Origin of the sequence: Cohnella cholangitidis, assembly GCF_014107495.1 — a bacterium.
GTDB classification, from domain to species: Bacteria; Bacillota; Bacilli; order Paenibacillales; family Paenibacillaceae; genus Cohnella; species Cohnella cholangitidis.
Map to the genome: position 1 here is coordinate 3087501 of NZ_CP041969.1, position 57671 is coordinate 3145171.

At 50.8% G+C, this 57671-nt stretch carries 51 protein-coding genes, 2 tRNA genes and 1 rRNA gene (2 of these 54 cut by a window edge); 41 read left to right on the plus strand and 13 right to left on the minus strand.

What is annotated here, in order from left to right; all coding sequences use genetic code 11:
* The 25 genes from FPL14_RS14630 to nagA all read left to right on the plus strand — a co-directional run.
* Positions 1–2481, plus strand: a 23S ribosomal RNA gene (locus FPL14_RS14630); it begins 447 nt to the left of the window's first position.
* Between the two features lie 326 nt (positions 2482–2807).
* Positions 2808–4004, plus strand: coding sequence for a putative glycoside hydrolase (locus FPL14_RS14635; protein ID WP_182303672.1), 1197 nt, complete (start codon positions 2808–2810; stop codon positions 4002–4004).
* Positions 4005–4196: 192 nt separating this feature from the next.
* A complete protein-coding gene (gene guaB / locus FPL14_RS14640; RefSeq protein ID WP_182303673.1) occupies positions 4197–5654 on the plus strand; it encodes an IMP dehydrogenase in 1458 nt (485 codons plus the stop codon).
* 129 nt (positions 5655–5783) lie between these two features.
* Positions 5784–7124, plus strand: coding sequence for a D-alanyl-D-alanine carboxypeptidase family protein (locus FPL14_RS14645; RefSeq protein ID WP_229263916.1), 1341 nt, complete (start codon positions 5784–5786; stop codon positions 7122–7124).
* Between the two features lie 74 nt (positions 7125–7198).
* Positions 7199–8083 carry a pyridoxal 5'-phosphate synthase lyase subunit PdxS gene (pdxS, locus tag FPL14_RS14650; RefSeq protein ID WP_220471250.1) on the plus strand — a complete coding sequence of 295 codons (885 nt, stop codon included), beginning with the start codon at positions 7199–7201 and terminating at the stop codon, positions 8081–8083.
* A 113-nt stretch (positions 8084–8196) separates the two neighbouring features.
* The gene (pdxT, locus tag FPL14_RS14655) at positions 8197–8787 is read left to right on the plus strand and encodes a pyridoxal 5'-phosphate synthase glutaminase subunit PdxT (RefSeq protein ID WP_182303675.1); all 591 of its coding nucleotides are present in this window, start codon (positions 8197–8199) and stop codon (positions 8785–8787) included.
* Positions 8774–10060 (plus strand): serine--tRNA ligase, encoded by a 1287-nt coding sequence (gene serS / locus FPL14_RS14660; protein ID WP_182303676.1) that lies wholly within the window; start codon positions 8774–8776, stop codon positions 10058–10060. Before pdxT ends, serS begins: the two co-directional genes overlap by 14 nt.
* Before the next feature lie 76 nt (positions 10061–10136).
* A tRNA-Ser gene (locus FPL14_RS14665) sits at positions 10137–10225 on the plus strand.
* Between the two features lie 310 nt (positions 10226–10535).
* Positions 10536–10880: a hypothetical protein gene (locus FPL14_RS14670; protein ID WP_182303995.1), complete on the plus strand. Its 345-nt coding sequence runs from the start codon at positions 10536–10538 to the stop codon at positions 10878–10880.
* A 13-nt stretch (positions 10881–10893) separates the two neighbouring features.
* Positions 10894–11070: a hypothetical protein gene (locus FPL14_RS14675; RefSeq protein ID WP_182303677.1), complete on the plus strand. Its 177-nt coding sequence runs from the start codon at positions 10894–10896 to the stop codon at positions 11068–11070.
* A 15-nt stretch (positions 11071–11085) separates the two neighbouring features.
* On the plus strand, positions 11086–11235 hold the full coding sequence (locus tag FPL14_RS14680) for a small acid-soluble spore protein P (protein WP_182303678.1): 150 nt from the start codon (positions 11086–11088) through the stop codon (positions 11233–11235).
* Between the two features lie 127 nt (positions 11236–11362).
* Positions 11363–12268, plus strand: a complete 906-nt coding sequence (locus tag FPL14_RS14685; RefSeq protein WP_182303679.1) for a YitT family protein — start codon at positions 11363–11365, stop codon at positions 12266–12268.
* Between the two features lie 132 nt (positions 12269–12400).
* A complete protein-coding gene (locus FPL14_RS14690) occupies positions 12401–13540 on the plus strand; it encodes a hypothetical protein (RefSeq protein ID WP_182303680.1) in 1140 nt (379 codons plus the stop codon).
* Between the two features lie 146 nt (positions 13541–13686).
* Positions 13687–16125, plus strand: a complete 2439-nt coding sequence (locus FPL14_RS14695; protein WP_182303681.1) for a S9 family peptidase — start codon at positions 13687–13689, stop codon at positions 16123–16125.
* Between the two features lie 167 nt (positions 16126–16292).
* Positions 16293–16499 (plus strand): hypothetical protein, encoded by a 207-nt coding sequence (locus FPL14_RS14700; protein ID WP_182303682.1) that lies wholly within the window; start codon positions 16293–16295, stop codon positions 16497–16499.
* 110 nt (positions 16500–16609) lie between these two features.
* A complete protein-coding gene (locus FPL14_RS14705; protein WP_182303683.1) occupies positions 16610–22450 on the plus strand; it encodes an S-layer homology domain-containing protein in 5841 nt (1946 codons plus the stop codon).
* 254 nt (positions 22451–22704) lie between these two features.
* The gene (locus FPL14_RS14710) at positions 22705–23235 is read left to right on the plus strand and encodes a hypothetical protein (RefSeq protein ID WP_182303684.1); all 531 of its coding nucleotides are present in this window, start codon (positions 22705–22707) and stop codon (positions 23233–23235) included.
* 102 nt (positions 23236–23337) lie between these two features.
* Positions 23338–23565, plus strand: coding sequence for a hypothetical protein (locus FPL14_RS14715; RefSeq protein WP_182303685.1), 228 nt, complete (start codon positions 23338–23340; stop codon positions 23563–23565).
* Between the two features lie 310 nt (positions 23566–23875).
* Positions 23876–24613 carry a GntR family transcriptional regulator gene (locus FPL14_RS14720; RefSeq protein WP_182303686.1) on the plus strand — a complete coding sequence of 246 codons (738 nt, stop codon included), beginning with the start codon at positions 23876–23878 and terminating at the stop codon, positions 24611–24613.
* 56 nt (positions 24614–24669) lie between these two features.
* Complete coding sequence (locus tag FPL14_RS14725; protein ID WP_182303687.1) at positions 24670–25431, plus strand: sugar isomerase domain-containing protein; 762 nt, start codon at positions 24670–24672, stop codon at positions 25429–25431.
* Between the two features lie 27 nt (positions 25432–25458).
* Positions 25459–26802 (plus strand): extracellular solute-binding protein, encoded by a 1344-nt coding sequence (locus FPL14_RS14730; protein WP_182303688.1) that lies wholly within the window; start codon positions 25459–25461, stop codon positions 26800–26802.
* 71 nt (positions 26803–26873) lie between these two features.
* Positions 26874–27788 carry a carbohydrate ABC transporter permease gene (locus FPL14_RS14735; RefSeq protein ID WP_182303689.1) on the plus strand — a complete coding sequence of 305 codons (915 nt, stop codon included), beginning with the start codon at positions 26874–26876 and terminating at the stop codon, positions 27786–27788.
* 11 nt (positions 27789–27799) lie between these two features.
* Complete coding sequence (locus FPL14_RS14740) at positions 27800–28627, plus strand: carbohydrate ABC transporter permease (protein ID WP_182303690.1); 828 nt, start codon at positions 27800–27802, stop codon at positions 28625–28627.
* 2 nt (positions 28628–28629) lie between these two features.
* Positions 28630–29526 carry an ROK family protein gene (locus FPL14_RS14745; protein ID WP_182303691.1) on the plus strand — a complete coding sequence of 299 codons (897 nt, stop codon included), beginning with the start codon at positions 28630–28632 and terminating at the stop codon, positions 29524–29526.
* Positions 29527–29569: 43 nt separating this feature from the next.
* The gene (nagA, locus tag FPL14_RS14750) at positions 29570–30727 is read left to right on the plus strand and encodes an N-acetylglucosamine-6-phosphate deacetylase (RefSeq protein ID WP_182303692.1); all 1158 of its coding nucleotides are present in this window, start codon (positions 29570–29572) and stop codon (positions 30725–30727) included.
* Between the two features lie 44 nt (positions 30728–30771).
* Here nagA and FPL14_RS14755 read toward each other — a convergent pair.
* A tRNA-Arg gene (locus tag FPL14_RS14755) sits at positions 30772–30847 on the minus strand.
* Between the two features lie 110 nt (positions 30848–30957).
* Between FPL14_RS14755 and FPL14_RS14760 the strand changes: the two genes are divergently transcribed.
* Together FPL14_RS14760 and FPL14_RS14765 are read left to right on the plus strand one after the other, a co-directional pair.
* Positions 30958–31347: a LacI family DNA-binding transcriptional regulator gene (locus tag FPL14_RS14760; RefSeq protein WP_182303693.1), complete on the plus strand. Its 390-nt coding sequence runs from the start codon at positions 30958–30960 to the stop codon at positions 31345–31347.
* Positions 31320–31970, plus strand: coding sequence for a LacI family DNA-binding transcriptional regulator (locus FPL14_RS14765; protein ID WP_182303694.1), 651 nt, complete (start codon positions 31320–31322; stop codon positions 31968–31970). Before FPL14_RS14760 ends, FPL14_RS14765 begins: the two co-directional genes overlap by 28 nt.
* A gap of 70 nt (positions 31971–32040) precedes the next feature.
* Here FPL14_RS14765 and FPL14_RS14770 read toward each other — a convergent pair whose 3' ends face one another.
* The 4 genes from FPL14_RS14770 to FPL14_RS14785 form a co-directional block, all read right to left on the minus strand.
* On the minus strand, positions 32041–34578 hold the full coding sequence (locus tag FPL14_RS14770; protein WP_182303695.1) for an ABC transporter permease: 2538 nt from the start codon (positions 34576–34578) through the stop codon (positions 32041–32043).
* Complete coding sequence (locus FPL14_RS14775) at positions 34575–35267, minus strand: ABC transporter ATP-binding protein (RefSeq protein WP_182303696.1); 693 nt, start codon at positions 35265–35267, stop codon at positions 34575–34577. Before FPL14_RS14775 ends, FPL14_RS14770 begins: the two co-directional genes overlap by 4 nt.
* A gap of 113 nt (positions 35268–35380) precedes the next feature.
* Complete coding sequence (locus FPL14_RS14780; protein ID WP_182303697.1) at positions 35381–36694, minus strand: sensor histidine kinase; 1314 nt, start codon at positions 36692–36694, stop codon at positions 35381–35383.
* Positions 36682–37374 (minus strand): response regulator transcription factor, encoded by a 693-nt coding sequence (locus FPL14_RS14785; protein ID WP_182303698.1) that lies wholly within the window; start codon positions 37372–37374, stop codon positions 36682–36684. Before FPL14_RS14785 ends, FPL14_RS14780 begins: the two co-directional genes overlap by 13 nt.
* 240 nt (positions 37375–37614) lie before the next feature.
* Between FPL14_RS14785 and FPL14_RS14790 the strand changes: the two genes are divergently transcribed.
* Positions 37615–37869 carry an aspartyl-phosphate phosphatase Spo0E family protein gene (locus FPL14_RS14790; protein ID WP_229263917.1) on the plus strand — a complete coding sequence of 85 codons (255 nt, stop codon included), beginning with the start codon at positions 37615–37617 and terminating at the stop codon, positions 37867–37869.
* Here FPL14_RS14790 and tadA read toward each other — a convergent pair.
* The gene (tadA, locus tag FPL14_RS14795) at positions 37801–38262 is read right to left on the minus strand and encodes a tRNA adenosine(34) deaminase TadA (RefSeq protein WP_182303700.1); all 462 of its coding nucleotides are present in this window, start codon (positions 38260–38262) and stop codon (positions 37801–37803) included. The genes FPL14_RS14790 and tadA overlap by 69 nt on opposite strands.
* 236 nt (positions 38263–38498) lie before the next feature.
* Between tadA and FPL14_RS14800 the strand changes: the two genes are divergently transcribed.
* Together FPL14_RS14800 and FPL14_RS14805 are read left to right on the plus strand one after the other, a co-directional pair.
* Entirely contained in the window at positions 38499–39275 is a 777-nt protein-coding gene (locus FPL14_RS14800) for a glucosaminidase domain-containing protein (protein ID WP_182303701.1), read from the plus strand.
* A gap of 24 nt (positions 39276–39299) precedes the next feature.
* A complete protein-coding gene (locus tag FPL14_RS14805) occupies positions 39300–39962 on the plus strand; it encodes a Rossmann-fold NAD(P)-binding domain-containing protein (RefSeq protein WP_182303702.1) in 663 nt (220 codons plus the stop codon).
* A gap of 67 nt (positions 39963–40029) precedes the next feature.
* Here FPL14_RS14805 and FPL14_RS14810 read toward each other — a convergent pair whose 3' ends face one another.
* Positions 40030–40863 carry a flagellar motor protein MotB gene (locus tag FPL14_RS14810; RefSeq protein ID WP_182303703.1) on the minus strand — a complete coding sequence of 278 codons (834 nt, stop codon included), beginning with the start codon at positions 40861–40863 and terminating at the stop codon, positions 40030–40032.
* Positions 40844–41650 (minus strand): flagellar motor stator protein MotA, encoded by an 807-nt coding sequence (gene motA / locus FPL14_RS14815; RefSeq protein WP_182303704.1) that lies wholly within the window; start codon positions 41648–41650, stop codon positions 40844–40846. The genes FPL14_RS14810 and motA overlap by 20 nt, the downstream gene beginning before the upstream one ends.
* Positions 41651–41900: 250 nt before the next feature.
* On the opposite strand from motA, the gene FPL14_RS14820 reads away from it, so the two are divergent.
* Positions 41901–42191 carry a 4a-hydroxytetrahydrobiopterin dehydratase gene (locus FPL14_RS14820; protein WP_182303705.1) on the plus strand — a complete coding sequence of 97 codons (291 nt, stop codon included), beginning with the start codon at positions 41901–41903 and terminating at the stop codon, positions 42189–42191.
* A gap of 83 nt (positions 42192–42274) precedes the next feature.
* Here the strand turns inward: FPL14_RS14820 and FPL14_RS14825 are convergent, their stop codons facing one another.
* Positions 42275–42478 carry a DUF378 domain-containing protein gene (locus tag FPL14_RS14825; protein ID WP_182303706.1) on the minus strand — a complete coding sequence of 68 codons (204 nt, stop codon included), beginning with the start codon at positions 42476–42478 and terminating at the stop codon, positions 42275–42277.
* A 105-nt stretch (positions 42479–42583) separates the two neighbouring features.
* On the minus strand, positions 42584–43045 hold the full coding sequence (locus FPL14_RS14830) for a GNAT family N-acetyltransferase (protein WP_267875438.1): 462 nt from the start codon (positions 43043–43045) through the stop codon (positions 42584–42586).
* A gap of 205 nt (positions 43046–43250) precedes the next feature.
* Between FPL14_RS14830 and FPL14_RS14835 the strand changes: the two genes are divergently transcribed.
* The 4 genes from FPL14_RS14835 to FPL14_RS14850 all read left to right on the plus strand — a co-directional run bounded on the left by FPL14_RS14835 (position 43251) and on the right by FPL14_RS14850 (position 46728).
* On the plus strand, positions 43251–43898 hold the full coding sequence (locus tag FPL14_RS14835; protein ID WP_182303708.1) for a DUF975 family protein: 648 nt from the start codon (positions 43251–43253) through the stop codon (positions 43896–43898).
* Between the two features lie 131 nt (positions 43899–44029).
* Complete coding sequence (locus FPL14_RS14840; RefSeq protein WP_229263918.1) at positions 44030–45217, plus strand: MFS transporter; 1188 nt, start codon at positions 44030–44032, stop codon at positions 45215–45217.
* A gap of 258 nt (positions 45218–45475) precedes the next feature.
* The gene (locus tag FPL14_RS14845; RefSeq protein WP_182303710.1) at positions 45476–45772 is read left to right on the plus strand and encodes a YrdB family protein; all 297 of its coding nucleotides are present in this window, start codon (positions 45476–45478) and stop codon (positions 45770–45772) included.
* A 119-nt stretch (positions 45773–45891) separates the two neighbouring features.
* Positions 45892–46728 (plus strand): sulfurtransferase, encoded by an 837-nt coding sequence (locus FPL14_RS14850; protein ID WP_182303996.1) that lies wholly within the window; start codon positions 45892–45894, stop codon positions 46726–46728.
* Positions 46729–47020: 292 nt separating this feature from the next.
* Here FPL14_RS14850 and FPL14_RS14855 read toward each other — a convergent pair whose 3' ends face one another.
* The 3 genes from FPL14_RS14855 to FPL14_RS14865 form a co-directional block, all read right to left on the minus strand.
* A complete protein-coding gene (locus FPL14_RS14855) occupies positions 47021–47668 on the minus strand; it encodes an HNH endonuclease (protein ID WP_182303711.1) in 648 nt (215 codons plus the stop codon).
* 6 nt (positions 47669–47674) lie between these two features.
* A complete protein-coding gene (locus FPL14_RS14860; RefSeq protein WP_182303712.1) occupies positions 47675–48901 on the minus strand; it encodes an AAA family ATPase in 1227 nt (408 codons plus the stop codon).
* Between the two features lie 637 nt (positions 48902–49538).
* On the minus strand, positions 49539–50261 hold the full coding sequence (locus FPL14_RS14865) for a MerR family DNA-binding transcriptional regulator (protein ID WP_229263919.1): 723 nt from the start codon (positions 50259–50261) through the stop codon (positions 49539–49541).
* Positions 50262–50419: 158 nt separating this feature from the next.
* Between FPL14_RS14865 and FPL14_RS14870 the strand changes: the two genes are divergently transcribed.
* The 6 genes from FPL14_RS14870 to FPL14_RS30525 all read left to right on the plus strand — a co-directional run.
* Positions 50420–50914, plus strand: a complete 495-nt coding sequence (locus tag FPL14_RS14870; RefSeq protein ID WP_182303713.1) for a DUF6022 family protein — start codon at positions 50420–50422, stop codon at positions 50912–50914.
* Between the two features lie 303 nt (positions 50915–51217).
* On the plus strand, positions 51218–51925 hold the full coding sequence (locus tag FPL14_RS14875) for an S-layer homology domain-containing protein (protein WP_182303714.1): 708 nt from the start codon (positions 51218–51220) through the stop codon (positions 51923–51925).
* Positions 51889–54735 (plus strand): immunoglobulin-like domain-containing protein, encoded by a 2847-nt coding sequence (locus tag FPL14_RS14880; RefSeq protein ID WP_182303715.1) that lies wholly within the window; start codon positions 51889–51891, stop codon positions 54733–54735. Before FPL14_RS14875 ends, FPL14_RS14880 begins: the two co-directional genes overlap by 37 nt.
* 219 nt (positions 54736–54954) lie before the next feature.
* Positions 54955–55899, plus strand: a complete 945-nt coding sequence (locus tag FPL14_RS14885) for an NAD-dependent epimerase/dehydratase family protein (RefSeq protein ID WP_182303716.1) — start codon at positions 54955–54957, stop codon at positions 55897–55899.
* Between the two features lie 45 nt (positions 55900–55944).
* Positions 55945–56784 carry a MerR family transcriptional regulator gene (locus FPL14_RS14890; protein ID WP_182303717.1) on the plus strand — a complete coding sequence of 280 codons (840 nt, stop codon included), beginning with the start codon at positions 55945–55947 and terminating at the stop codon, positions 56782–56784.
* A 748-nt stretch (positions 56785–57532) separates the two neighbouring features.
* A protein-coding gene (locus FPL14_RS30525) for a helix-turn-helix transcriptional regulator (RefSeq protein ID WP_182303718.1) crosses the window boundary here: on the plus strand, positions 57533–57671 show its 5' portion. 1922 nt of this gene lie beyond the right edge of the window; 139 of the gene's 2061 nt are visible here — the first part of the coding sequence; the start codon lies at positions 57533–57535; its stop codon lies beyond the right edge, outside the window.

Genomic DNA, 57671 nt, shown 5'->3' on the forward strand with positions numbered 1-57671 from the left:
ATCCGGCAGGACCATCTGCCAAGGCTAAATACTACCTGGCGACCGATAGTGAAGCAGTACCGTGAGGGAAAGGTGAAAAGCACCGCGGGAGCGGAGTGAAAAAGAACCTGAAACCGTGCGCTTACAAGAAGTCAGAGCCCGATCTAGGGGTGATGGCGTGCCTTTTGTAGAATGAACCGGCGAGTTACGTTCACGTGCAAGGTTAAGCTGATGAGGCGGAGCCGAAGGGAAACCGAGTCTGAATAGGGCGAATAAGTACGTGGTCGTAGACCCGAAACCGTGTGATCTACCCCTGTGCAGGGTGAAGGTGAGGTAACACTCACTGGAGGCCCGAACTCGTGAGCGTTGAAAAGCTCTGGGATGACGTGGGGGTAGGGGAGAAATTCCAATCGAACTCGGAGATAGCTGGTTCTCCCCGAAATAGCTTTAGGGCTAGCCTCGAGGTGAAGCATCATGGAGGTAGAGCACTGATTGGGTGCGGGGCCCGCCAAGGGTTACCAAGTCCAGTCAAACTCCGAATGCCATGCATGTATACTCGGGAGTCAGACGGCGAGTGCTAAGATCCGTCGTCAAGAGGGAAAGAGCCCAGATCATCAGCTAAGGTCCCCAAGTGTGTGTTAAGTGGGAAAGGATGTGGAGTTGCGAAGACAACCAGGATGTTGGCTTAGAAGCAGCCACCATTTAAAGAGTGCGTAATAGCTCACTGGTCGAGTGACTCTGCGCCGAAAATGTAACGGGGCTAAACACACCACCGAAGCTATGGCATGTACCTTAGGGTACTTGGGTAGGGGAGCGTTGAATGCGGGTTGAAGTCAGACCGGAAGGACTGGTGGACTGCATTCAAGTGAGAATGCCGGTATGAGTAACGAAAAGACAGGTGAGAATCCTGTCCGCCGAAAGCCTAAGGGTTCCTGGGGTAGGTTCGTCCGCCCAGGGTAAGTCGGGACCTAAGGCGAGGCCGAAAGGCGTAGTCGATGGACAACAGGTTGAAATTCCTGTACCACCGTAATCCGTTATGAGCGATGGGGGGACGCAGGAGGGGAACGACGCGAGCTGATGGATATGCTCGTCCAAGCAGTGAGAGGTGTGTGTAGGCAAATCCGCACACTATAACCTCAAGCTGTGATGGGGAGGGAAAATCATAGTACCGAAGGTCATGTACCCACGCTGCCAAGAAAAGCCTCTAGCCAGGAGAAGGTGCCCGTACCGTAAACCGACACAGGTGGGCGAGATGAGAATTCTAAGGCGCGCGGAAGAACTCTCGTTAAGGAACTCGGCAAAATGACCCCGTAACTTCGGGAGAAGGGGTGCCCCGGTAGTGTGAATAGCACGAGGGGGCCGCAGTGAAGAGGCCCAAGCGACTGTTTAGCAAAAACACAGGTCTGTGCGAAGCCGCAAGGCGAAGTATACGGGCTGACGCCTGCCCGGTGCTGGAAGGTTAAGAGGAGTGGTTAGGGGCAACCCGAAGCTATGAATTGAAGCCCCAGTAAACGGCGGCCGTAACTATAACGGTCCTAAGGTAGCGAAATTCCTTGTCAGGTAAATTCTGACCCGCACGAATGGCGTAACGACTTGGGCGCTGTCTCAACGAGAGATCCGGTGAAATTTTAGTACCTGTGAAGATGCAGGTTACCCGCGACGTGACGGAAAGACCCCATGGAGCTTTACTGTAGCTTGATATTGAACTTTGGTACGGTCTGTACAGGATAGGTGGGAGCCTATGAAGCAGGAGCGCAAGCTTCTGTGGAGGCGCCGTTGGGATACCACCCTGATCGTATCGGAGTTCTAACTCACTACCCTTACCGGGTAGGAGGACCGTGTCAGGCGGACAGTTTGACTGGGGCGGTCGCCTCCTAAAAAGTAACGGAGGCGCTCTAAGGTTCCCTCAGCGCGGTTGGAAATCGCGCGCAGAGTGCAAAGGCATAAGGGAGCTTGACTGCGAGACCTACAAGTCGAGCAGGGACGAAAGTCGGACTTAGTGATCCGGTGGTACCGAATGGAAGGGCCATCGCTCAACGGATAAAAGCTACCCTGGGGATAACAGGCTTATCTCCCCCAAGAGTCCACATCGACGGGGAGGTTTGGCACCTCGATGTCGGCTCATCGCATCCTGGGGCTGAAGTAGGTCCCAAGGGTTGGGCTGTTCGCCCATTAAAGCGGTACGCGAGCTGGGTTCAGAACGTCGTGAGACAGTTCGGTCCCTATCTGTCGCGGGCGTAGGAAATTTGAGAGGGGCTGTCCTTAGTACGAGAGGACCGGGATGGACGCACCGCTGGTGTACCAGTTGTTCCGCCAGGAGCACCGCTGGGTAGCCAAGTGCGGAAGGGATAAGCGCTGAAAGCATCTAAGCGCGAAGCCTGCCTCAAGATGAGATTTCCCAATTCGTAAGACCCCTGGAAGAACACCAGGTTGATAGGCTCGGGGTGGAAGCGCGGCAACGTGTGGAGCTGACGAGTACTAATCGGTCGAGGGCTTATCCTAAACGAATTGACATAGTAAGGCAAATGATACACTCACCTTCTTCCTACATGCTTTGTTTCGTATACCTGCACCGCAATGCACAGCATTGCTGCCTGCAAGTATACGGGGCCGTGACGACTTCGTCGCACGGGTTCGCATCCAGTTTTCAAGGTGTAAGACCAAAGACGAAGTTCCTTTTCACAGAGGAGCTTCTTTTTTTTGTTTTACTGCCATATGTCTGCCTAACCATGAAAAATCCCCCTGAGCTCCCATAAACTCAGACGCTGTAAAATCCCTTTCGATGCAAACAATACCGATACTTTTCATGCGGGAGGTGTCTGCATCGAATGAAAAAGGATAACATCGGCAAGCAGTTCCGCTTAATTTGTTGGACCCTAATTGTTGTACTCTCGGTCGCCGGGTGCGCATCGGATACGAAACGCCACATTAATGGCGCATCACAATCCAAGACTCTTGACGATCGGTTGAGCCAAGCGATAAAAAACACGAAAACGTCTAAATTCCCGAAATTTCAAATCCAAAGACATATAGACGATAGCCAAACGGTGACGCTCATGAAGGCGACGAAACCAGTTCGTGCAATCTATGTCTCTTCCCACGTCGCCAACAGCAGCAGCCGCATGAAACAACTAATCGATCTTGTTAATCAAACGGAGCTCAACGCGATGGTGCTTGACGTGAACAGCGGGATCTCGTTATCTAATCCAGTAAGGTCCGGTACAAAGAACGACCACGTACGACCGGCGTTATCGAACAAGAAATCCGCTCTTCATTTTCGCCAAGTCATCAAGCAACTCAAACAGCAAAATATTTACTTAATCGCCCGGGTGGTGACGTTCAAGAATCCGACGTTGGCGAACGCGGTCCCCGCATGGACCATTAAGCGCAAGGATGGCAAGGTGTGGAGGGACCGCAACGGGGTTGCCTGGATTGATCCCTATCGCGAGGAAGCCTGGGAGTATCCGATTGCGATCGCCGAACTCGCCGCTCGGATTGGTTTTGACGAAATCCAATTCGATTACGTAAGATTTCCGGAAAATGCGTCGAAGGTGGATCGGGAGGTTGACTATGCCAACGATCAGGGTTGGACGAAGAGCGAGGCAATCGGTAAATTCCTGCATAGGGCAAATTTGAGAGCGCATAAACACGGGGCCAAAGTATCCGCGGACGTATTCGGGATGGTCGGATCTTCGGATGACGACATGGGTATCGGACAAAGCTGGGATTCCATAGCACGGGAAGTGGACGTAATCTCTCCCATGATCTATCCATCCCATTACTCCGAAGGGATGTGGGGGATCGAGCACCCCGATTTAAGTCCAGGTCCTATAGTCACGAAGGCATTGAAGGATGCGCTTAAGCACAATCGAAGGCTGAATCAGAAGGGCATCGCCACGGCGAAGGTTCGTCCATGGCTGCAAGGCTTCACCGCCGGTTGGGTTCATCCTCACCAGAGATACGGGGAAAATCAAATTCGCGAACAAATCGCGCCGCGCGCAATGCCGGTTTATATTCTTACATGATCTGGAATTCAGCCAATCGCTATCCTAAGTTTACTGCCTGAGTTGGATACTATTGGATTAAGAAAACGCTTATTTGATGCGGTTTTCGCCGATTTGGAATGTGCTTGACAGCCTATGATGCCTCTGCTAAGATTGACGATAATCAATCGGAGACATTAGCTGGTAAGCAACCGGCAAAGGGGGTAATTAGCAGTGTGGCAAACGAAATTCGCCAAAGAGGGACTTACTTTTGATGATGTACTACTCGTCCCCCGTAAATCTGAAACTCTACCACGGGACGTAGATGTCTCAACAGTGCTTAGTCCTTCGGTCAAGCTCAACATACCGTTGATCAGTGCGGGGATGGATACGGTCACGGAATCGGCTTTGGCGATCGCAATCGCCCGTGAAGGCGGAATCGGAATCATTCACAAGAACATGTCCGTGGCTCAACAGGCGGAAGAGGTGGATCGAGTTAAGCGTTCCGAGAGCGGAGTCATCACTAACCCGTTCTCGCTTACGCCCGAGCATCACGTTTACGACGCGGAAGAGTTGATGGGCAAATATCGGATTTCGGGTGTTCCTATCGTGGATAACGAAGGTAAACTCGTAGGGATTTTGACTAACCGCGATTTACGTTTCGTACATGATTACTCCATCAAGATTAAAGACGTTATGACGCACGAGCAGCTCGTTACGGCACCGGTCGGAACGACTTTGCAACAAGCGGAAGGCATTCTGCAACGTCACAAGATCGAGAAGTTGCCGCTCGTGGATGAGACGAACACGCTTAAAGGTCTCATTACGATTAAGGATATCGAAAAAGCGATACAGTTCCCTAACGCAGCTAAGGACACTCATGGAAGGTTGCTTGTCGGCGCGGCGGTAGGCGTATCTAAAGATACCTTCGAACGGGCTGAAGCGCTTGTACAAGCAAGCATAGACGTACTTGTAGTCGATTCGGCGCACGGCCATCATATCGACATCGTGTCGATGGTTCGCAAGTTGCGCGAAAAATATCCGGATCTGACGATCGTTGCCGGCAACGTAGCAACGGGCGAAGCGACTCGCGACCTCATCGAGGCAGGCGCATCGGTCGTTAAAGTCGGAATCGGACCCGGTTCGATTTGTACGACGCGGATCATCGCCGGTATCGGCGTGCCGCAAATCACGGCAATTTACGATTGCGCGACGGTAGCTCGCGAATACAATATTCCGATTATCGCCGACGGCGGTATCAAGTACTCCGGCGAGGTTACGAAAGCCATTGCGGCCGGCGCTAGCTGCGTCATGCTGGGAAGCTTATTCGCCGGTACGGAAGAAAGCCCGGGCGAATCGGAGATTTACCAAGGACGCCGCTACAAGTCATACCGCGGTATGGGCTCCATCGGGGCTATGAAGGAAGGGAGCAAGGATCGTTACTTCCAAGAGAACGAGAGCAAGCTCGTACCTGAAGGCATTGAGGGACGGGTTGCTTACAAAGGGCCTCTGAAAGATACGATTCATCAATTGCTCGGCGGACTTCGTTCCGGTATGGGCTATTGCGGTACCAAATCGATCGAAGAATTGAAGAATGATACGCAATTCGTTCGGATTACGGGAGCCGGTTTGCGCGAGAGCCATCCGCATGACGTGCAAATCACGAAAGAAGCACCTAACTATTCCTTTTAAATCCTGTTTGGGTTAGAGCGTATAGTGGAGAGCCGAGGGACTGGAATTCATTCCGACCTCGGCTTTTTCCTTTGAGTAGCCTATGTTACAATAGGACGGAAGTATTTTATCGGAAAAGGGGAGAATGTGTTGAATCGCAATCATCTATTGTTGTTGCCCAAATCATTGTTAACGAAGCGGTTCGTTGCCGTCCTCGTTCTTATTAGTCTTTTGTTTATGTTCGGAATGTCTTCTATGGCTTCAGCAGCGGACGAAGTTCCAGGAGCTCCCCAATTGGATGCCCAGTCTGCCATTCTTATGGATGCGGAAACCGGCCAAGTCTTGTATCAACTAAACGCCGACGTTGCGGCTCCTCCGGCGAGCATGTCGAAAATGATGACGGAATATTTGGTTTCTAAAGCCGTCAAACAAGGCAAACTATCTTGGGATGAGAAAGTTACGGTCGGAGAGAACGCGGCGAAGCAAATCGGCAGCCGGATACTCTTAGCCGAAGGCGACCAACATACGATTAAAGATTTATACATTGCGATGGCCGTGTACTCGGCGAATGACGCGACCGTTCAACTCGCGGAAGAAGTCGCCGGCTCGGAGGAAGCGTTCGTCAAGATGATGAACGATATCGCAGTCGAGCTTGGGATGACAAAGTCCCACTTCATCAACGCAACCGGTCTTGACCGCGCGGATATGCCCGAGAAGTTCCGCCCGACTTCCGTCGACGGCGAGACGGTGATGTCGGCGAAGGACGCCGCTACTCTGGCGTACTATATTATTAAAGAAGATCCGGAGTTCCTGGAGACGGCCAAAATCCAGGAGCACAAATTCCGTGAACGCGATAAAACGCCGATGAAGAACTGGAACTGGATGCTGGGTTCCAACAAAGATAATCCTACCCTTCGCAAATTCGCTTATGAGGGCGTAGACGGTTTGAAAACCGGACATACGAGCAGTGCCGGCAACTGTTTTACCGGTACGGCATTGCGGAACGGAACTCGTCTCATCGCGGTCGTGATGGGCGTACCAGGCGGCGTAAACGACGGCAAACGGTTCTTGGAGACGGCTAAGCTGTTCGATTATGGCTTCAAAGGTTTCGAGAAGAAGACCGTTCTGGAAGCTAAAACGACTGTTCCCGAATATGAAACCCTGAAAGTTAAGAAGGGTAAAGCAACGAAGGTGCCGGTCGTGACGGCGACGGATATTACGGTGCTCATTCCTAAAGGTCAATCCGTGGTGCCTGTAGTCCAAGAAGTGAAGAGTAATCAGGACCCGCTTGTAGCGCCAATCAAGCTCGGCGATAAGGTGGGAACGGTCACTTACAAATACAAGGATCCGTCTACGCTTGAGGACAAGCAAGTTCAGATCGATCTCATTGCTTCTGAAGAAGTGAATAAGGCTAGCTGGTGGAGATTGTTGTTCCGCGCGATCGGCAATTTCTTCTCCGGACTGTTTCAAGGAATCGTAGATCTTTTCTAAATTCCGACTTAACTGGTTGCCTATTACACCATCTTCATGTAAAATTTATTTTTAGAATCTTCGGGAGGCATAAAATAATGGAAACAGGTACTTCGATAGTTAAACGCGGCATGGCCGAAATGCAAAAAGGCGGCGTCATCATGGACGTTATGAGCGCCGAGCAAGCGAAAATCGCCGAAGCGGCCGGAGCAACGGCAGTCATGGCATTGGAAAGAGTACCATCTGATATTCGTGCCGCAGGCGGCGTAGCCCGTATGGCTAACCCTGAGCTTGTAGAAGAAGTAATGAAAGTTGTAAGCATTCCTGTAATGGCTAAAGCACGGATCGGCCACTACGTGGAAGCTAAAGTATTGGAATCCCTCGGCGTCGACTACATCGACGAGAGCGAAGTGCTCACTCCGGCGGACGAGGTGTACCACATCGACAAATCGCTGTTCACGGTTCCGTTCGTATGCGGAGCTAAAGACTTGGGCGAAGCTCTTCGCCGGATTCAAGAGGGAGCTTCGATGCTTCGCACGAAAGGCGAGCCAGGAACGGGTAATATCGTAGAAGCTGTTCGTCATATGCGGATCATCACGGGTCAAGTTCGCAGAATCCAGAACTTGTCCAAGGACGAATTGTTCCATGAAGCTAAAGTTCTCGGCGTAAACTACGACTTGCTGCTCAACGTGCACAATACTGGACGTCTTCCGGTCGTTAACTTCGCTGCAGGCGGAGTTGCAACGCCTTCCGATGCCGCATTAATGATGCATCTTGGCGCGGATGGCGTATTCGTCGGATCCGGAATTTTCAAATCCGACAGTCCTGAGAAATTCGCGCGCGCGATTGTCGAAGCGACTACGCATTATGAGGACTATGCATTGATCGCTCGCGTATCCAAAGATTTGGGCGAAGCGATGAAGGGGATCGACATCTCCAAGCTGCACTCCTCCGAACGGATGCAAGATCGCGGCCTCTAAGCCATAAACAGAGATTAAGCGCAACCCATCGAGCGGCTTCCAATCGGCATCAGATAGCGCCGAAGGAAGCCGCTTAAGATATTTATACTTGCACGGGGAAGAAGGAACTAACGATGATCATCGGAGTATTGGCGTTGCAAGGCGCGGTAGCCGAACACATTCGCTCCATCGAGCTTGCCGGCGGACAAGGCGTTGCCGTGAAGAAGGTCGAGCAGCTGGCGGAAATCGACGGTCTGATTATTCCGGGCGGAGAGAGTACGACGATCGGCAAACTGATGCGCAAATACGGATTTATCGATGCGATCCGGGAATACGCGGGCCAAGGGAATCCCGTGTTTGGAACCTGCGCGGGATTGATCGTATTGGCTGATCGCTTAGAAGGAGCGGAAGAACCGCACTTACGCTTAATGGATATGACAGTGGCGCGCAATGCGTTCGGTCGTCAACGCGAGAGCTTCGAGACGGACCTGAACGTGAAAGGGATAGATACTCCGCTAAGAGCGGTGTTCATTCGCGCGCCGTTGATCAAAGAGGTTGGCGATAGCGTTGAAGTGCTGTCGGAGTATCAAGGGGAAATCGTAACGGCAAGGCAAGGGAACCTGCTGGCTTCTTCGTATCATCCCGAATTAACCGACGACTACAGACTGCACGAGCTGTTCATTCGTATGGCCCAAGAAAGGGGACAAACCCATGTTGGACGTTAGACTGCTCCGCAACGATTATGATAAGGTGGCGCAAGCTCTTAAGAATCGCAACGCATCGTTGGATTTAATCGCTGCGTTTCCTCAGTTGGACGTTAGCCGTCGCGAGAAGCTGACGGAGAGCGAGCAACTCAAAAACCGCCGTAACGTCGTATCGCAAGACGTCGCCAAGCTCAAGAAAAGCGGCGAGAACGCGGACGACCTCATCGCCGAGATGCGGAACGTGAACGATCGAATCAAATTGCTGGACGACGAAGTTCGCGAGATCGAAGCGGAGATGGACACGCTGTTGCTGTCTATTCCTAACGTGCCGCATGAGAGCGTTCCGGTAGGGGCATCCGAGGAGGACAATGTCGAGCTTCGCAAGATCGGAGAGCCTACGAAATTCGAATTCGATGCTAAACCGCATTGGGAAATAGGCACGGAGCTGGGCATCTTGGATTTCGAAGCGGCCGCTAAAGTGACGGGATCGCGATTTGTTTTCTACAAAGGACTGGGTGCGCGTCTCGAGCGGGCTCTGATCAACTTTATGATGGATCTCCACTCGGACAAGCATGGATACGAAGAAGTTTTGCCTCCGTATATTGTCAATCGGGACAGCTTGGTCGGTACGTCGCAGCTTCCTAAGTTCGCGGAAGACCTATTCAAGCTCGAAGGAACGGATTATTTCCTGATTCCGACGGCCGAGGTTCCGGTTACCAACTTCCACCGCGAAGAAATCCTGTCGGCGGACGCGCTGCCGAAAGCATTCGTCGCGTTCAGCGCTTGTTTCCGCTCCGAAGCCGGAGCTTCCGGACGGGATACGCGCGGTTTGATCCGCCAACATCAGTTCAATAAGGTCGAGCTAGTGCAGCTAGTCGCTCCGGACAAGTCCTATGAGGTGTTGGAGCAATTGACGGGCCATGCGGAACGCGTGTTGCAATTGTTGGAGTTGCCTTATCGCGTGCTTGCTTTGTGCACGGGAGACATGGGCTTCGGTTCGGCGAAAACCTATGATCTGGAAGTATGGCTTCCAAGCGCGGGTACTTACCGGGAAATATCCTCTTGTACGAACTTCGAGGATTTCCAAGCTCGCAGAGCTGGCATCCGGTATCGTCCCGAGAACGGCGCGAAGCCGGAATTCGTGCATACGCTTAATGGTTCCGGTCTGGCGCTCGGCCGTACCGTCGCCGCGATCATCGAGAATTACCAACAAGCGGACGGTACGATTAAAGTGCCGGAAGTGTTAAAACCTTACATGGGCGGAATCGAGTTTATAGCTCCTCGCAAGGGTTGATGTCTCCATATCAAATGTGATATGATAACTGGGCAGTATCGGTCGAACCTTCACGGGTGAGTCGTCTGCCAGTCGTGGAGAGGTACCGAAGCGGTCATAACGGGGCGGTCTTGAAAACCGTTAGGGTGCAAGCCCACGTGGGTTCGAATCCCACCCTCTCCGCCATACATAAAAAACAGGCCGATTCCTGAAAAGGAATCGGTTTTTTGCGCGTGGCGAAGTGGGATGAGAACGGGCCGTTAAGCGACCATGCCCTAAGGCATGGTCGTAGGCCCCGGCGTGATAGTCGCAAAGAAGTGGCCGAGTTTGTGAGGCTGCGTGCGACGGAGCGAATCCCACCCTCTCCGCCATACATAAAAAACAGGCCGATTCCTGAAAAGGAATCGGTTTTTTAGTTGTTCGCCTCGCGTGCGGTACCGAAGTTCCGAATAAGAAAATGACATTGGGTCAACCTAACGAGGTGGAGGTGATCATGATGTCAAGCAACGACGAACTGACCGTTCCGCAGGAGGATCTGGCCGAAGCTTGGCAGCAAACGCTGCCGGAACGATTAAACGGCGGGGATCAAGCCGAGGTTATTGCCGACGCCGTCGATTCCAGCAAGCTGCACGTTCATATTAAAACCGCGGGGCGCCAGATGTTCGAGTTTGATTTCGCGGTCAAGTACGTGGATAGCCGGGAGATCGATATTCAATTAACGGATGTGGAGAAAGACGGACAGACCGTGGATGAACGAAACGATGTCATACAAGGGTTGATCGGGGATTATCGTCGCCACCTGCACGAAACGGCGCAAGCGTTGCATCATTTTACCCATTAAGGGGGCAGTCAAAGTGTCGGATTCTAACGGCTTAGCGGACAAAAATCTTAGCAACGTGGCAGAGGATTTGGCAGAGAATCCTGTTAATTCGCATCAAGCCCAACAAAATCAACAGAAGACAAACGATCGCCGCCATCAAGATGCGCTAAATCATGACGCTACGACGGACCTTAATCATTTCAAATCGTAAGGAGGATTTCACGGCATGAGCAAGCCTAAGTCAGAGCAGGTTCCGCGGCCCGAAGAGCATAGCTCCCGCCATTCGACGGTTGACCAACAGCCGGTTGAACCTCTGTCGGGGTCCAAGAAAGTGAAGAATCGCAACCATACGAGACATAATAATGGCGAAGGTTAAGGAGGTCCCGGCGATAAGCCGGGGCTTTTTATTTTACAATTCGATCGAATGCGGTTAACCCCCTTCGGTTTACCCCAAGTATGTACATTGGTATAATGAAAGAATACTCATAAAGGAGGACTTGTTCATGACCGATGCAAAAACATTAGCGCCACCCGGCAAACCGACTCCGATCCGCCATCACAAGCAAACCCCCTTGGAAATCGTAAGACGAATCTTTCTCATCATCGTAGGAGCCATCCTCGTTGGCGTGGCTCTGGAAATTTTCCTCGTAAACAACTCCATTATTGATGGCGGCATTACAGGGATCTCCATTATGTCCTCATACTTATCGGGCTGGCCGATCGGTATCTTCCTATTTATCCTCAACCTTCCCTTTCTCATTCTAGGCTATCGAACGATAGGCAAGACTTTCGCGTTATCCACCCTTCTCGGAGTTATCACTTTATCTATCGCAACGACTTTATTGCATCCGGTAGAGCCCTTTACGGATGATATTTTTCTGGCTGCCGTATTCGGAGGGATATTTCTTGGCGCGGGAACGGGGATTGTCATCCGTGCGGGAGGCTCTTTGGACGGCACCGAGATCGTGGCGATTATCTTAAACCGCAAATCTCCGTTCTCCGTCGGTCAGACGGTTATGTTCATCAACTTGTTCATCCTCGGAAGCGCGGGTTTCGTCTATTCTTGGGATCGCGCGATGTTTTCCATGATTGCTTATTATATTGCTTTTAAGGTGATCGATCTGACGATCGAAGGCTTCGACGAATCGAAATCCTGTTGGATCATTAGCGACCATCACAAGGATATCGGAGATGCGATTACGGCGCGTCTAGGCCGCGGAGTTACGTTGCTTCATGGTGAAGGCGGCTATACGGGGGATCAGAAAAAAGTGATTTTCTGCGTCATTACTCGTTTGGAAGAAGCAAAGCTCAAATCGATAGTCAACGAATTGGATCCCGGAGCGTTCTTGGCGGTAGGCAACATTCACGATGTCAAGGGTGGAAGATTCAAGAAAAAAGACATTCATTAACAGCTTTTACGGGCTTTTACGGAATTTAACAAAACTTTAACACGGAAAGTCTTTTCGCGAATGCGGAATTGAGATACAATGTAATTTGTTTGATTTACGTTTTACAGATAAATTGGAAGGGGTTTTTCCATCTTGTTCAAGAGTAAATTAGGATATGCTATCCTAGCCGTCATGCTTACTTTTGTATTAGTGCTCAGCGGCTGTACGAAAGACAAATCACCTAAAGACGCGCTGCAATCGTCCATGTCGAAATCATCGGATATTAAATCTTACAATTTCAAAGGCAGCATGAAGTTCGAGGACTTCAATTTCCCGGATGACACGATGAGCGCTAGCGAAGCTGCCGCAATGGTCAACATGTTGAAGAGCGCCGAGCTTTCCTGGACCGGCGGCTACCGCGCCGATCCAATGCTGATGGAAATGAATCTGCAGTTGGCGCTGAAAGGCGATCTGGCGGTTACTTTCAACGTTCCTATGGTCATCACGGAGAAAAAAGTTTGGGTCAAAATCCCGAACATTCCGATGCTGCCTATTCCTGAAGACGTTGTAGGAAAATTCGTCGAGCTTGACTTGGAAGAGCTTGCGAAACAAACCGGCGAACCAATGCCTAACATGGATATCGCTAAATCCCAGAAGTTCTATAACGAAGCTTCGGAAATCGTGTTCAAGCACATTGAAGAAGAGAAATATCTGTCTGACGTTAAAGTGAAAGACGCTGGATTGCCTGCCGATGTGGAAGTGAAACAAGTCGTTCAATTCCACATGGATCAATCTCAAATCGAGCCGCTTATCAATACGATTATCGAGAAAATCGCTCCTGAAATCATTGACTTGTTGTCCAAAAACCAAGAATACCGCGACATGCTTCAATTGAAACAGGAAGATCTGGATACGGCTAAGAAAGAACTGAGCGAAGTGAAAGCGGGAGATCTCTCCGAAGGCTTGGCAGAGATGAAGAAAGAACTGAAATCCCTCGATATTAAAGCGAACATCGGTATCGATAAGAAAGAATATCCGGTTTACACGGATGCAACGATCAAAGCTTCTATCGAATCCGAGGAATTGACGGGCAGCCTGGGTATCAAAGTGGTTTCCCAGACTACGGGAATCAACGAAGAGCCGAAGTTCGAAGTCGGCGAGCCGAAAGGCGACGACGTTATCACCATGGAACAGCTTCAAGAGAAAATGGGCGGCCTGTTCGGCGACATGGGAGCGGACGGCCTGGAGGATATGGATTTCGAAGCATTGGAAGAAACGGATTCCGGCCTATAATAGATTAATCATTGAACCCTCGTCTTCGGCGGGGGTTTTTTGATAGTTATTTTTTCCCTAAAGATTACCTAAATTGTATAACCATCCGAAGGGTTCGTGCGTATCTACTAGGAGTTTGATATCTGAAAGGACAGGTGGAGAAAAGAATGAAGCTTAATCGATTTAAGAAGCCGCTTGAGTTAGCGTTGGTTGCGGCTCTCGGACTGACGCTGTTGCTGCCGACAGTTCAAGCCGGGACAGTCGCGGCCGCGGGAACTTCGACTCAGGTTATTCAGGACAAGTACATCGCTAAGCTACAAGAGTTAGGATTCGTGAACGGCACGACCGACGGTATGGATCAGCGGACAACTCCGATTACGCGGGGAGAAGCCGCGATTATTCTTCAGAAGGTACTCGAGCTTCCTACTCCGGATTCCGTAACGGGATTCAAGGATCTGAAGCCGGGTCTGCCGGAGACGATCGCGGTTAACGCTTTGAAAGAAAAGGGCGTAGTCGGAGGCGCCGGCGGGAATTTCCTGCCGAACGCTCCGTTAACGCAAGAGCAAATGGCCTCGCTCATCGTTAGGGCGTTCCAGCTTCAGAACAATGACATCCAAGCTACATATTCGGATGCAGGCAAGATCGCGAAGTACCATCGCGCGGATGCGGAACGATTGAAGCAGCATTTTATCCTGGAAGGCAATCAATTCAATCCGAAAAATGCGGTTACCCACGCGGAGTTCGCTCAAGCCTTGTATCGGGCGCTTAATCTCGACGTGGCGGAGCAGGGAAACATTCCGTTGGAGGACTTCTTCCGTCTTCCGGAGCAATTCGGCTTCCAAGCGTCGCCGGACGGGAAGTACTTAGCGTTCCTTAAGCCGTGGAATAATCGGATTAATATTTACGTGCAGAAGGTCGGAGAGAAGGAAGCTACTCGGGTCACTAGCGCAACGGAAAGGGACATTTACTATTTCAGCTGGGCTAGCGATACAAAGCTGATCTACCCGCAAGATACGGGGGGCGACGAGAACTACCATCTCTATAGCGTAGACGTCGACGGTACCGACAACAAGGATCTGACTCCGTATCCGAAGGTCACGGTTATGCTGATCGACGATCTGAAGGACCGTCCGGATGAGATTCTGATCGGCTTGAACAAGAGAGATCCGCGAATCTTCGATGCCTACCGGCTGAATCTGAATAGCGGCGAACTAACGCTTGCCGCGGAGAATCCGGGGAATATCACGGGGTGGATGACGGACAATGACAGCAAAATCCGAATCGCCATTTCAAGCGATGGAATCGTATCGAGCTTGCTCTATCGGGAAACGGAGGATCAGCCTTTCAAGCCTTTGTTGACGACCAAGCTGGATGAGTCGTTCTCTCCGCTGATGTTCACGGAAGATAACAAACAGTTGTACGCGTTATCGAATATCGGCCGCGATACGTCCGCGCTCGTGCGTTATGATCTGGCTTCGAATAAGATCGTCGAGACGATCTACGAGCGTACGGATTCCGACGTGCTCGGATTCATCCCGAACAAGAAGAACAAAACGATCGCTGCCGCGATCTATGAAACCGATAAGCAAGGGCTATATTTCTTCGACAAGGAGCTTGAACAGGAATACCGGAAGCTGGAGGGCAAGCTTCCGGGCATGCAGATCAGCGTGCTAGGCGGGAGTCTGCTGGAGGATCAGTCGATGATCTTCGCAGGCAGCGACCGAAGCTACGGAACGTACTATAATTACGATCGCAAGAGCGGCGAGTTGAAGGTGCTGGCTAAGATCGCTCCATGGCTGGATGAAGAGAGGATGGCGGAGAAGAAGCCCATCTCCTATCAGAGTCGGGACGGATTAACGATTCACGGGTATTTGACGTTGCCTAAAGGCGTTGACCCGACGAATCTTCCGGTCATTATCAACCCTCACGGCGGGCCGTGGTCCCGGGATTCGTGGGGATTCAGCCCGGAGGTGCAATTCTTGGCAAGCCGCGGATATGCGGTACTCCAAGTTAACTTCCGCGGTTCTACGGGCTATGGCAAGAAGTTCTTGGAGGCCGGCAACAAAGAGTGGGGCAAGGCGATGCAAAACGACTTGTCCGACGGCGTGCAATGGCTGATTAAAGAAGGCATAGCCGATCCGAAGCGCGTAGGGATCTACGGCGGTTCTTACGGCGGTTACGCAACGTTGGCCGGTCTAGCCTTTACGCCGGAGCTATATGCGGCAGGGGTGGATTATGTGGGCGTATCGAACCTGCTTACGTTCATGGAGACGATTCCTCCTTACTGGGAATCGGAGCGAGCGATGTTCTACGCGCGAGTAGGGGATCCCGTAAAGGATAAAGAGATGCTCATGGCTAGCTCGCCCATCTTCCATGTAGATCAAATCCGAGCTCCTCTGTTCGTCGTGCAGGGGGCTAATGATCCGCGCGTTAACCAGGCGGAATCGGATCAGATCGTCAAGGCGCTGCAAGCTCGCGGCGTCGAAGTGCCGTACATGCTCAAGGCGAACGAAGGACACGGATTCGCCAACGTGGAGAATCAGCTTGATTTCTACCGGGCGATGGAGAAATTCCTTAATCGCCATTTGAAGCAGCAGCAAGAATAGAAGTCGGCAGGAACGAGTAGCAGAACGGCTGTGGCTGTATGCCGGCCAAGTTTCCTTTCAAGGGGAGCTTGGCTGGCTTTTTGTTGTGACGTCGGCAATCAATTTCGACAAATCAGCAGGGGGATCCCCCTTTAATGTCGAATAGGTGTGGTCGGGAGGAAGAGGAAATGTTATACATTATAGTCGGAATTGTACTGTTGATCTTCGTAATCGGGGCGTTTAAGTCGGACAACGCGGGGTGCGGATGCCTCATCCTGCTGCTGATTCTGCTATTCATCCTCTGGAGGACGGGGCAGCTGGCCAATGCTTGGAATCTGGTCAGAGTGGCGTTCTACTACTTCAAGGACTGGGTTTCCGATACCGTGTTCGGTTAACGCCTTCGGGCGTTTTTTTTATGTTCAGAAGTTGTACATGTTCTGGTGCCATAATGATGAACGGTGTCGAACCATGTTTTTTACTTATATCAAAAGACGGTGATCGATTAATGAAAAAACAGTTCAGAAGATGGGCTATTGCGGCATTGTCTATGCTCATAGTTCTATCCGGCTTTCCTTTTGCCTCTCCGCAGAAAGCGGCTGCGGCAAGCGTGGCTACAGATCCGGACAAGAGTTACGTCTCGTTCAAGTACGATACGTTCGATCCTAACCATTCTTTGAAGGATCTGCTTCAGTACACGAGCAACGTAAATTCAGTACCGCTAGGTTGGATTACGGATACGATCGACAACAAGCCTAAACTGCGGTTGGCTGGAGAAGTAGGAACTTCGGGGGGCTCCGCCTTCAACAAGCGGAGGGTCTCTCTTGCCGAGGATCGCTCTTTCAGCACCTACTTCAGCCTGCAGATGAGAAACCAAGTGCCGGCCGGCGGTTGTTGCGGCAAGCGGGCCGACGGAATCGTATTCGTCGTGCAGACCGCTTCGAACGAAGCCGGATCAACCGGGGGAGGACTAGGGTATGATGGCGTTGGCAGAAGTATCGGCGTAGAATACGATACGCACATGAACGGTTCCGGGGACAAGGAAGATCCCGTGGCAATCGGAGGCAATGCAGGCGGAAGCGAATCCAGTCATGTCGCATTCGATTTGAATGGATCGGTTACCCACCTCGCTCCCAATTCGCAAGCCAACAAGGATAGACGAAATATCGTCTTGGCGAATTTCATGAAGAGCGACATGGATTTGGCTAACGGCGTATTCCATTCTTGGATCGACTACGACGGCATTACCGACACGCTTCGCGTATATATGATCAAAGAGGGTACAGGGGCGGCTCTCGGGAAATATCTCGTTCCCGCCATGTCTTCGGGAGCGAACGAGAAAGTACAGAGCAGTACGGTAACGATTGATGCTTTCCCTGCAGTTAACGCTGCAGGTAAGCTGCAAAGCACGAAGACGAGCGATTCGAGTACGTTTATCCTCGATCCGATTCTGGAAATTCCGAACGTGGACTTGTCTTCGGTCCTGACTCAGGACGAGGCTTTCGTCGGCTTTACGGCGTCGACCGGGGGAGCCTGGCAGAACCATGATATATGGAAGTGGTATTTCAACAATGACAGCGGTCTGATTTCTCCGGACAACGGGGGCTCCAATATCGAGCAGGCTCCAACGAAAATCGAGATCCTGAACAAACAGAGCTTCACCTACGCAACCGATTATCAAGGGAACACTCATAACGGCATTAAGGTGAACGAGGCCAAGGCTTCGGTAACCGCGCAGGTGTCTACGGAGAGCAATGACCCGGTCTCCGGTTATCCGGTGACGTTCTCCCTTTATCTGGTCAAAGGAATCGAGCAAGTTTCCATCGGACAAGGGCGTACGGTCGCAACGGAAGTAAGAAAAGACGACCCTGATATTCTGATGCAGAACAGCATCTATTCCAGGGTGAAGAAGACTTACCAGCATGGTAACGGCGAGACCCAAGAAATATGGGAAATTACCGTACCTACGGACGCGAATGGGCAAGCTTCGATCGATTTGTTCAATCTTGGGCTTCCGCACCTCACGAACGTGAAGGCTCGAATCGGCGGGGAACTGGATAACTATAACGCGCCTCATGGCGGCGGATGGTTCGACGAAGCTCCGGTGCTATTCGGCACGCAAGCTCCCGTCGTTACGCGCTCGGAGGTGAGCGACGACCGCCGCAAGGTAACGGCGGAGTTCGATATTCCGGTCAAATACGATCCGGCTAATCCCGGAGGCTTCTGGTTGGAAATCCCGGGTCAGGATCCGCTGCCATTAGTCATCGATGATTACGTAAAAGCGGGTGGCGTGGATGATCCGTTCCGGCTCCTCCTGAAGCTTGACCCGACCAAAGTTCCGCCGAATACGATCATCCCGCCGAACGTCGTTCCGATCTTGCATTACGACGGCGATCCGGATGATCCGGACAGTACGCTAACGGGTTCTGTCACGGACCGTTCCGGCGAGGCGACGCTTAAGAATTTTCCGGTCGAGAACGGAGCTCCGGTGGAGGTCATTAACCGATTCGCGCCGAAAAGCCAAGTTGTCGTGAACGACGAGAACAGGGATACGGTACGGGTGAAGTTCCCGAACCCGCTCGTCACGCCTGATCCCGATGCTAAAGCGGCTTTCAAGGTTAAGATCGAGCATGGGGGAGTCGCCGAAATCGTAGACGTAAGCGCGCTGAGCTTAAACGGCAGTGATACGCTGGATCTGGCGATCGATCCAAGCGGACTGGATCCGGCATGGGGCGGTAAAATTCCGGCAGGCGCCGTCGTTTCGTTACTCTACGATGCTACACAATTGCCAAGCGGCGTAGATGGCATCCAACGCGTATCGACAGGCAGCGGCGACGAACTGGATAACTTCACTCATCCTGTCGTTAATCTGATCGAACCTACGCATGCTTACGTCGTTAACGACGAAACGCGGAACAAAGTCGTCGTGAAGCTGCCTATGGCCGTGAAAGAGCCCGCGGCGGATGCGGCGAACGCATTCACGGTCGTGTTGAACGGAACGGCGGTAAACGTTAACGAGTTGATCTGGAACGCTCAACAACCGGATATGTTCGTGCTCGTGCTGAAAGCCGCGGATCTCCCGGACGGTAAGGTTCCGTTCGAGAACGGCGGCAATCCGGTTCTAACGTTGGCGTATAATCCGGGCCAAACTTCTTCCCCGTTGGTCGATCTATATGACGAGCAATTACGCTTGCTTGGAACGACCGTAGCCACGGGCGATTATCCGATCACGAATCAAGTCGTGTTCGAGCCGATATCCGCGAAAGTACACGATGATATCCGCAATGAGGTAATCGTGACGTTCCCGGGCTCGGTAAGCGTTCTTGGCGATCCGCAGTTGCAGATCGTCGTGAACGGCGATACGAGCAACCCGATTAACGTTACCGGCATCAGCGGCAGCGGTACGAATACGTTAAAGCTGACATTGGAGGATAAAGTCGGTTATAACGATACGATTCAGCTTATTTATGTGCCTGCGAACGGAGACAGCATCGTGGATACGGGCAATCCGATCGGCAGCGTGCTTCGCCCGCTCGGTCCGACGACAGGCCACGGTAATTTGGATTATCCCGTCGAGAATCAACTTGGTCCGAATCGGGCGGTTGTGATCGAGGATGGCAGCGGGCGCAATAAGGTAGAGCTATCGTTCCCAGCGTCTCTGCTCGATCCGCAGTCGGCTATTCCTAGCAACTTTAACGTTGTCATTACGCCTGATCTTGGGAACCCGGCGACAAGCGTTACGGCAGCGGTCTATCAGTTGGGCTGGGATGCGGTAACTCCGGGCAAGCTGATGCTGAACTTGGATCCGGGAGTTCTGGCGGGACTCGGGTTCCCGAACGGCATTCCGCCGGAAGCCGACGTACGGCTTAATTACACGCCAACAATACCGGGTGCTGTGAGCGACGGGACCAAGGATCTTGGAAAACTGACCCTCTTCCCGGTAGAGAACGGCGATTACGAGAGGGCCAATCTCCAGTTGTCGGCAACCCCTGATGCGATTGTAGGAGACGGTTTATCTTCATCCTTGCTCAAGGCAACGATTACTAAGCAGGATGGATCGCCCGTATCCAACACGAAAGTCGTATTCAGCATTCCGTCAGGCAAGCCGGGTTACTTCATCGATCCTGACACGAATTTACACGTAACAACGATTGAAGTGACAACGGATAATGCCGGTAAAGCCCAAATTCCGTATTATTCGGAGAAGATTATCGGAACCGATTCCGTAGACATCACGATTACGGCGAAAGTTCGGGATCACGTCCTGAAGCTGCAAGCCGAAGACGATGTTAAGGTCACGTTCAGGCCGGCTACCGTAAGCGGAGTTGTCGTATTCGACGGAAATAAAATAACGGGAGCGACGGTCAAGATTACGGATCCGGATACGCTATGGACGGAGACCGTAACGACGGGCGGCGACGGCAGCTATCTGTTCACGGTGCCGGAGGGCGGTAAACAGTATCGGATCGAAGTTACGATCCCGCCGCAGGCTGGCGGATCTACTGTTCCCGTTACGTTCACGCAAACCGTTAACGTAGGCGCCGTAAGCGGAGCGGGCAGCCAGAATTTCCCGTCGACGCAAACCGTCAGCGGCCTGATCGGCTTGCAATTGCCGGGAGGCGCGCCGACCAAGTGGTTCGGGAATAGCACGGTGAGCAACCTCGTCGTTAAGCTAAAAGATTCCTCCGGCCATTATTTGCCGAATCCTTCGGCCGGCAACGACGAGTTCCTGTTGCAGGGAACCGGAACGGGCGTATTCACGGCTAATAATGTTCTGCCTAACGAGAATTATCAGCTCGAAGTTTGGTACAAGATGGAAGTGTACGATAAGAATGGTCCGACAGGCGTGTTTAAAGAGATATTGATCAACGGCAAACCGGATCCGTCCGATGCGACGAAGGTCAAATATCCGGTGATCCGAATCACGGAGTCGGGAGAACTGAATATCGTTCAGGATTTGGTCGATCCGTACGGAACCGTCATGAACGGCTCGAACGGCAACGCTCCGATTCCGGGTTCCAAAGTCACGTTGTATTATTGGGATACGGGTTTGCCGGTATATTTGCCGCCGATAGCCGGATTCGCTCCCAACGACAACGCCAGCCCGACGCAATACACGGATGCATCAGGGAATTACGCCTATATGGTCTACCCGAATACGGATTATAAAATCGTAGTCGAGTCTAACGGCTTCCCTGTATACACAAGCAACAAAATTTCCGTAGGAACGGCTATCGTAAGGCATGACGTTATCCTCTATGCCGCATCGAGCAGCGGAAGCGGGGGCGGCATCGCTCCAGGCACGCCTACGGCGCCTATCAAGGAGCAGCCGACTACGGGTAAACCGAATCTGGCGGTCAATCTGACAACGAGCAGCAACGTCGTCGAAGAGAAGAGCATAGCCACGATCACCGTGGATTACCTCAACGACGGCACCGCTATTCTGGAATCCGGAGAAATCAAAGTGACGATTCCGGATGGCGCGGAAGTCGTAGACGCCGGCGGAGGCAAAGTATCCGGCAATACGATTACGTGGCAGGTCAAAGATCTCGCGATCGGCCAGAAGGGCTCCTATCCGGTCAAGCTGAAGTTCCCGGCGGCCGGCAGCGCGGAGAAAATCGTCGACGTCAAGGTCCAAGGCTATAACAAGGATGGCGAGCTGGCTAATCCAGATAGCGCGAAAGCTTCCATGAAGCTGATGATGTTCTCCAACCGTTACGGGGTCGTCGAGCATATCCGTTATATTTTGGGCCATCCGGACGGCGAATTTAAAACGAAAAATACATTGTCCCGTGCCGAGCTCGCAGCGATTATCGCTCGATTGACCAATGGCGGACATACGACCGAGAAGGCTCAATACTCGGACGTTCCTTCCAAGCATTGGGCTAGCGGATATATTCGCATCGTAACCGACAACGGCATTTTCACGGGCTTCAATGACGGAACTTTCCGTCCGAACGCGCCGATTACGCGGGAAGAGCTTGCGGTCGTCATGGCCCGATTCCTTAAGCTGGACGGCTCGAACCCGATAAATGCCCATTTCGCCGATGTTAAAGGGCGTTGGTCGGCGGCCGCGATCGAAGCCTTGTACCGCAACGGCATGGTCAAAGGATATCAAGACGGCAGCTTTAAGCCGGGCAACTCGATTATTCGTTCCGAAGCCGTTACTTTAATTAACAAAATGCTGTTTAGAGGACCTCTCGTTAACGTCGAGCCGACCTTCCCTGACGTATCGAAGAGCCATTGGGCTTTCGGGCAAGTCGAAGAGGCTTCCCACTCCCATAAGGCGATCCGCAATCGGGATGGCAGCGAATCGTTCGTTAAGACCGTAGAGGATACCGTGAAGTAAGCATTAGAGATAGAAGCTAGAACTTGGAATGGGCAGAGGCCCGGGAGACGAACGCTATCGCGCGTTCCCCCGGGTTTTTGTTGTTCATGTTCCTTTTTCATAAAAGGGAAACTTTGGGTCGATGTCGAACTAAGTGGAATAGGCTCGAAAGGGAAACCGACCAGTGAAGGGAATACAGCGCATTATAGGCATATTTAACTCTGATCGATATGAGTCTTTCATGGACGATTACAGACTAAAGGCTGGAGGGTATTATGCAAACGATTTGGGAATATTTATTTCCGGCTACGATAATGGCCATTTTCTGCGCGGTGATGGCTAGCAACCGAGGAAAAAATCCTTTGTTGTGGTTCGTATGCGGGATTATTGGAAACTTTATAGCCGTGATCATCATTGGAGGATATGCGCCGAACGAGACAAAGAAAAGAGAGTTAGCGGAAATAAAGCTTACGGGAACGCTCATTGCCGCATCGGTCTGCATGTTGGTTTGGGGCAGCGTCGTTGGTCTTAGCAGCATCATCCTGCTGTTTAACTCGATTACTTTTACGATCATGAGCAGCCTTGTATTATCCTCGTTTGCGATCATTCTGGGAATCAATCTGTTAAGAGTGGAAACTTGGGCGTTGAAATGGTCCTTGGGGTTCATGGTGGTAATCTTCTTTCAAACCCTGTTGCAGTTAGTGGTAACGCAGAGCGCGTTCCTTATGATATTTGTTGCACTGACTTTAGCGGGTATTCTCTTGCTCCTGTTCAATAAGAAGATGGTCTTTGCTAGCGACGCTTAACCGATGGCCGAAGCTTGCTATATTTTGTTATTACCCCTTGAATAAGAACGCTTGTTCCTGTTAAAATAAGAACAAACGTTCCTATATCGGAGGGGTTTTTGTATGCATGGTGGAACTCAGAGGCTTGGTATTGAGCGGTGCATCGGTCATAAAGTCGATCTTATTTACGTGGACACGAGCGGCAAATTCTCGCAGCGCCGCGTGAACTTGTTTGCCGTCCGGGACGGCAAAGCACGCGTATACGACGTACAGAAGCGCGGATTCCGTACGCTCGTCGTCGATCGTATTTTGGCGGTTCAGGCGGTGAAACCAGCGAGGAAAGCATTGTAGGGAATACCGATCTGGAACATATCGTCCAGGTGGACGATTGAGATGAGGAAACAACTAGAACGGCTGTCGCTATGATCGCAGCCGATCTATCAGGCACGAAATCATAAGAACCGCGCATCCGCGCGGTTCTTTGCCATTTTAGTAGAACCGCCGGCCCCGAGAGGGCTCGAACCTCCGACCAGCGGTTTAGGAAACCATGTCATCAAGCCTATTTAGAGAAAATCGGAAAAAAAGGGCTTACATTAATTTTTTGTGTGTGGTAGTATGGACATGTTGATATATCAACATGTCTAATCGGGAGGTGGCAAAGTTGTCGAAGATCAATCATTCCAGTTATATGCCTTTGTATGCGCAAATCATTGACTATTTAACGGAAATGATTGAGTCGGGTCGTTATAAGACGGGGGAGCAGATTCCTTCCGAGATGATTCTGGCCAAAGATCTCGGGGTCAGTCGAATAACGATTACGAATGCCATTCAACGAATGGTGCAGGAAGGTACTCTATACCGGATTCAAGGTAAAGGAACATTCGTAGCCGAGAAGAAGAGCGTAGAGCATCGATTAACGACTTTAATCAGCTTTACGGAAGACATGGTCAGCCGAGGGTATCAAACCCGCACCGAACTGGTCAGCATCGAGCTTGTCGTTCCTAGCGAGAAAATCATGCAGAACCTTGAACTTTCCGAGGGGGATCAGACTTGGAAAATCAAAAGAATTCGTTATGCGGACGAGGAACCGATGGCTATACAGAATGCGTATTTGCCGGAAAAGATATTTCCCGACCTGGATAAAAAGGGATTGGGCAACAATTCCCTGTACGATCTGTTACGAGACGTTTATAAGGTAGAAATGTCCGAGGCGGAAGAGCATTATCGGGTCATGGTGCTTCGCAAGGAAGAAGAGGCGCGAATGCTGAACGTTACTCCGGAATTTCCGGCTCTGTTCAGCGTAAGGGTTTCAACCTTGAAGAACAAACGGAAGTTCGAGTACACCGAGTCGGTCCTTCGCGGAGACAGGTACGTGCTCTCGGTAAAATTAAGCATTTGAGTTCGCAACTATGAGAGATTAACAGAACAAAAACCAACATCAGGAGGAATACAATCATGTCATCCTTAACTTACTTTAACGAAATTCAAAGCTTGCTCGGACGTTTGAACGGTCAACAGGAAACGATTAAAAAAGCGGCGGAGAAATGCGCGGAAGCGATTAAAAGCGGGAACTGGGTGCGGATGTTCGGAAGCGGCCACTCCGTAATTCCGACTATGGATTGTTTCCCTCGTTACGGCGGATATGTGGGTTGGTATCCGATTATGGATCCTCGTTTAATGTGGACGACGGTCAGCGGATTCGGCGGTGCCGAGGAACTCATCTGGCTCGAGCGTCAAGAAGGCTACGCCGATATGTTCCTTCGTCATAACCAATGGAACGCCCAAGACGTATGCATCGTGTTTTCGCATGGCGGTCAGAATGCGGCTCCGGTTGAAGTCGCGCAAGCGGCTAAACGCGATGGTCTGTTCGTTATTGCGGTAACGAGCATGGAGAATCATAACAATCGTGCCGCAACGCATTCTACGGGTCAGAAAATCGGAGACGTTGCCGATCTCGTTATCGATAACTGCGTATCTCCCGAAGACGCCGTCGTTCCGATCGAAGGAGTTGTCGGCAATGTAGGCGGAACCTCCACCGTGTCGGTTATCTTGCTTATCCAATCGTTGGTTGCGGAAACGGCTGCGATTCTATCCAGTCAGGGCTATTACGTTAAGCCGTTCGCATCCCCGAATGTACAAGGGATTTCTAAAACGCACAATGACGAGGTCAATCTTGAATTCCGTGCCAGAGTCAAGGAAACGAATTCCAGAACTTAGTTCTAATCCGCGGAAGGGGAGTCTCCATTGAAGAAATCATTATTATCGATACTTGCGTTCGCTGTGGTTCTAACGGGTTGCTCATCTGCTTCGAATAACAATAACGCTTCGCCAACGAGTAGCGATTCATCTTCACCATCCAATGCTTCCGGAAAAACGACTACCTTAAAGATACTTACCCACTGGGATGCGGCTAACTCCCAAGCCTATTTAGATAAGGTTAAGGCGTATGAGAATGTGAATCCGAACGTCAAAATCGAGTTGCAGAACGTTCCGTTCGGAGAACTGCTCAAAAAGATTACCGTATCTAATATCTCCGGAGAAGGCGCGGACATCTATCATATTTATAGCGCTTGGTTGCCCGAATTGACTAACAGCAAATCCATCGCGCCTGCTGCCGGCGCTTTCCTTGCCGATATTCAAGCGGGTTATGGGAAAAACATCCAAGATTCGGTTAGCAGCGGCGGATCGATCTACGGCTACCCTACGGAATTGACGACTTATGCGTTGAACTACAACAAACGCCTGTTCGCCGAAGCTGGCATTACGGCCCCGCCGAAAACGTGGGACGAGCTGCTTGATTATGCCAAACGGTTGACGAAAACCGAGAACGGCCAAGTCGTGCAGCAAGGATTCGGCGTCATTACGGGCTGGGATTCGGGAACGGTTCATCCGTTCCTGACGTTGCTTAATTCCAACGGAGGCAATTTTATCGCGGCCGACGGCAAAGCAACCGAACTGGATAACCCGCAAGCTTTGCAAACTTTCGAATTGTACAAGAAGCTGATCGACGACAAGTCGACGAACCGGGAAATGAGCCCTGCTAACGCAAGCACAACCGGCGCTTATATGAACAACTTCGAACTTGAAAAAACGGCAATGATCATCATGGCGAACTGGTGGAAGAGCAGCCTTCAATCGACTATGGGAGATAAGTACCAGAATGTAGGGACGGCTCCGATTCCTGTCGGTCCGTCGGGTTCCGATTCGGTATCCGTGTTCTACTCCTGGCTATATTCCGTGAGCTCCCACAGCAAAAACCAAGAAGAAGCTTGGAAGTTCCTGCAATGGGTGAACTCCCCGGCAGCGGAAGGCCAGTCCTCCATTCAAGGCGATTGGTTGCTCACCCAAGGCATTATCCCTAGCCGGACTAGCGATCAAGAGGCGCATAAAGCGGAGCTTGGGGACGATTTCATGAAGACGTACGTCGAGCTTCTGCAGAAAGCGAAACCTTTCCCGATCGTGAAAGGGGCATCCGAAATCACGACCGCGCTGCAAAAGAAAATCGAAGGCGTCGTATTCGGAGCTTCAAGCCCTTCCGATGCGGCCAAAGGCGCTGTCTCGGAAATCAACGATATTCTGGGAAGATAAGGTGACCAAGCGTACGGATGGAGTCAAATACATTCCGTACGCTTGATCTTTTAATGCACGGAGGGGATAAAGTGGAACTGACGATAGACAAACCTAGAAAACCCCGGAAGAAGCTCAAGGAAACGAGCGGAACGGCCGTGTTCCTGTTTCTCGGTCCGACCTTGCTGTTCTTAGCTATTTTCTTTCTCTTCCCGTTAATCGCAACGATCTATTTGAGCTTTCATCAATGGGACTTGCTCGGCCCTGCACTAGACGCGCCATTCTCGGGATGGGACAACTACAAGATTCTGATGAGCGATGGGCGGTTTCTTAAAGCTCTGACCAATACGTTTTTGTTCGTTCTGGCCAATTTGATTTTTATGCCTTTACTAGCGCTCGGAATTGCTTACTTATTGAACGAGGTCAAAGTCATGGCCTGGTTTTGGCGATTGCTCTTCTTTCTTCCCGTCATTACCTCGGCGGTGGCGATGTCGCTCGTATGGCAATATATTTTCGATCCGACGTACGGTCCGCTGAACGAACTGCTTAAAGCATTCGGTCTGGCGCCTCAAGGCTGGATCATGAGTACGAAGCTGTCGCTTGTTTCGGTCGTCATCGTATCCTTGTGGCAAGGGATCGGATACCATGCCATTATTTATTTGGCCGGCTTGCAAGGGATCTCCGAGGACTATTACGAGGCGGCGAAGATCGACGGAGCGGGTGCATGGAGAAGATTGCTCTCTATTACGATTCCGCTGCTTAAACCGACTTCGGTTTTCGTATTAGTCATGGTGGCGATTAACGCTTTCCAGGCTTTTACCCAGTTTTACGTTATGACCAACGGGGGCCCGATGGATTCAAGCAACGTGCTCGGGCTGTATATTTACCAGACGGCATTCGACTTCTTGAACATGGGTAAAGCAGCTTCGATGTCCGTTATTATGTTCGTTCTCGTTATCGCCTTCTCGTTCGTTCAGTTCAAAATGATGCGGCAGCAGGAAGAATAGGAGGGAATCGCATGAAACCGGCGCTTAAGCAAACCCTGATCTGTATTCCCTTAGCCATTTTCGGCAGTTTTATGGCATTTCCGTTTGTTTGGATGCTTCTTTCCTCCATTAAATCGGCGGAGGAGATCATTACCGTACCGATCACATGGTTTCCTAGTCATCCCCAATGGCACAACTACAAAGATATCTGGTCGGTTATTCCGCTTGGGAATATGTATGCCAATAGCTTAATTGTAACCGTTCTCATCGTCATAGGCGTGCTTCTTACGAGCTCGATGGCGGGTTTCGCTCTTGCGAAATACCGGTTTAAGGGCAGAGAAGTCATGTTCATGCTTATCCTGTCTACGATGATGATTCCGTTCTTCGTTCTATTCATTCCGCTATTTTTTATTATCAAAGAATTCGGATGGATTAATTCCTACGCGGGCTTAATCGTGCCGAATATCGTGACGGCTTTCGGTATTTTCCTAATGCGGCAATTTACTTCCGGCATACCGGATGAAATGATACAGGCTGCTCGAATCGACGGGGCTTCCGAGTGGAGAGTGTATTGGAAAATGATCCTCCCTTTGCAGAAGCAGGCGCTTGCGGCACTGGCCATTTTCTCTTTCGTCTACCAATGGGACAGTTTCTTGTGGCCGTTGGTCGTCGTCAGCGACGAAGGAATGAATACTCTGCCGCTTGGAATCAACATGTTGCGGAACGCATATAGCTCGCAAGCTAACATGAACATGATGATGACCGGATCGACGATTATCGTCGTACCTTCGCTGCTCGTGTTCGTTCTGCTGCAACGTTATTTCATCAAAGGAATTACGATGACGGGAATGAAGGGATAATCATGGAACTGTGCAGATCGGGTATTGGGATCGATATCGGCGGAACGAAAATATTGGCCGCGCTCGCGACGGAGCGGGGCGACATCGTAGAAGTGATTAAATTCGATACGGCAAAAACGCGCAGCGGCTTGCTCAGTCAGTTGGATGACGTAGTCGGAAGATTTACGGAGTTGGCTTTTAAGAGAGGATTAGGTACTCCTTGCGGAATCGGGATCGGGTTTCCCGGGAAGGTATCGGAGCAAATCGTAAATTGGGTACCCAATCTTCCCGAGTTAAACGGTTTGGATTTGGGAGCGTATGCCGACGAGCGATGGGCAATCCCTGCCCGCTTGCAAAACGATGGACAATTGGCGCTTTACGGCGAACAGTGGCTGGGAGCGGCTCAAAGATGCCAACACGTGCTTATGTTTACGCTTGGCACCGGGATCGGCGGCGGTATCATGGTGGATGGCAAAGTTCTGAGGGGTTTGCACGGAACGGCGGGTTCCATGGGCTGGCTTACGATGGACATGAACGATGCGGGAGATCCGGAGCAAGGGTGGATGGAGAGAATGGTTTCCGGTACGGGGATTAACCGGCGCGCTTCCATGCTGTCCACGCCCATGAGCAGCAGGGAATTGTTCGACAAGGCCTCCGCCGGAGACGCGGAAGCGATGGAACTGGTTCATCAAATCGGATATTGCATCGGCGGAGCGGTTGCCAATCTGGCGAGCGTATTCGACCCGGAGCTTGTGTTAATCGGGGGCGGGGTTTCGTCGCAGCTTGACCGGATGATGCCTTCCATACGCAACGCGATTCAACGATACGGATCTCCCTCGACCCGGGATGTCCCTATAGCGGCAGCAAAGTTGTTGGAGAAAGCGGGCTTATTAGGTGCCGTAAAATTGGCCTTTCTTTAAGGCTTGCAACGAAGAGGAATCTTCACCGAAAGGATCGAACAAGATGAAGAGCGAAGTGAAAGGACATTTCTTGACTCCGGATGGTCAGGTGAAGAAAGGAATCTTGTCCATCGCGGAAGGCAAGATCGTCGGCTGCGAATTCAATATCGTTTCGGAACAGGCAGAATGGGAAGCCGAAGGCGTTATCGTTCCCGGATTTATCGACGTTCATGTCCATGGAGGCGGCGGGGCCGATGTCATGGATGCCACTCCCGAGGCTTTGGATCAAATATCGGCTACGCATGGAGCCAAAGGTACGACGGCGTGGTTAGCTACTACAGTTACGCAATCGACGAGGAATACGGATCGCGCAATCGACGCGGTTGTGGAATATATGAAATCCGATCGAAATGGCAAATCCGGCGCGCAAGTCGTCGGCATACATCTAGAGGGTCCGTTCCTTAATCCTAAGCTTCGGGGGGCGCATCGCGAAGATTTCGTTCGTTTGCCGGATAAGGCTCAATTCATCCAATGGTGCGAACGAGCGGAAGGCGCTATTCGAATGATTACTCTCGCTCCGGAATTGGAAGGTGCGGAAGAGCTGATCCGGGAAGCCGTGAATCGGGGAATCGTCGTATCCGCCGGCCATAGCGACGCCACTTGGGCGGACATGGAGACGGCGACCGCACGGGGAGTATCGCACGTTACGCATTTATTTAACGCAATGCGTCCGCTCCATCATCGGGAGCCCGGATTAATTGCCTATACGTTGCAGCATCCTGCCTTAACTGCGGATTTAATCGTAGACGGCATTCACCTCCATCCTGGAATCGTGGATTTGGCATTGGCTAACAAAGGAGCCGATAAGCTTCTCTTGATAACCGACGCGATGCGCGCGGCTTGTATCGGTGACGGAGAATACGGATTCGATGGATTCCAAGTCACGGTCCTGAACGGAGAAGCGAGAATTCATGACGGCACGTTGGCGGGCAGCTTGTTGACCCTGGATGAAGCCTTCCGACGGATGGTCGACAAGCACGATGTATCCATGGCGGATGCATCTCGAATGGCATCGGTTAATCCGGCCAAGCTTCTACGGCTCGATTCGATAAGAGGATCGATAGCCGAGGGGATGAAAGCCGACTTGGTGCAATTGCAAGGGAACGGATCGGTAAGGTGGACGATGGTAGACGGGCAATACGTTTATGGACAAAAAGCATAAAAAGAACCGCGCATCGGCGCGGTTCTTTATCATTTTAATAAAACTGGCGGCCCCGAGAGGACTCGAACCTCCGACCTGCGGTTTAGGAAACCGTCGCTCTATCCACTGAGCTACGGAGCCACAATGGTTACCATTATAACATAAAGCTTAGAGCAAACAATAGAACTCGGAGAAACATTATGGTAACATCAAAGTGTGTTTTTGTCGAGGACAAGCGGGGTGGATATGTCGTGGCAACTAATATTAGGGATGTAGCCAAAGCGGCGGGGGTATCGGTTGCGACCGTATCCAAAGTGTTGAACGGCTATACGACGGTTAATGAGAAGACCAAAGAAAAAGTGCTGCAATTCGTGAAGGAGATGCAGTTTCGTCCGAATTCCGCTGCTCGCTCGCTAGTCGGACGCCGCTCGATGACGATCGGGATCTTCTTGACGGCGGGGCTGGCGCATCCGTTCTTCACGCAAATCTTAACCGGGATGGAGCAAGCGCTTAAGTCCAAAGGGTACGATCTCATCTATCTGGCGCAGTTATCGTGGAACAAAGAGTATAGCTTCGTCCGGCACTGCCAGAGCCGTAACGTCGAAGGGTCGTCGTGTTCGGCTTTCAGCATGAGGATATGAATTTCGACGAGTTAGTGGAGTCGGGCATTCCTACGTTATTCATAGATCTTGATGTAAGGGAAAATCGCGCCGGGTTCATCAGCTCGGATAACGAAGAAGCGGTGCAGCGCGTCATGCAATATTTGGTCGGACTGCAGCATCGTCGTATTTCTTTTATATCCGGCAATAAGGAGTCTTATGCGAATCGATTCCGTCTGGAAGGCTATCGTGCCGGCTTGGCGGAAGCGGGTCTTCCTTATCGCGGCGATTATGTCGCGGAAGGGGATTATACGCGAGAAGCGGGATACCGCGGGATGAAGGAGCTTCTTGCGCTGTCCGATCCGCCGACCGCGGTCGTCTGTTGCTCGGATATGAGCGCGATTGGCGCAATGGAGGCGATAACCGAAGCGGGGTTATCGGTGCCGGGGGATATTTCCGTCGTCGGCTTCGATGACATCGAATTGGCGAGTTACGTAAGACCGGCCCTAACGACGGTCCGTCAGGATCGGATTACGATCGGCAGGAAATCGATCGAGATGCTGGACGAGCTCATTAACGACGCCGAGCTCGCGCCGCCGGAAACGATCGTGCCGACCGAGCTTATCGTTCGCGATTCTTGCGGTCCGGCTAAATCCAAGCAGTAACCATAATAAAGGGTGATCCCGGACCAAGCCGCAGCAGGCTCCCGGGATCACCCTATTTGTTTAAGTATAGCTAAGCTTCCTCGCGTAACTCCTCCAGCAAATTCGCCTTTTCCATTCTCCGAAGCGGACCTTGAACGGACAGCAATCCGACTAGCAACGCGACACCGCTCGCGATTAAGGCGCCTCCCCACGGGAATTCGAACGGGAATCCTTGAACGCTGGACATCTGTTTGAAGAGCAGATAGCATAACCCGACGCCGAGCAGGATGCCCCAGAAGCTGCCGATGACCCCGAACCACATGCCTTCGGCGGAAGCCATCTTGCGGATTTGCCCCATCGTCATGCCCACCGCTTGCAGCAGTCCGATTTCCTTGCGCCTTAGCAGCAGGTTCGTCTGAACGGTGTTGATAATATTCAAGCTGCCGATCACTCCGATAATGAGTATGAAGCCGTAGACGAAGATTTGCATCTGAACGTTGAAATTGCGGGTCATGCTTTGCTGCTCCGCAATATCGACCAGACTCGAATCGGGAATATCGCGCTTCATTTGCTGGAGCTTCATGCGAACCGGCTCCGGATCGGCCCGGTCCTTAAGCGCGATTTCGATTCCGAATCTCGATGCCTGATATTTGGATGGAGGATATTGTCCGGGAGCGGCTTCGAGCAAGCTCGCGAAAGCCGGTTTGCCGACGATGACCGTCAACATATTGCCTTGATAAGGCGAATCGAATGGCGACTGATTCAAGACCCCCGCCACCGTAACCTCGCGGACGATCTTCTCTTCCGACCCTTGTTTGGAATTGAGCCACAGCTTCATCTTATCCCCGATCTTGTAACGGGTGAGCGGCATGATCGCCTTTTTGCCGCTGCGGTTATAGGGCTTGATCGTCTGAATGAGAAGAACGCCGTCTCCGTTTGCAAGCTTAGCGGGATCGATCGTCCCCGACTCCAAATAACTCTTCGCTTCTTCCAGTCTTGCGCCGTCATACAACTCAATGCGAGTCGAGACGGTTTTGTTCGTTTCCCCTTTCCATTCTGTTAGCTCGTAATTCATATCCGTTCGCTTAGAAATATCGGGGTTAAACTCCCGGTCGCTAACCAAAGTTTGCGCGATCAGCTCGTGGTACTTTCCGTATACGCCTTCCACTCCGGGGACTTGCGCGAGCTCCCGAAGTTCGTCGTCCGACAGAAAATCGCCGGTCTGCGGGACAACGGATCCCTGGATCCGATTGAACTGGAAAGCAATCCGGTCATCCTCGTTCGTCGTAGTCGTCATATTCAGCGCTTGCTGGGTAAAATAGTGAAAAACGATAAACAACACGATACTAATGATGATAGAGAAGGTCGTAATCCGGAATTTCGTGCGGTTCCGCCGGATATTGTTGGAGGCCATTCGGCCTTCGACTCCCATTAGACTTAGCAGAGACGGGATTTTGGCGCGTCTGTACGATTCCCGCACGATGCTGCCGGCTCCCTTCGCCGCTTCAACCGGGGAGACGCTTGAGGCTTTGCGGGCAGGCAGCCAGGCCGCTAAATATACGGCTAAAAATCCGACGATCAAGCTTCCGCCCATGATCCACCAATGGAACGTAATATGGAATTGTTCCATCGTCAAAATTTTCAGGCCGCCTTGAGTCATGAGCCATAGCACCAACGCAAGCCCGAACCAACCGACGATCAAACCTATCGGTACGCCAACCGCGGCGATTACCGTCGCTTCGCGAAAGACGAGATTGCGAATTTGTCCGGGGGACGCGCCCAACGTGCGCAGAAGCCCGAACTGCCGGATCCTCTCCAGCACGGCGATATGGAAGGCATTATAAATAACGGCGACGGTAGACAGCACGACTAGGCCGATCAAGGTGCCGAAGATGATCGCCAACGACTGGTTCAGATTGTTGTCGGGCGCTTCGCCCATAAGCGACAAGAGCTCCGTATTCGTAAACAAGCTATCGTTAAGCTTAGTGAAATCATCGAGCTGATCGGTCACGTCTACGCCGTTCCTTAGCGTGAGAACCAATAATGCATTGGAATCGATAGCGATGTTCGAAGCCGACTCGAGCGTATAGGCTCGGGATTGTCCGCTGAGTTGGCTGCTCTTCTCATTGTTCAGCAAGCCGACAATCCGATAGGTGCGGGGCTTCCCGTCCGGTCCGTTGAGCTCCGTCGTTCCGTTAAGCTTAGGCGCGCCCGGAAGATTTTCCAGAATCCAGGTTTCCACGACGGCTTCATCGGCCGCTGCGGGCAATCGCCCTTGATGGAGATGGACGGGAAGCAGCTCGAAGCCGTTCTTGTCCAAGCTTCCGACCTCTACAGTAGAAGAACTCTTCAGAGGGGTAGCTGTTCCTTTCCTGTAGACGCCTAATTGATCGATAAGCACGTTGTTCCTGAGCGTATCGTATAACTCCGGAGTCGGCTTGCTATAACCGAAATAAAAGGAACCGTCGGTATATTTGGTGTTCAGGATCAGGTTGTCCTTGACCGCTTGCGCCATTGTCCCGAGCGAACTGATCAGCGCGACGGACAAAATAATGCCGATAACGGTCAGAATGGATTTCCGGCGTTGATGCTTCAAATACCGTCCGGCTAATGCGACGTAGCTTCTCATACGCCCCTCCCGTGGCTGCTCGTATCGCTGATGAGCTTGCCGTCTTGCAGGTTGAGGACGCGATCGGCTTCCGCAGCCACGTTCATATCATGGGTAATCACGACAACCGTCTGATGATATTGCTGGACGGCCAGCTTAAGCAAATCGATGACTTCCCGCCCGTTCACGCTATCCAGATTGCCGGTCGGCTCGTCTGCGAGCACGATCGCGGGGCGGTAAGCAAGGGCGCGTCCGATCGCCACCCTTTGCTGTTGTCCTCCGGATAGTTCGGAGGGGAGATGTTTGCGTCGTTCGTGCAGCCCAAGCGTGTGAATCAGGTTGTTGATATAGGCTTTGTCGGGCTGCCGGTGATCAAGCAGCAGAGGGAGCTGAATATTCTCCTCCACGTTCAGGACGGGAATAAGGTTGTACGATTGAAAAATAAAGCCGATCTTCCGCCGCCGGAAAACCGCGCGCTCCTTCTCCTTGAGGCCGTACAGATTTTCTCCGTCGATGTGGACATAGCCTCCGCTAGGTTTATCAAGTCCGCCGAGCATATGAAGCAGGGTGCTCTTCCCCGAACCGCTGGCTCCGACGACCGCGACGAATTGTCCCTGCGGGATCTCAAAGGAAACGTCGTTCAATGCCTTAACCTGGTTCGTGCCCGTTCCGTAAGATTTGCTTAATCCGTCAACGCTTATGACGTTCATATGGCATACTACCTCCGATTGTGGGTATCTTGAGCGGCCTTGCGCTCCGGCCGTTCTCTGTCTCAACGAACCCAGTATATCGCGGCAACCTTACAGGCGAGAGGGGCGTACGATTACAGTTCTGTAAGCTCGCCCGGTTGGTCCGAAAACGGATGGTGAGGCAGCGATAGACGGAATATCGTACCCCCATCCGGATTGGCGGCGGCCGATAAGACGCCTCCGTGCTTCTCGACGATGGATTTGGCTAAAGGCAATCCCAGTCCGACGCCGCTGCCCTCGGAAGAGCTGCGATAAAATTTCTTGAAAATATGAGGCAAGTGCCGAGGCTCGATCCCGCGGCCTTGATCCTTCACTTGCACGCGAACGAATACGGGCGTATTCTCCCATCCGATCGCGACCGTACTGCCGACGGGGCTATGTTCCACGGCATTCTTCAGCAAGTTCGCAAGAGCTTCCGCCAACCAATGGGAATCGTGGGGGACTACGGGTTCGCTCCCGGATTGCTCCACATCGATCGTAACCCGTTTATTCGCCGCCAATGTCGCAACCGATCGTACGGCATTTTGGACGGTATTCGCAAGAGAAGAATCCTTAAGCTCCAGCTTCAGGGCATCCGCCTCCAAGCGGGCCAGCTTGAGCAACGTAAGGGTTAGCCACTCCATTCGATCGAGCTCGCGTTTGCACGTTCGCAAGAACTCGGCGGCATGATCGGAATCCACTTGTCCCGTCTGCAATAAATCTATGTAGATCATTAAGGAAGCGAGTGGAGTCTTGAGCTGATGAGAAATGTCCGCAACCGTGTCCTTGAGGAACGTTTTGTCCCGGTGGAGTTGTTCGATCGTTTCCCTTAGACGGGTCGTCATCTCTTGGGCGCTGGAAGCGAGCAGCCCCAACTCTCCTTCGTCGTATACGCGATACGCCATGGGGCGATTGTGCTTTACTGTGTCCTCCATAGAGATCGCGAGATTGCGGATTTCCTTTAACTGTCGACGGAGTTCCCGAAGCGCTAGCCAGGCGAGCAGGGCGATAAGCGCAACGGAGAAGCTGATGAGGAATCCTAAAGTTCGGTTGCGGTAATCTCCGATAATATCCAGCCAGTCCGACTCAAGGGCGGCGACGGTCATGCCGTGCCGTTCCATGACGCGCATGCCTTCCGCTATGTCATCCGGTTCGGGAGCAGTACTCCGGGATAGTTGCTCCAGCCATTCCGCGGCCAACTCGGGATGTTCTTGGGCGAGACTTCCGAGCATAGCGGCTTCCTTGTCCAGCCACTCCCTCTTAAGCTTATCGGCGGAGTAAGAGCTGTAGAGCGAGATAATAATGACCACCGCGAACGTGAGAAGAGCAAGATAGACGGTTAGTCTGCGAACGGATGGATTGCGCCAAAACCTGGCGATCTCCCGTTTATTCTCTTCTACCCGTTCCATCGATATCCGGCTCCTCGTACGGTCACTATGAATTGCGGATTTTGCGGTTCTTCTTCGATCTTCTCCCTTAATCTGCGAATATTGACCGCAACGGTGTTATCATCGAGGACTTCGGCTCCGTCCGGCCATACTTGAAGAATGATTTGATCCTTGGATAATACCGAACGCGGATGAGTCATGAACAAGGCGAGCAACCTAAATTCAGTGATGCTTAACGGAATCTCTTGCCCTCTTTTCTCCAGACGCATCTCTTCTACGTTGAGGCTCAGTTCTCCGGCAACAAGCAGATTCTTGCTAGGTTCCGTAGGATTGGCGGGGACGCGCCGTCTTAGCACGGCATGAACCCTCGATAAGAACTCCCGCAGCCGAAACGGTTTCGTAATATAATCGTCGCCTCCGAGGTCGAGCCCGCGGACAATGTCGAATTCTTGGTCGCTAGCCGTCAGGAAGATAATCGGGGTATCCCGTTGCTCGCGAATCTCCGTGCAGAAGTCGAATCCGTTCCCGTCGGGGAGCTGTACGTCAAGCAGGATAAGGTGGACGTCGTTATCGCGTAAAATAGCCTTCGCCCCAGTCAGGTCATGGGCGCTATAGACTTGGAAGCCTTCTTGTTGAAGCGTAAATTGAATTCCCCGATGCAACGATTCGTCATCTTCGACCAATAATATACTTGTACTCAAGATTCGGATTCCCTCCTGCAAACCAAGATGAAATGATCAAAAGTAAGCCTTTAGAACCGATTCTTAAGACCTAGATTTGTCGGAAAAAAAATTAAAAATGAAAGCTATCCATCGACACGGTTCTACATAAAACTGGATAATTTTGTCCTATAATGTGAGTAGTTCGATTTTCCTAGCGTTGTATGACGAAATTTAAGAAAAAGAAGGAGCGGTCAGATGACTCACTTGGAGACTTCACAATTGATAAGACGCCTCCAATTGCTACAACGTCGTCTGTGTGAAATGGCTAACGACCTGGGCAATCTGACCGATCCCGAAATCGTGGCGGTTAGTGAGGAAGCGGATCGTCTTATCGTTCAATTACAACGTCTGCGCAAGGAGGAAGCCGAGAATCGGAAAACGGCGAACCTGTGCGACATTTCCGTCTTAACGGCTTCGCAATCTCCGGAAGAAATCGGTAAGCAAGGCGGAGCATTCTTGGTGAAGCACTCCTGACGTCCATGGCGACACATGGTTGAAGCGGGAATCCTGCAACAGATCCATCAAAGTACCGACGCAGCCCGCCTTCGGATCCGAAGCGCCATAGACTACGCGTTCTACACGCGATTGCAGGATCGCGCCCGCGCACATTGGACAAGGCTCAAGCGTTACGTATAACGTACAGCCTAGCAACCGCCAAGCTTGCAGAGCTTCGCTGGCTTGCCGGATAGCGATCATCTCGGCATGTGCGGTCGGATCGCGGTCCCTTTCCCGCAGGTTATATCCAGCTCCAACGATCTGGTCGTCGCGAACGATTACTGCGCCGATAGGCACTTCGCCTAATGATTCAGCTATACGTGCTTGACGGATGGCTTCTTGCATCCACCGTTCGTCTTGTTGAATTGTCATAATTGCTACTCCTTACCAGCGAACGTGTATTCGTTGTTAACATGCTGTGCATGAATTTGTGGATAACTACCTGGTTGTCCACAGAGTTATGCACATTTTTTGTTTTGTCGTGGGTACAACTCCATTTAATTGTATCAGGTTGGTAAATAAGGTCAATCCGAAGGAAAAGTTGAATAGAGTAGAGAGAAGAGATGGGACAGACTTGGTAACCACTGCAAGGAAAAGGGGCTGTTTAAATGGAAACGGTCGGGTCGGCGTTTCGCAAGCACCCGGAGCTGGAGCCCTCCGGCAAACTTTCTCTACTCGGAAGGGCATGCTGCTCCGCCGAGCTTATGAATGCTTACTTAAGACGGCGCAATCCGCAAGCACCCGAGCTTGCCGATATGTACTTACGCACAGGCGAACGGTACGGGGTGAGGGGAGACGTCGCCTTCTGCCAGATGGTGCATGAAACAAGGGGGTGGACGGAAGAGATTTCGGGACCCTCCTGGTCGCCCCGACTACTAGCGCAGTGGATGGAAGAGGAGTCCATTGAAGCGCATATGCAGATTCTCTATTCGTTTGCGATGGGACTTCCTGTTCCTCAACAATCGGATGCCGCCAGGCGCCAGATCGAACGGATCGAACGAGCGGGCTGGCGAGGAACGGTGGCTTGCTGGGAAGACTTGAACGGCAAATGGTCGGCCTCGGGCAATCATCGTTACGGACAAGATATCGTAGCCATATGGCGTAATATGCTGGAGTGTAGAGGAAGCGGTGCGGCGATGAACGATCATCCGCAGGAGCAGGACGATCCGAGACGCATGACCCAGAGGGAGAAGATGACGGGGAACGTGGACTGGTCCTCCTTGAGCAACGAAAGTATGAAGTGGCTCCACAGTCGTCGGTTGTTGCCCGTTCCAGCTCCCCATCCCGATCGGAAGGTGACTTGGGCGGAGCTTGCCGACTTGCTTCATCGTTGGGAAAAGCGTGCGCCAGCTGATACAATAGAGAACGAAGCATCAATATATTGAACAGAAAGAGGGATGGGATGAAGCATGGCTGCTCCATCTAAAACCGCAATCGTTGCCGGCTCTACCGGACTCATTGGATCATGTTTGCTACGCCGCTTGCTAGAGGACTCGAGGTACGAGAGAGTGATTGCGTTAACCAGGAAAGCTTTGCCGGTTAGCCATCCCAAACTGGATGCCGTAGCGATATCGCTGGATTCGCTGCCCACCGTGGCTCCGTCTTTACAGGCGGACGATTGGTTCTGCGCTCTGGGCACGACCATTAGGAAAGCGGGCTCGCAAGAGGCGTTCCGCCGCGTGGATTACGATTATCCGTTAGCGCTTGGCAAGCAGGCCGCTGCTTCCCGCGCCAAGCAGTGCTTATTGGTATCCGCGATCGGCGCTTCCGCCGCTTCTTCGATTTTCTATAGCCGGGTCAAAGGAGAGGTTGAACGGGACTTAAGTGCGCTAGGCATTCCTAAGCTCCACCTGTTCCGTCCATCGTTGCTTCTGGGAGACCGAGCGGAGTATGGAAGGGGAGAAAAGTTCATGGGCGTTCTCATGAAAGGATTGAATCCGTTCCTGCTAGGCTCGTTGCGCAAGTATCGGTCGATACAGGCGGATCAAGTCGCCGCTGCGATGATTCGCGCGGCTAATCTTTCAAGCGATCCGGGTGTACATATTTACGAGGGCAAGCAATTGAGAGGGTAAGAAAAAAAGGAACGTCGGAGAGAAGCAAGTTCTCTAGACGTTCCTTTATTTTGTAAAGCGATAGGGGTTACTCTGCTTTCTTGCCTTCGCCCGCGATCGCATTGAGGGTGATCTCATTGCTGCTATCGGCAGGCTCTAAGTAGTTACGCAGAATGGATACTTCTACCCGGCGGTTCTTGGCTCTTCCCGCATCCGAGGCATTGCTCTCCAGAGGGCGGAATTCGCCGTATCCGATCGCGCTGAAGCGGCTAGGGTCGAATGCCGTGTTCTCCAGCAGGATCTTCATGAAGTTAATCGCCCTTTTGGAGCTCAGCTCCCAGTTGGACGGGAACTCGGACGTATTGATCGGTTGGTTATCCGTATGGCCGGTGACCAGGATTTCATAGTCCGGATACTGCTGCAGCATCTGTCCGATCGCGGAAGCCAGCTTCTGCGAGTCCGTCTTAATGCTGGCGCTTCCGGAAGGGAACAACGCGTTATCCCGGATAGTGATGAGAAGCTGAGACTGATTCAGTTGAGTCTCAAGCTGCGAGGATAACCCGTTCTTATCGATGTATTTGTTCAGTTCCTTCTGGAGTTGCTCGAGATTTTGCTGTTCCTGCTGCTTCAGCTCTTCTCTGGACTTGTCTTTCTTTCCATCGTTGGCCCGAGGGAGATCTTGATTTGTATTTCTCTTATTTTCATAGTCCTGCGTAATGGCGCCCTTATCCATAATGCCAAGCCCGGAGCTGAACGCCGTCTTGAAAGCCCGGCTCATCTCTTCGAACTTGGATGTGTTGACCGCGCTGGCCGCGTATAGAACGATAAATAAGGCCAGCAGCAGCGTCATGAGATCGGAATAGGGAAGGAGCCAGGATTCGTCCGCGTGCTCCTCATGCGGTTCATGCCGTTTTCTGCTCACGTTGCTCCTCCTCTTTCTCCGCGAAAGCCAACCGCTCCGTAGGAGTAAGGAATACTAGAAGTTTCTGTTGGATGGCGATGGTAGATACGCCCGATTGGATCGAGAGCAAGCCTTCGACCATCATCAGCTTCAGATCGATCTCGCGCTTGGAGAGGCGTTTTAATTTGTTGGCGATCGGATGCCAGAGCACGTAACCGGTAAAGATACCGAGCAACGTCGCGATAAAGGCCGCCGCAACCGCATGAGCGAGCTTCTCCATCTCCGACAGGTTGCCGAGCGCCGCGACGAGCCCGATAACGGCCCCGAGTACCCCGAGAGTCGGCGCGTACATCCCCGCTTGGGAGAAAATTTGCGCGCCGCCGCGATGGCGCTCTTCCGTTGCGGAGATATCTTCGAGAAGAACGTCCCGCACGAAGTCTTGATCGTTTCCGTCGATGATCATCCGCATTCCCGTCTTAAGGAAGGTGTCTTCGATTTCATCTACGCGCGCTTCGAGAGCTAGCAAGCCCTCGCGACGAGTAATCGTAGCCCACTCCATGAACATGCCGATGAGCTGTTGGCGCGGGAGCAGCTTAGGCTCGGCGAATAGAATTTTAAATAGCTTAGGTACTTTGGCGAGCTCCGACATGGGGAAAGCCATGAACACGGACGCGCAAGTTCCGACGAGAATAATGACGTAAGCAGCCGGATTGTTAACCAAACTGATAAGCGGAGCGCCTTTCAGGACCATCCCTACAAGAAGCGCTACAAAACCTAAAGCCAAACCAATAATCGTTGAATTTTTCATCGTACACCCCGGCATATAGAAGAATGATATGTACGCGACAGGAGATTACCCTCACAACCGACACGATAATAGGTTTATCGACAGAAACTCCCCAAAGCTTTAGAGGATATCGGGCTTTTTCATAAATTCATCTGAGTAAATGTCGCATGACGGGCTCATAGGAGGCAAAACGGCAAGACGATATCGGAAAATTAACGGCGGGGATATGGTACACTCGGAAGACAAGAGTCATCGAAGGAGGAGAAGAAAAATGGGCAAACATCCACTGTTAACGGAGCAGGAACTGGAAGCCGGCCTGCTGGGGCTAGCGGATTGGAAGGTGGAGGATGACGGCAAGTGGCTCGCGCGCAAGCGCCTGTTTCCTTCTTTCATGGAGGCTATCTCTTTCGTCAACCAAATCGCGGCGATAGCGGAGGAACGGAATCACCATCCTTTTATCGGAATCGACTATAGGCGCGTGACGGTTCGGCTGACGACGTGGAATTCCGGCGGATTAACCTCGCTCGATATCGACTCCGCGAAAGCTTACGATCGGTTATAAAGGTAAAGGGGTAACGGCACGGAAAAAACGGGACTTCATCCGGCCGGTCGGCCAGGTAAAGTCCCGTACTCTGCTGCGGATGATTAGCTGTCTCTGGATACTTTCGGAAATAGCGCGAGCGCATAGAGAGCGGCGATACCGACGACGGTATAGACGATCCTAGAGCCTACCTCATCCGCGCCTCCGAACAGCTCGCTGACCACATCGTACTCGAATAAGCCGACGGATAGCCAGTTCAAGCCACCTAGGATAACGAGAATCAGACTGATGACGTTAAGCGCCTTCATTCAGAAACAGCCTCCTTAATGGGGTTGTGACGCCCTTTTCTGGTGAAACTGCCTGACGGATGCATCCTGATTCTTGGTTGTTCACTATAGTTGTATGTGGGGGGGTCACCGGTTATGCCACACCATGCAGAACACGCTGACGGTTCCGTGCGAGGCCTTGCGGTCGTACTCGTCGGTAACGATGAACCCTGCTTTCTCATACACTCTAATGGCGCGTTTGTTCCATTTTTCCACCTCAAGGTCGATTTCCGCGCCGGGTTGACGGCGTATCGCTTCTTGCACGACTAGCTTCGCAAGCGTAGTTCCCCAACCCCGATCGCAGCAGTCGGGCCGCAAGCCCATTCCGATCCGCAGCGTACGATCCATTGGAAACAGCTGAACGTAGCCGACCAACTGCCCATTGTCGGTATTTCTCACGGCCATATATTGCTCTTCGCGAATCCGAGGATCGCCGAATTCCCGGCCATCCTTGACCATCGTCTCCCACGGCATCCATCGGAACAGGTCATAAGGCGCAGGATAGCGCCAATCGCAGATCGCTCGCCCGTCTTCTTCGGTCATGGGCACTAATTGCAAGGTAGGCTTATGTTGAATAGGATCACTCCGTTCCGTGCATAAATTTCTTGTTCTTCTATTATAATGGACAAGGCGGAAATAGGGATGGGGGACAAATGTTGAACGGTGTCAAAAAATGGTTTGATAATTTTGGAAGCCGTATATAAAATTACAATGTATCAAGCAAATAAATTATAGGTAAAGGTGGATTCGGATTTTGCCGACAAGTGCCGAGATTCGCGCCAGGGCAAGAGAAAGTCTCGCGGGCAATTGGAAATACCCGGTGCTTCACTTTCTAGTGTATTACTTAATCGTTTCAGGAGCCGGAGTCGTTTCGTACATCCCGTTTATTGGTTGGATTGTGCCGATGCTGCTCGCGGGTACTTTGACTTTCGGGCTTTATAGCTATTACTTGATTTTTTCGCGTAGAGGCACGCCGACGATTAACGATTTGTTTAGCGGGTTCGAAAGATTCGGCACTACGCTCGCCCTCTATCTCTTAATGGGTCTTTTTGTTTTTCTCTGGACGTTGCTGCTTATTATTCCGGGAATTATTGCAGGGTTTCGTTATTCGCAAGCCTACTTCATCTTAAAGGATAATCCGCAGATCGGCGCTCTTGAAGCGATCCGCAGAAGCAAGGCGCTGATGGCCGGTCACAAAGGCAGGCTATTCGTGCTAATGTTATCTTTCATTGGGTGGTATATCGTAGGGATGCTTACGTGCGCAATCGGGTTTTTATGGATTGCCCCTTACTACTACACGGCGCTCGCCCACTTCTATAACGACCTGACCGGACGATCCGTGATCATGCCGCCGCCACCTCCGCCTCCAAGTCCATATGATGGCATCCTAGCTAAACAATAGAGTAGCAAGCAAGCCGGGCCCATGGGGCTCGGCTTTTGTTATTTCGCTAGAACGAATGAAGCCGTAATCGATCTTACGTGGTATGATAAGGGAGTTGAATGTTGGGAACAGCAAAGGGGAAATTACAAGTTATGGCTCGGTTAGTCTTCTTGGGATGTATAGCATACTTGGTCGTCGGAATCGGGCAATTGGTAGTGGGTACCGTCATGGAGCCGATGGTCGCGGGTTACGGCATACAATACGGCGACGGCGGGCAGTTGGTCATGAACCAGTTTCTAGGCGGATTGGTCGGCATTACGCTGGCGCCTTGGTTGATGGGACGAATCGGAAAAAAGAGGCTGCTCCTGTCCGCCCTCGCCATCATGGCAGTGGTCGAAGTCATCTATTCCTTTCAGCCCGAGTGGGGAGTCATGCTGGCGATCGGACCGTTCGCGGGCTTCGGCTTCGGTACGACGGAAGCGGTCGTAGGGTCATTCATCATAGGCGCGGCGCAAGGGAATGCCAACGTGGCGATGAGCCGGGTCGAAGTGTTCTTCGGCGTAGGCGCGCTGCTCATGCCTTTCGCCGGAGCGGCGTTGATTGCTTCCGGGCTGTGGGTGTATGCGTTCTTGGTTGTCGGCATCATGGCGGCTATAGCGGTGTTGCTGTGGTTCCTATTCTGGCCTAAAATATTGGATCGCAAGCCGGAAAGCGAGACGGCGACGGAAACGCGGTTAACGAAGTTGCCGAATCGCAGGCTAGCCATAACGGTATTGGCAGCGGGCTCAATGTTCTTCGCCGTCTATGTCGGGTTCGAGATGAGTTTCGTTCACTATCTGCCTTCGTTGCTCGTCCATAATAACGGCTTATCGGATTCGACGGCTTCGTTGTCGTTAAGCCTCTTCTGGGGGGCAATGGTGCTCGGGCGGATGGTATCGGGACATGCCGCGGATCGTTGGGGCGGAGGAGTATACATGCTGGCGACTTGTCTATCCACGGCGGTAATCTTCGTCGTTATGGGCGGGCTTGAGAGCACGTGGGCGACGTTCGTGCTGACGTTCTTGGCGGGTCTGGCGATGTCCGGGATGTTCGCCGTCGCGCTCGTCTTCTTGAATCGGGCGGTGCCCGGCATGACGGAACGGACGACGAGCTTGCTCATGGCGTTCGGAGGAATCGGCGGAGCGTTGATGCCGCGGTTGACGGGATGGTTCCTGGACGAGAACGGGACGGACGCTACGCGCTGGCTGTTCGCCGCGTTCGCGGTAGTCATGCTGGCGGTTATCGTATGGGCGCTGCTATCGGCTAAGTCGTTGGAGCGGGCGTCGGTCTCGGCAAGTTGATATTCCAAGTGCGAAGAAAACCGGGAGCCTCGCTAAGAGGATTCCCGGTTTTCTAGTTTCTACTGGTCTTTACGGCTTCTTATGGTACTTAAAAGCAAAATGTGAAACGATCTTCTTGCATAAACTAATGTCATTAGTTATTATGCTATTATAAATAGCTTATTGGGGGTTGTTCCTAATGAAAATTTCTCCGCTTGCCATGATTGCGCTGGTATACATGTTTCTTCTGGAACTCGGTTCGCTTGCCATTTTCGCCTATTGGGGTTCCCAACTGAACCTTCCGCCGCCATAGGCATTCCGCTGGCCGTTTGGGTTCTGTGGTCGTTATTCCTCGCTCCCAAAGCGTCGATGCCCCACATTCCGTATCAGCTCCGTACGGTCTTCAAATTCACCGTCTTTGCTCTGGCTTCGGTCGCCTTGTACGACGGCGGGCACAACACGCTGGCCATGTTCGTACTCGTGACGTCGTTTATCGATGTGGTCATTATCATGATGATGAAGCTGGATATTAGGGTGCCAAAGTACGGCTTGACCGTCTCGACGAATTCTCGATAATTCATCGAGTCATTTACGATCGGTTGATTCGATCCGGGCTTTGTTCGCTTGGTGGCGGCGTAAGGATGAAATTCAGTATAATGAAAATATATCCCGATGAAACGGAAGGCGTTGATCTCATGAAAAATATCGTTCCTGTGAAATGGTTGCTCGCACGTCTATTCGAATCCGATCTGGTAATCGTAGATTGCAGGTTCCAGCTCGGTCAGCCGGACGCCGGGCGGAAGGCATACGAGGAAGGGCATATCCCGGGTGCCGTCTACTTGGATTTGGAGAAGGACTTGTCGGCGCCCGTCGGCGAGCATGGAGGACGCCATCCGCTGCCGGACGCGGCGGAGTTGGCCGCACGGTTCGGCAAAGCGGGCATTGGCAACGAATCTCGGGTCGTCGCCTACGACGATCAAGGCGGAGCGATGGCTTCTCGTCTGTGGTGGCTCTTGCGGTATTTGGGCCACACGAACGTATTCGTTATGGATGGCGGATTCTCGGCTTGGCAGAAGGCCGGATGCCCGGTTACGGCCGATCAGAAGATCATCATTCCTTCGAGTTTCGTCGCGACCGTGCAGCACAATATGCTAATCGAAGTGGACGAAGTCCGTGAATCGCTCGGCACCGAAGGCATCGTGCTGATCGATTCGCGCGAAGCTCCGCGCTATCGCGGCGAGGCGGAGCCGATCGATCGCGTGGCCGGACATATCCCGGGCGCGAAGAATTTGTTCTGGGCGGACGGCCGCCGCGCCGACGGCACTTGGAAAGACGCGGACGAGCAGCGCGAGCGGTTCGCCGGGCTATCGCCCGACGACGAGATCGTCGTCTACTGCGGCTCGGGCGTTACTGCCACGCCTAATGTATTGGCGTTGCAGGAAGCGGGATTTACTCGCGTGAAGCTTTATGCGGGCAGCTGGAGCGATTGGATTTCCTACGCGGACAATCCAGTAGCGACGGAGGAAGAGTAAGAGCCGAGAGGCTGCGTCGGACGCGGGTTTGAGGGCTGAGACAGGTTGCCGTGAGGCGGACTGTTGCGGCCCTCTTTGGGCTTTTCGTTCAACAGTTTGCAAGCAAAAACTCACTGAAAACAGTTGCAGTAACCCGTAATCAAACTCAGATGGTCGGTCAGGTCAGGATAGATCTGGGCGCAACATAAAATCGCTTTTGTGCGGGGCAAGAGTTCAATCAGAATCCGGGTCATTTGGATACGGATAGTTGAAACACAGATTTTTGTTGAGCTATCAAGATATAAAAACTACTTCAAAAACCACATGAGGCCCTCAAGTACTCTCTTACCATAAAAGAATACTCTTTGTCCTCATCTGCTTCTGTTAGTAACTCATTGGTTAGCAGATCTTTTAGTTTTGGGTCCGTTTCATTGGCCCAAGTATCAATTAGAGACTGTATAGCTTTAAGTCTCTCGGACCTTCTTTCTATTAAGGAGGTTCGATTAAGCTTTAAAACCTTTTGACTAGTAAATCCTTTTCGATCACCGGCTTTTTGAAAAACCATTGGACCAGCTGCCATAAAATGATTCCTTGGATCATCTTTGTATGGGTTTACTAATGGTGACAATGGATTGTAATAAGTTTTTTTTCCACTTCTATTACACTCTTCACATGCTAAGGTTAAGTTGTCCCAGGTGAATACCAATTCAGGTCGCTCACCTTTTGGCAAAATATGCTCGATATCTCCGGGACATATATGATTAACTTTACTTTCGCAATATGCACATTTTCCATGGGTTTCCTTAACGATCTTTTCTTTTATCTCTTTTAATCTATATTTTGATTTTAGTGTATCTGGAATCTTATTGCCCGAGCTATGAAACTGCAAGTATTCTTGTGTCCAAGTATCACCGTTTATTCTAAGTATCTCAGGAATATCTAGTTTTGCAAGCATAATCATTAGAAGCTATTTCCTCCCATCTACAATTCTCCCTAAAGTTTCGGGTAGCAATTTATCCATTCCGATTTCCTTCATTTCTTGGCGTAAGTTTGATATGGCTTCTGAATTTAATTCGTTATTTGAATATCTTTCGACGATAGAATTAATTTTATCCTCTACCCAATAAGGCAATGTAACTGATACACCAAGAACTTCTCTTAAAATATCATTTGAACTTCCAGCTTTATTAACAAGATCTAAATACGTACTAATTACTCGGTTGTTTTCGTTGTAATCCAGTATGTAAACATTTGAATCTGGTGAAGAACTAATAATAAATGGGTTATGGGTTGCAACTATAAATTGAGCCATGGGAAACGCTTTGATCAAATTAGGCAACAACATTTTTTGCATTTCAGGGTGCAAATGATTTTCTGGTTCGTCAAGGGTAACAACAAAAGGTTGATTGTTATTAGGATACATAAAAATTTGCCAAGCTAAGTCAATTAGCGAGGCTACCCCACCAGAAACTGCGTCCAACGAGAACTCACCTGATTTGGTTACTAGATTTACTTCTGGCATCTCAATGGAGATATTCTGGAATCCTAACTTCGGTGGTAGTATAACTCTTAGAATCTGCTGGAAATCCTCGAATGTTTGGCGAGCAGTAGGATTAGGCGTTACAACTTGATTGCCATAGCCAAACATCGCTAATGCAATAAGGTTTTCTTTAATTATATAATTAGTCTTTTCGTGTGATGTTGAGAAATATGAATTGTATAGGATACTTCGATGACTGTTATATATATCATCTCTAGTTCGTGGTTGCGTTGGAATATTTGAGACTTGTCTGTAAGAGTAAATAGGTCTATGAGACGGTATATATAATCCATTTATAGATTGCTGATTCATTACACTAATGTTATAGCTAGTTCCAACTTCATCTGGAACAGTTAGATCAGCGGATACATTATTTGAATAATGTAGATTCCCGATTACAATGTTATTTCCATACTTAGAGGTGTTACTTTCAAATAACTTAAAAATTCCTGATACAAACTTAAGGAGCCCTTGCTTGTCTTTTTTAGGTGTACTTAAAAAGATAGAGTTCCAACCAAAGTGATTATTTAATAAATTCAATATCGTTGTTTTTCCGGCGCCATTTGCTCCGGTTAGGATTGTGAGACGGGGGTGAAAGGATAATTCAACATTTTCAAATTGTCGCCAACTATTTATTTTCAGTCCTTTAAACACGATAAACTCCTCCAAAATACGAATGGCATTATGAACCATTCGACATAATTTTTCCAAATCCTTTTGATCAGATTTATTCAGCGAGATAATTGGAATTAATTATTATTAATAACCAACCGCCAACTGCATGAAAACAATAAGGTTACGATAATCCTCTGCCACCCACCCTTTTGGTGCTACCTTGTTTCACTTGGCCGTTTGTTGACGTTCTGTTCGGCTTGACCCATCCACAGGGTATACTTCGCTTGGCTCAACCGATACTGTTTCGCCAGCCCCGTTTTCCATGGGCTTCTTGCTTCCCAAGTTCCCCCAAGTGTAGCCAAGGGAGGTCGTTGCACACGGGAGTTGGGATATCCTCCGAGGTATTCCCGCCGCGATGTTCCGAAACCCTTTTTTTGTTCGGAACCTTCCGAGCATGGGGTTTGTGGGGGGATATGAAGCTGGAGCGATTGGATTTCTTATAGCGAGAATCCGGTGGCAACGGGAGGAAGAAAGGGCGTAAGGCCGCGCGGGATGCGGGTTTGGGGGCTGCGACAGGTTATGAACAAGTGACCTGTTGCAGCCCTTTTTGGGCCGTTCTGCAAACAGCTTGCAAACAAGAAATCGGAGAAACAGTTCCATGATCTAATCGTTGGGTCTATTCGGGCGCGGTTGAATGATCCTCGGCTTTTGTAGACTGAATTAATTCGTATAAATAGGATATCCCCCGCATCTGGGATTCGATGATCTTATCTAGATAAATCCTGATATTCTCAGCCACATTCACGATCCCCTGCAGATCCGCATGTTCGGATGCGGCGATGGATTGCTTAAAATTCACGGTATCTTCTGAATACACGGAGCTTTGCAGCGCTTGAATCAACCTGATTTTTAGCAAGTGAGATCCATTGTATCGACGATATCCGTTGTCAGGGTTCCGATCCGCCGTTACATATCCCGCTTGCTCCCAGTAGCGGATCGCCGATTTGGGAACCTGCGTTAGTTCGGAAACTTCGTTGATGGTGAGCGGCTCCTCGGCATACGGAGATTTATATTCGTTAGCGTATATCCGGATATCCTGGATTAACCTCTCTAATTTCTTTTTTTCCTCGTACAAAGCGACTTCTTTTTCCCTGATGATCCACATTGCATCTTGCGGCTTGTCCCGATGGAGACAATGAAGCACCTCGGCCGTCACTTCCATTCCGAATGCCGGGGCCATGGCTTGGATGCACGACAGATAGGCGGCGTGCCGGTCCGTATAAACACGGTAGCCATTTGATGATCGTTCAGCTGGAGGAATCAGGCCTTTAGCTTCGTAATTCCTTATCGTACTGGCGCTAATCATGAATTTCGCCGCCATTTTTTTGGGGCTCGTCAACTCGTCATCTCTCTCCTCATTACAATAGATCAAAATTAAACATGCTTATAAGGTTTTCTATAAAAATAGGTGATACTCCTCTCTTTTATTGCCTAACCTTCGAATTGGCTTGCAAGTTGTACAATGGAACTGAAAAGAAGAGAAGGAGGCGTTTGCTTGTGAAGAAAGGATTCCCGATTTTCCGGCAAGACATGGTGATCGAAGAAATAAGCGAGGCAGCCAACAGTTATATCGAGTCCGAGTGGAGGTCACTGTATGAATCCATGCATGAACAATTGACGGCTGCTTTTGTTGAAATCGAAGATGCGGCCTACGGTCTTTATTTGGATCAGCTTATGCCGTTCATATTCGAACAGCTGGAAGATGCCGGTTTCAGCGCTATGGAGAAGCTCGAAGAGAATGATTTCGTTATCGCCAAGCGCCTGATTTTCCGAAACTCCCTTGAAAAATGGGGTGCGGAAGACAACAGATCGAGAATATTTTGGAACGTAATCCATGACAAGCAAGGCAACCCGATCGGCACCATACTCACGGAAATTCCCCACTCCCATCTGAAATTCGACATCCCTTCGGCTCCTGTCATTTACTCTCTGCGGGAGAGTCTCAAGGAGCGGATCGTGCAGGGAATCAGGCGAATTAAGGAATCGGGCTGAGTTCAATAATCCAAATTGATTATGAAGCCATATTGTCGGCGGATTTGCCGAAGGACGGGTAAACCAGATTGCCGCTCAAGCCCCGTTCTCCCCGGGAGTAAGACCAGAGGGTCGCATACAATGCGACTCTTTTTTACTTGTCGTTACAGATCGCGCGCTGAACCATATGCAGTTAGGTTAACTATCGCAATTACATTGAAAATGAATTTTTGTAAGATCTTCGCAATATCCCCCGAATTCCTCCGCAAAAACTCGATAAATCTTTCCTATAATGAGGCATCGAATCATGGAGGGATGATCTGAATGAAGAAAACGGTGTTAAAAAAGTTTTTTGCAACCATATTAGCTGTTTGTCTGACGCTGTCCGCATTCGGCCAAGCAGCGGCGGCTGCTTCCAGTCCGTCAGATATTAAAGGCTCGTGGGCCGAAGAGATTTTGAACAACTGGGTTCAGAAAGGATGGCTTAAGGGTTATTCAGACGGCTCGGTTCATCCGAATCAAAATGTAACGAGAGCCGAGTTTTTTACGCTTATCAATAATGCATTGGGGCTGACTGCTCAAACCGATATCGCTTTTAGCGATGTGAAGCCGGATGATTGGTTCTACAAGCAAGTAGCCATAGCCGTTAAATCCGGTTACATAAAAGGTTATAAGGACGGCACGGTTAAACCAAACGCGAATGTGAGCCGTCAAGAAGTTGCGGTTATCGCTGCGGCACTTTTGAAATTGCCGGGAGCGCCCCAAGCTGCGGATAAATTTAAGGATGCCGCTTCAATTGGAAACTGGAGCAAACCGGCAGTCGGCGCCTTGACGGCGATTGGCGTTATGAAAGGTCACCCGGACGGTACTTTCATGCCGACAAAATCAGTGACGCGGGCTGAGGCTGTTGTTGTCATCCATAACGCGCTTGATAAGCTGAACAATAAAACTTTTGATAAAGCAGGGTTTACGGCCCTGAAACAGGCGCTGAAGTTGTGGAAGGAAATGTTACTATTGCGGCTGCGGATGTGACGCTTCGCAACATGACCATCATGGGCGACTTGATCATTGATAAATCAGTCGGCGACGGCGACGTTACGATCAACAAAGTCAACGTTAAGGGCGATGCGATCGTTCAAGGTGGCGGCGAAGATTCGGTTCATTTTGTTGATTCCATTTTGGCGACTATTATTGCTGATAAAGAATCGGGAACTGTACGTATTGTTGTCGAAGGCAAGAGCTCCGTTGAAACAGTAACTGTTCTATCAAATGCCATTATTGAAATTTTGGATACGGCTGGAATTTCCCTGGTTGAATTAGCAAGCCATTTGCCTCCGGGAGCTAATGTCGAGCTACACGGTAAATTCAATAAAGTGGACGTGAATGCGGCAAGCATAAAAGTTGAAATTCCTCAGGGTTCAATTGAGCACATGCATGTGGGTAGCGCTGCAGGTGGTACAAGCATCAATGTAGGCAAGGATGCGGCTATTATCAAGCTGGTGCTTGACGCTGTTGTCAAGCTGCTTGGCCAAGGCAAGATCAAGAGTGCGACGGTCAATGCGGGCGCGAAGGGCACAACGTTTGAGAAGCAACCGGAGAAAATGGAAGGCGCTGGCGCAAGCGCAATGCCGCTTTCGGCAGGTGGAGGAAGCGGTGGCGGTGGAAGCGGGGGTGGACCAGCACCAACAACACCAACAGCTTTTACAGTAACATTTGATCTGAACGGAGCCGCAGGAACCAATCCAACAGCGCAAGGCGGAGCAAGCGGCACAACGTTACCGGTAAATCCAACAAGAGCGGGATATGCATTTATTGGCTGGGCAACGGCAAGCAGTGCAACAACGGCAGATTTTACATCCACAACAGCCGTAACAAGAGCGATAACGGTATATGCCGTATGGCAAGAAGTAACTTTAGCGCATAATGTAACGGGCGATGCGAAAACATTCATTCCATTAATTGAAGGATATGAGCCAGGCACTCAAAAGACGGCGACTGTCACGGTAACGGCGACAGGGGCAAATACTAACGTAACAGCAACTCTAAGCGGAACAAACGCCAATTCATTTGTTTTGACGGAGAATATGACTGACTTGGCAAATGACGCAACAGGTACGTTTACAGTGAAGGCGATGGATGGCTTGACAGCAGGCACATACACTGCGACTGTAACCATTACATCTATTGAGTTTACGGCAGGTCGTACCTTTACGGTGATTCAAGAAGTACTTGACGCAACGGCAACTCCACTGGAAGCAGCAACGGCAGCAGTTGTGGTTGCAGAAGAAAGCTTAGCGCAAGAAGATGTAGAGGCAGCGCAGGTATTGGTAACGGCGCTGGCAGACGGACAAGACAAAGATGCCTTACAAAACCGCTTAGATGCGGTGCAAGATGAAATTGACGCAACGGCAGCGGTTGCGACTGCAGAATCAACCAAAGAACAAGCGGATGTAGATGCAGCGTTAGTGTTGGTAACGGCGTTGGCAGACAGTCAGGCCAAGACCAACTTACTAGCTCGCTTAGCTGCCGTGCAAGTAGTAATCGATAAAGCGGCAGCGCAGGTTGTCATCGCCTTGATCGCTAATTTGAACGTCGAATCGGAAACCCTTAATTTAGAAGTAGGAGCAGCAAAATTAGCATACATTGCATTAACTCCATCGCAAAAAGCGCTGGTGACAAACCTTAGCATTCTTGAAGCTGCCGAAGAAATAGTGAATTTTCGAGTCGCAGCGGCGTATGTCGAGAACACTATCGATATTCTGACTGGTTTGGACAATCAAACGCCGGAATTTGTTCAATATGCAGTATGGGCACGCGAAGGATACGAGGCATTACTTCAAGAGCAACAAGCGCTGGTGAGGAACTACAACACATTGCTAGCTGCGGAAGCTGCAATAACGGAGCAAATGGAAGATGCGAAGACGGATTTGGATGATGCGGATCTGCTTAACGGTAACAGCGCATTGAATAACATAACCGCCAACTTAACACTGCCGACGTCAGGCAGCAATGGCACGACTATTAGCTGGACATCCAATAATGGGGTAATTGCAGTAGATGGTACAGTCATACGTCCGGTGAACGGATCTGGCGATTATGATGTAGAGCTGACAGCCACCATTAGCAAGGGTACAGTGAAGGCTAAAGTGTCGGTTACGAAGATATTCAACGTCACGGTAAAAGAGCTGCCAGACACAACTGCACTGACGCTTCTGTCTTTTACTCCAGCAGATAGTGCATTAGACGTAGCGATTGATGCCAACCTGGTCTTGACGTTCAGCAAGAACGTCACCGCTGTAGCAGGTAAGAACATCGTGATCTTCAACACAGATAACGATACGGTCGTCGCTACGATCGCAGCGAACGATACTACACAGGTGACGGTAAACAACAAAATCGTGACCATTAACCCGGCGTCAGATCTAGCAAACAGAACGCGCTATTACGTTTTTGTCGCCGAAGGCGCGTTCAAGGATGCGGCGAACAATACTTATACAGGTATTGACGATGTTGAGACATGGAACTTTAGAACCGTTGCAGTAGCCGCAACAGGACTGACAGTTACAGCGACTGACGATGATGCGAACAGTGACCATACAAGAATCACTATTGCAGAAACAGCAGGGTCAGGAAACAGCTTCATGTATAAAATAAGGAATACAGATCCTGATTCGCCATATGTAGGGGATGAAATCGCAACGGATGATTTTGACTGGATGTCGATCACATCGGGAGCGAGTATCCAAGTAAGTAATGGCTTCTACGTACTAGTAGTTGAAGTTAATGTCGATCGACTAATTGTGAGGTATGGCAAAACGCAAGCGATTGTAGAAGCGGATTAATACCTATGTTATAGATTGTGAATACATCGCCATTCGGCTTATATGCTGTGGCGATGTATTTTTCATGCTCCGAAGTCAACAATCGCCATGTCTTTGATCGACAAGCACCCTTCCGAGGGTGCTTTATACATTGTTAGAGCTGCACGAAACATGCGATTGACTCTCCCGTTATGTCAGACAGTATCTTTGGTACTGAGAACGATCTTGAAGGGAGTAGTCATGATGCAAAACCATACTCATGTGATTTTCGGTACGGGACCATTGGGCATGGCCCTCATGCGCGAGCTTAGAAGCAGGGGCGTCAAAGACATTCGGATGGTGAACCGAAGCGGGCGCATTCAGGGTGAGGAACAGGTATGCGTAATCAAGGGGGATGCATCCAATGTTGCCGAAACCATCGTGATCTGCGAGAATGCCTCCGTCGTCTATCATTGCGCGCAGCCCGGATACTTGAATTGGCCGAAGCAATTCCCCGCGATTACGAACGGTATTCTGGAAGGGGCCGCCTCGGCCGATGCGAAGCTGGTTTACGCGGACAATATGTATATGTACGGTCGCGTACATGCGCCTCTGAGGGAAAGTCTTCCCTATCGGGCGGAGGGGCATAAGGGAACAACGCGGGCATGGATGGCGCAGAAATTGTTAGATGCACATAACGCCGGAAGAGCGCGCGTTGCGATCGGGAGAGCTTCCGACTTTTATGGTCCCGGAGTTACGCAATCTTTCATGGGCGAGAGAGTGTTCGGACGCGCGCTTAGCGGGAAGCCGATAGATGTGTTCGGCAATTTCAATATGCCGCACACTTATACGTATATAGACGACTTTGCAAGAGGATTGGCGATCCTGGGGAACGAAGAGCGTTCATTAGGAGAAAGTTGGCATATTCCGAGCGCGGAAACGATCACGACCGGTCAACTGCTGCAGATTATTTTCGATGAATTGGGATTGAAGTCTAAAGTACGGGCTTCTACGCGCGGAATGGTGTCGATGTTGTCGTTGTTCATTCCGATGATGAAAGAGATCAAAGAGATCATGTACGAGTTCGAGCAGCCATTCATCGTGGATCACGGCAAGTTCGTCGAAGCGTTCGGCGAACTTGCGACAACTCCCCATCAAGAGGCCGTAAGACGAACGCTGGACTGGTATAGAAGTATGGTAAGCTAAATCTAAATGGATAATTGTGGTCAATCTAGCCGCGGGAGGGCAACGATGTCGAACTACATTAAGATCGGCCTATTCTCGAAAATCGCGCAAGTGACGATCCGGACGCTGCGTCATTATGACGAGCTTGGGTTATTGAAGCCGGCTCGCATCGAATGGAGCACGAATTATCGATACTACACCTTTGACCAGCTCATCCGGCTTAATCAAATATTAGTGCTTAAGGACGCCGGATTCTCACTCGAGCAGATAGCTTCGATGATCGATAAGGCCATGTCCATTGAGGACATGAAACGAATGATGCTGCGCAAAAAGGAAGAGCTAACCGCGCAAATCAGCGAAGCCGCTTATCGCATACAGAGCATCGAGTCGCGATTGAGCCGGCTCGAGAAGCTTGGCGAGGAACCGAAATACGAGATCGTATTGAAGCAAGTCCCCGAGCTGTACTTCGCTACGCTGCGCGCGATCGTGCCTAAGCCTCAGGACATGCCCGACTATCGTTGCCGTATGTTCGACGAGCTTAGCGAATGTTTGTCCGGGACGAAGCTTGTCTTGCGGGAGGAGTATGTGTTCTATCATATGACCGAATTCATCGAAGAAAATTTCGATATCGAGGTTGCTTATTGCCTTGAAGTCGCAGCCGAGCCGATTCCGCAGGGCAACGTTGCGCTCTTCGGCGTACCCGCGGAGCCCGTGGTCGCCAGTCTGATCTACAAAGGCCCTTTCATGGGGTTAGGCGATGCCTTGCTGGAGCTCTTCTCGTGGATCGGCATGAACGGATACTCGCAGTCGGGACCTGTCAGGGAGCTTCATCTGTTCGGTCGGGAGAATGATTGCCATGACATGAACAATGTTCTGGTGGAGTTGCAGGTGCCGGTGATGAAATAGTGCCTTGACTCTACCGCTGCGGAAGACATTACGATCTCCTTATCCCGTCAATCGACGAATGGAGGAGATCAAAATGGTTTATAAGAAAGTATTCATTACCGCCGCATTGCTTCTTGTTCTAGAAGTCATTCTGAGGGATTAAACATGGGAAACAAGTTTATCTTCGGAACATTAATTTTTGGCATATGCCTACTCTTCGTTACCGGTTGTCAAATAAATAATGGTAAAACCGATTCAACGATTCTAAGTACCAAGCAAATTGAAAACATTGCAAAAAGTAAACTCGAAAAAGACAGCAGCTTTGGTGAAATAAGTATTGTTGAAATAAAGCTACTTAGTAACGGACAATACCAAGTCAAATGGAAGAGGCTCCAAAATTGCGAGTTCGGAACGGAGTTTTTCGACCAGAGAACAGGGGAGAACGTAGGAACATCTGAATATAACGTTTGCTAATTGTCGATGAGACGGACAACAACGCTAGAGAAGCGCGCTTCTGAGGCAGTTTCGGATTTCTTTCATACCCAAAGAACCGTCAAGGAGAGTTTCCTGACGGTTTATTGTTTTTTATATACGAAAGATAAAGCAGAAGTTTTTCGGTTCCGTCAGCAGCCCCATTTTAGAACACTTTTGCCCTTCCGCGAAAAGTAGTACTGGCTTCCACAACAGAACAAATTATATAATTCAGCTATAATTTACCTAAAAAAGGGCCGTTGAACTGAACCTTTTCGGAAGAAGGCAGGTATATACGATGTATGATGGCAAGGCGAAGATGGGAAGTCATGAGGAACGTATTGCTGTCCGGATTGACCAGCTGGAACGGCATTATTTGGTGGGTCGGGACCTCGAAATTCAGTATTTCATGCAGCAACTGACAGGCGGCGGGCAAC

Coding starts and splice junctions, on each gene's coding strand:
- serS (WP_182303676.1), top strand. CDS start 8,774: ATGTTGGACGTTAGACTGCTCCGCAACGATTATGATAAGGTGGCGCAA.
- FPL14_RS14770 (WP_182303695.1), bottom strand. CDS start 34,578: ATGAGAAGCTACGTCGCATTAGCCGGACGGTATTTGAAGCATCAACGC.
- FPL14_RS14715 (WP_182303685.1), top strand. CDS start 23,338: ATGCATGGTGGAACTCAGAGGCTTGGTATTGAGCGGTGCATCGGTCAT.
- FPL14_RS14695 (WP_182303681.1), top strand. CDS start 13,687: ATGAAGCTTAATCGATTTAAGAAGCCGCTTGAGTTAGCGTTGGTTGCG.
- FPL14_RS14890 (WP_182303717.1), top strand. CDS start 55,945: ATGTCGAACTACATTAAGATCGGCCTATTCTCGAAAATCGCGCAAGTG.
- FPL14_RS14820 (WP_182303705.1), top strand. CDS start 41,901: ATGGGCAAACATCCACTGTTAACGGAGCAGGAACTGGAAGCCGGCCTG.
- FPL14_RS14855 (WP_182303711.1), bottom strand. CDS start 47,668: ATGATTATGCTTGCAAAACTAGATATTCCTGAGATACTTAGAATAAAC.
- FPL14_RS14840 (WP_229263918.1), top strand. CDS start 44,030: ATGGCTCGGTTAGTCTTCTTGGGATGTATAGCATACTTGGTCGTCGGA.
- FPL14_RS14680 (WP_182303678.1), top strand. CDS start 11,086: ATGAGCAAGCCTAAGTCAGAGCAGGTTCCGCGGCCCGAAGAGCATAGC.
- FPL14_RS14740 (WP_182303690.1), top strand. CDS start 27,800: ATGAAACCGGCGCTTAAGCAAACCCTGATCTGTATTCCCTTAGCCATT.
- FPL14_RS14800 (WP_182303701.1), top strand. CDS start 38,499: ATGGAAACGGTCGGGTCGGCGTTTCGCAAGCACCCGGAGCTGGAGCCC.
- FPL14_RS14780 (WP_182303697.1), bottom strand. CDS start 36,694: ATGGAACGGGTAGAAGAGAATAAACGGGAGATCGCCAGGTTTTGGCGC.
- tadA (WP_182303700.1), bottom strand. CDS start 38,262: ATGACAATTCAACAAGACGAACGGTGGATGCAAGAAGCCATCCGTCAA.
- FPL14_RS14775 (WP_182303696.1), bottom strand. CDS start 35,267: ATGAACGTCATAAGCGTTGACGGATTAAGCAAATCTTACGGAACGGGC.
- pdxT (WP_182303675.1), top strand. CDS start 8,197: ATGATCATCGGAGTATTGGCGTTGCAAGGCGCGGTAGCCGAACACATT.
- motA (WP_182303704.1), bottom strand. CDS start 41,650: ATGAAAAATTCAACGATTATTGGTTTGGCTTTAGGTTTTGTAGCGCTT.
- nagA (WP_182303692.1), top strand. CDS start 29,570: ATGAAGAGCGAAGTGAAAGGACATTTCTTGACTCCGGATGGTCAGGTG.
- FPL14_RS14825 (WP_182303706.1), bottom strand. CDS start 42,478: ATGAAGGCGCTTAACGTCATCAGTCTGATTCTCGTTATCCTAGGTGGC.
- FPL14_RS14635 (WP_182303672.1), top strand. CDS start 2,808: ATGAAAAAGGATAACATCGGCAAGCAGTTCCGCTTAATTTGTTGGACC.
- FPL14_RS14725 (WP_182303687.1), top strand. CDS start 24,670: ATGTCATCCTTAACTTACTTTAACGAAATTCAAAGCTTGCTCGGACGT.
- FPL14_RS14875 (WP_182303714.1), top strand. CDS start 51,218: ATGAAGAAAACGGTGTTAAAAAAGTTTTTTGCAACCATATTAGCTGTT.
- FPL14_RS14685 (WP_182303679.1), top strand. CDS start 11,363: ATGACCGATGCAAAAACATTAGCGCCACCCGGCAAACCGACTCCGATC.
- FPL14_RS14805 (WP_182303702.1), top strand. CDS start 39,300: ATGGCTGCTCCATCTAAAACCGCAATCGTTGCCGGCTCTACCGGACTC.
- FPL14_RS14885 (WP_182303716.1), top strand. CDS start 54,955: ATGATGCAAAACCATACTCATGTGATTTTCGGTACGGGACCATTGGGC.
- FPL14_RS14710 (WP_182303684.1), top strand. CDS start 22,705: ATGCAAACGATTTGGGAATATTTATTTCCGGCTACGATAATGGCCATT.
- FPL14_RS14850 (WP_182303996.1), top strand. CDS start 45,892: ATGAAAAATATCGTTCCTGTGAAATGGTTGCTCGCACGTCTATTCGAA.
- FPL14_RS14745 (WP_182303691.1), top strand. CDS start 28,630: ATGGAACTGTGCAGATCGGGTATTGGGATCGATATCGGCGGAACGAAA.
- FPL14_RS14700 (WP_182303682.1), top strand. CDS start 16,293: ATGTTATACATTATAGTCGGAATTGTACTGTTGATCTTCGTAATCGGG.
- FPL14_RS14705 (WP_182303683.1), top strand. CDS start 16,610: ATGAAAAAACAGTTCAGAAGATGGGCTATTGCGGCATTGTCTATGCTC.
- FPL14_RS14670 (WP_182303995.1), top strand. CDS start 10,536: ATGTCAAGCAACGACGAACTGACCGTTCCGCAGGAGGATCTGGCCGAA.